The 55907-nt window shown below is 63.5% G+C and carries 58 protein-coding genes (1 of these 58 running past the window's edge); 24 read left to right on the top strand and 34 right to left on the bottom strand.

What is annotated here, in order from left to right:
* Window positions 1–494: 494 nt before the first annotated feature.
* The 5 genes from C8K18_RS18805 to araD form a co-directional block, all read right to left on the bottom strand.
* Window positions 495–989 (bottom strand): hypothetical protein, encoded by a 495-nt coding sequence (locus C8K18_RS18805; protein WP_258196147.1) that lies wholly within the window; start codon window positions 987–989, stop codon window positions 495–497.
* Window positions 990–1010: 21 nt separating this feature from the next.
* Entirely contained in the window at window positions 1011–2078 is a 1068-nt protein-coding gene (locus C8K18_RS18810; protein WP_107708784.1) for a LacI family DNA-binding transcriptional regulator, read from the bottom strand.
* A gap of 105 nt (window positions 2079–2183) precedes the next feature.
* Window positions 2184–3512, bottom strand: a complete 1329-nt coding sequence (locus C8K18_RS18815; RefSeq protein WP_107708785.1) for an MFS transporter — start codon at window positions 3510–3512, stop codon at window positions 2184–2186.
* Window positions 3513–3612: 100 nt separating this feature from the next.
* Window positions 3613–4347, bottom strand: coding sequence for a ribonuclease activity regulator RraA (locus tag C8K18_RS18820; protein ID WP_107708787.1), 735 nt, complete (start codon window positions 4345–4347; stop codon window positions 3613–3615).
* Between the two features lie 17 nt (window positions 4348–4364).
* Entirely contained in the window at window positions 4365–6149 is a 1785-nt protein-coding gene (gene araD, locus C8K18_RS18825) for an L-arabinonate dehydratase (protein ID WP_107708789.1), read from the bottom strand.
* A 210-nt stretch (window positions 6150–6359) separates the two neighbouring features.
* On the opposite strand from araD, the gene C8K18_RS18830 reads away from it, so the two are divergent.
* The 3 genes from C8K18_RS18830 to ligK are packed head-to-tail and all read left to right on the top strand — an operon-like array spanning window position 6360 to window position 8879.
* Window positions 6360–7130 carry an IclR family transcriptional regulator gene (locus tag C8K18_RS18830; protein WP_029966176.1) on the top strand — a complete coding sequence of 257 codons (771 nt, stop codon included), beginning with the start codon at window positions 6360–6362 and terminating at the stop codon, window positions 7128–7130.
* A gap of 37 nt (window positions 7131–7167) precedes the next feature.
* Window positions 7168–8193, top strand: coding sequence for an amidohydrolase family protein (locus tag C8K18_RS18835; RefSeq protein ID WP_107708791.1), 1026 nt, complete (start codon window positions 7168–7170; stop codon window positions 8191–8193).
* 2 nt (window positions 8194–8195) lie between these two features.
* Window positions 8196–8879, top strand: a complete 684-nt coding sequence (ligK, locus tag C8K18_RS18840) for a 4-carboxy-4-hydroxy-2-oxoadipate aldolase/oxaloacetate decarboxylase (protein WP_029966178.1) — start codon at window positions 8196–8198, stop codon at window positions 8877–8879.
* Between the two features lie 37 nt (window positions 8880–8916).
* Here the strand turns inward: ligK and C8K18_RS18845 are convergent, their stop codons facing one another.
* From C8K18_RS18845 to C8K18_RS18880, 8 genes are all read right to left on the bottom strand, one after another.
* Window positions 8917–9945, bottom strand: coding sequence for a MerR family transcriptional regulator (locus C8K18_RS18845; protein WP_107708793.1), 1029 nt, complete (start codon window positions 9943–9945; stop codon window positions 8917–8919).
* Window positions 9946–10095: 150 nt separating this feature from the next.
* Complete coding sequence (locus C8K18_RS18850) at window positions 10096–11826, bottom strand: hypothetical protein (RefSeq protein ID WP_107708795.1); 1731 nt, start codon at window positions 11824–11826, stop codon at window positions 10096–10098.
* Between the two features lie 354 nt (window positions 11827–12180).
* Window positions 12181–13329, bottom strand: a complete 1149-nt coding sequence (locus C8K18_RS18855; protein WP_107709067.1) for a DUF1501 domain-containing protein — start codon at window positions 13327–13329, stop codon at window positions 12181–12183.
* A 5-nt stretch (window positions 13330–13334) separates the two neighbouring features.
* Window positions 13335–14843, bottom strand: coding sequence for a DUF1800 family protein (locus C8K18_RS18860; RefSeq protein ID WP_107708797.1), 1509 nt, complete (start codon window positions 14841–14843; stop codon window positions 13335–13337).
* Window positions 14844–14916: 73 nt separating this feature from the next.
* On the bottom strand, window positions 14917–15438 hold the full coding sequence (locus tag C8K18_RS18865) for a periplasmic heavy metal sensor (RefSeq protein ID WP_107708800.1): 522 nt from the start codon (window positions 15436–15438) through the stop codon (window positions 14917–14919).
* Complete coding sequence (locus C8K18_RS18870; protein ID WP_053859440.1) at window positions 15435–15860, bottom strand: hypothetical protein; 426 nt, start codon at window positions 15858–15860, stop codon at window positions 15435–15437. The genes C8K18_RS18865 and C8K18_RS18870 overlap by 4 nt, the downstream gene beginning before the upstream one ends.
* Window positions 15857–16450, bottom strand: coding sequence for an RNA polymerase sigma factor (locus C8K18_RS18875; protein ID WP_258196152.1), 594 nt, complete (start codon window positions 16448–16450; stop codon window positions 15857–15859). Before C8K18_RS18875 ends, C8K18_RS18870 begins: the two co-directional genes overlap by 4 nt.
* 209 nt (window positions 16451–16659) lie before the next feature.
* Entirely contained in the window at window positions 16660–16974 is a 315-nt protein-coding gene (locus C8K18_RS18880; RefSeq protein WP_107708803.1) for a YXWGXW repeat-containing protein, read from the bottom strand.
* A 374-nt stretch (window positions 16975–17348) separates the two neighbouring features.
* Here C8K18_RS18880 and C8K18_RS18885 point away from each other — a divergent pair, with 374 nt between their 5' ends.
* The gene (locus C8K18_RS18885; protein WP_107708806.1) at window positions 17349–19820 is read left to right on the top strand and encodes a filamentous hemagglutinin N-terminal domain-containing protein; all 2472 of its coding nucleotides are present in this window, start codon (window positions 17349–17351) and stop codon (window positions 19818–19820) included.
* A 20-nt stretch (window positions 19821–19840) separates the two neighbouring features.
* On the opposite strand, the gene C8K18_RS18890 is transcribed toward C8K18_RS18885, so the two are convergent.
* From C8K18_RS18890 to C8K18_RS18905, 4 genes are all read right to left on the bottom strand, one after another.
* A complete protein-coding gene (locus C8K18_RS18890) occupies window positions 19841–21109 on the bottom strand; it encodes an alpha-hydroxy acid oxidase (RefSeq protein ID WP_258196148.1) in 1269 nt (422 codons plus the stop codon).
* Between the two features lie 78 nt (window positions 21110–21187).
* The gene (locus tag C8K18_RS18895; protein WP_107708808.1) at window positions 21188–22735 is read right to left on the bottom strand and encodes a UxaA family hydrolase; all 1548 of its coding nucleotides are present in this window, start codon (window positions 22733–22735) and stop codon (window positions 21188–21190) included.
* Between the two features lie 33 nt (window positions 22736–22768).
* Window positions 22769–24052: an MFS transporter gene (locus C8K18_RS18900; protein ID WP_107708810.1), complete on the bottom strand. Its 1284-nt coding sequence runs from the start codon at window positions 24050–24052 to the stop codon at window positions 22769–22771.
* 26 nt (window positions 24053–24078) lie between these two features.
* Window positions 24079–25218 carry a D-mannonate oxidoreductase gene (locus C8K18_RS18905; protein ID WP_107708812.1) on the bottom strand — a complete coding sequence of 380 codons (1140 nt, stop codon included), beginning with the start codon at window positions 25216–25218 and terminating at the stop codon, window positions 24079–24081.
* Between the two features lie 311 nt (window positions 25219–25529).
* Between C8K18_RS18905 and C8K18_RS18910 the strand changes: the two genes are divergently transcribed.
* The 3 genes from C8K18_RS18910 (at window position 25530) to C8K18_RS18920 (ending at window position 27203) form a co-directional block, all read left to right on the top strand.
* On the top strand, window positions 25530–26240 hold the full coding sequence (locus C8K18_RS18910; RefSeq protein ID WP_006049401.1) for a FadR/GntR family transcriptional regulator: 711 nt from the start codon (window positions 25530–25532) through the stop codon (window positions 26238–26240).
* Between the two features lie 95 nt (window positions 26241–26335).
* A complete protein-coding gene (locus tag C8K18_RS18915) occupies window positions 26336–26575 on the top strand; it encodes a hypothetical protein (protein WP_107708814.1) in 240 nt (79 codons plus the stop codon).
* Window positions 26576–26633: 58 nt separating this feature from the next.
* Window positions 26634–27203, top strand: coding sequence for a YdeI family protein (locus tag C8K18_RS18920; protein WP_107708816.1), 570 nt, complete (start codon window positions 26634–26636; stop codon window positions 27201–27203).
* Between the two features lie 50 nt (window positions 27204–27253).
* Here the strand turns inward: C8K18_RS18920 and C8K18_RS18925 are convergent, their stop codons facing one another.
* The 5 genes from C8K18_RS18925 to C8K18_RS18945 all read right to left on the bottom strand — a co-directional run bounded on the left by C8K18_RS18925 (window position 27254) and on the right by C8K18_RS18945 (window position 33543).
* Entirely contained in the window at window positions 27254–28645 is a 1392-nt protein-coding gene (locus C8K18_RS18925; RefSeq protein WP_107708818.1) for a four-carbon acid sugar kinase family protein, read from the bottom strand.
* Window positions 28642–29940: a ribulose-bisphosphate carboxylase large subunit family protein gene (locus tag C8K18_RS18930; RefSeq protein WP_107708820.1), complete on the bottom strand. Its 1299-nt coding sequence runs from the start codon at window positions 29938–29940 to the stop codon at window positions 28642–28644. The genes C8K18_RS18925 and C8K18_RS18930 overlap by 4 nt, the downstream gene beginning before the upstream one ends.
* Complete coding sequence (locus C8K18_RS18935; protein ID WP_029966205.1) at window positions 29937–30476, bottom strand: VOC family protein; 540 nt, start codon at window positions 30474–30476, stop codon at window positions 29937–29939. Before C8K18_RS18935 ends, C8K18_RS18930 begins: the two co-directional genes overlap by 4 nt.
* A gap of 92 nt (window positions 30477–30568) precedes the next feature.
* Window positions 30569–32455, bottom strand: a complete 1887-nt coding sequence (locus tag C8K18_RS18940) for a TRAP transporter large permease subunit (RefSeq protein ID WP_107709069.1) — start codon at window positions 32453–32455, stop codon at window positions 30569–30571.
* Between the two features lie 62 nt (window positions 32456–32517).
* Window positions 32518–33543, bottom strand: a complete 1026-nt coding sequence (locus C8K18_RS18945) for a TRAP transporter substrate-binding protein (protein ID WP_029966207.1) — start codon at window positions 33541–33543, stop codon at window positions 32518–32520.
* A gap of 198 nt (window positions 33544–33741) precedes the next feature.
* On the opposite strand from C8K18_RS18945, the gene C8K18_RS18950 reads away from it, so the two are divergent.
* From C8K18_RS18950 to C8K18_RS18960, 3 genes are all read left to right on the top strand, one after another.
* Window positions 33742–34797: a LacI family DNA-binding transcriptional regulator gene (locus C8K18_RS18950; protein ID WP_107708822.1), complete on the top strand. Its 1056-nt coding sequence runs from the start codon at window positions 33742–33744 to the stop codon at window positions 34795–34797.
* Window positions 34798–34956: 159 nt separating this feature from the next.
* Window positions 34957–35274, top strand: a complete 318-nt coding sequence (locus tag C8K18_RS18955) for a helix-turn-helix transcriptional regulator (protein ID WP_006049391.1) — start codon at window positions 34957–34959, stop codon at window positions 35272–35274.
* A gap of 91 nt (window positions 35275–35365) precedes the next feature.
* Window positions 35366–36427 carry an alkene reductase gene (locus C8K18_RS18960; RefSeq protein WP_107708824.1) on the top strand — a complete coding sequence of 354 codons (1062 nt, stop codon included), beginning with the start codon at window positions 35366–35368 and terminating at the stop codon, window positions 36425–36427.
* Window positions 36428–36577: 150 nt separating this feature from the next.
* On the opposite strand, the gene C8K18_RS18965 is transcribed toward C8K18_RS18960, so the two are convergent.
* From C8K18_RS18965 to C8K18_RS18975, 3 genes are all read right to left on the bottom strand, one after another.
* Window positions 36578–37105: a GNAT family N-acetyltransferase gene (locus C8K18_RS18965; RefSeq protein WP_107709071.1), complete on the bottom strand. Its 528-nt coding sequence runs from the start codon at window positions 37103–37105 to the stop codon at window positions 36578–36580.
* A gap of 54 nt (window positions 37106–37159) precedes the next feature.
* Entirely contained in the window at window positions 37160–37621 is a 462-nt protein-coding gene (locus tag C8K18_RS18970; protein WP_029966211.1) for a VOC family protein, read from the bottom strand.
* A 66-nt stretch (window positions 37622–37687) separates the two neighbouring features.
* Entirely contained in the window at window positions 37688–37945 is a 258-nt protein-coding gene (locus C8K18_RS18975; RefSeq protein WP_107708826.1) for a hypothetical protein, read from the bottom strand.
* 182 nt (window positions 37946–38127) lie between these two features.
* Between C8K18_RS18975 and C8K18_RS18980 the strand changes: the two genes are divergently transcribed.
* A complete protein-coding gene (locus C8K18_RS18980; protein ID WP_006049386.1) occupies window positions 38128–38541 on the top strand; it encodes a hypothetical protein in 414 nt (137 codons plus the stop codon).
* A gap of 89 nt (window positions 38542–38630) precedes the next feature.
* Here the strand turns inward: C8K18_RS18980 and C8K18_RS18985 are convergent, their stop codons facing one another.
* A complete protein-coding gene (locus C8K18_RS18985; RefSeq protein WP_006049385.1) occupies window positions 38631–38858 on the bottom strand; it encodes a DUF2795 domain-containing protein in 228 nt (75 codons plus the stop codon).
* A 224-nt stretch (window positions 38859–39082) separates the two neighbouring features.
* Here C8K18_RS18985 and C8K18_RS18990 point away from each other — a divergent pair, with 224 nt between their 5' ends.
* The 3 genes from C8K18_RS18990 (at window position 39083) to C8K18_RS19000 (ending at window position 42191) form a co-directional block, all read left to right on the top strand.
* On the top strand, window positions 39083–41248 hold the full coding sequence (locus tag C8K18_RS18990; protein WP_029966218.1) for a response regulator: 2166 nt from the start codon (window positions 39083–39085) through the stop codon (window positions 41246–41248).
* 62 nt (window positions 41249–41310) lie between these two features.
* Complete coding sequence (locus tag C8K18_RS18995; protein WP_029966220.1) at window positions 41311–41526, top strand: zinc ribbon domain-containing protein; 216 nt, start codon at window positions 41311–41313, stop codon at window positions 41524–41526.
* 89 nt (window positions 41527–41615) lie between these two features.
* Complete coding sequence (locus C8K18_RS19000) at window positions 41616–42191, top strand: low affinity iron permease family protein (protein WP_107708829.1); 576 nt, start codon at window positions 41616–41618, stop codon at window positions 42189–42191.
* 69 nt (window positions 42192–42260) lie between these two features.
* On the opposite strand, the gene C8K18_RS19005 is transcribed toward C8K18_RS19000, so the two are convergent.
* The 5 genes from C8K18_RS19005 to C8K18_RS19015 form a co-directional block, all read right to left on the bottom strand.
* A complete protein-coding gene (locus C8K18_RS19005; protein WP_029966222.1) occupies window positions 42261–42554 on the bottom strand; it encodes a DUF6723 family protein in 294 nt (97 codons plus the stop codon).
* Window positions 42555–42720: 166 nt separating this feature from the next.
* On the bottom strand, window positions 42721–42846 hold the full coding sequence (locus C8K18_RS33740) for a hypothetical protein (protein WP_006049380.1): 126 nt from the start codon (window positions 42844–42846) through the stop codon (window positions 42721–42723).
* A 68-nt stretch (window positions 42847–42914) separates the two neighbouring features.
* Window positions 42915–43343, bottom strand: coding sequence for a GFA family protein (locus tag C8K18_RS19010; RefSeq protein WP_006049379.1), 429 nt, complete (start codon window positions 43341–43343; stop codon window positions 42915–42917).
* Window positions 43344–43410: 67 nt separating this feature from the next.
* Window positions 43411–43563, bottom strand: a complete 153-nt coding sequence (locus C8K18_RS33335) for a DUF6496 domain-containing protein (protein WP_006049378.1) — start codon at window positions 43561–43563, stop codon at window positions 43411–43413.
* Between the two features lie 195 nt (window positions 43564–43758).
* On the bottom strand, window positions 43759–44304 hold the full coding sequence (locus C8K18_RS19015) for a DUF4142 domain-containing protein (protein WP_006049377.1): 546 nt from the start codon (window positions 44302–44304) through the stop codon (window positions 43759–43761).
* A gap of 206 nt (window positions 44305–44510) precedes the next feature.
* Here C8K18_RS19015 and C8K18_RS33340 point away from each other — a divergent pair, with 206 nt between their 5' ends.
* Both C8K18_RS33340 and C8K18_RS19020 read left to right on the top strand, forming a co-directional pair.
* On the top strand, window positions 44511–44681 hold the full coding sequence (locus C8K18_RS33340) for a hypothetical protein (RefSeq protein WP_006049376.1): 171 nt from the start codon (window positions 44511–44513) through the stop codon (window positions 44679–44681).
* A 72-nt stretch (window positions 44682–44753) separates the two neighbouring features.
* On the top strand, window positions 44754–45842 hold the full coding sequence (locus tag C8K18_RS19020; RefSeq protein WP_053860752.1) for a glycosyltransferase family 4 protein: 1089 nt from the start codon (window positions 44754–44756) through the stop codon (window positions 45840–45842).
* A 52-nt stretch (window positions 45843–45894) separates the two neighbouring features.
* On the opposite strand, the gene C8K18_RS19025 is transcribed toward C8K18_RS19020, so the two are convergent.
* Window positions 45895–46302 carry an Hsp20/alpha crystallin family protein gene (locus tag C8K18_RS19025; protein WP_006049374.1) on the bottom strand — a complete coding sequence of 136 codons (408 nt, stop codon included), beginning with the start codon at window positions 46300–46302 and terminating at the stop codon, window positions 45895–45897.
* Window positions 46303–46331: 29 nt separating this feature from the next.
* Window positions 46332–46772 (bottom strand): Hsp20/alpha crystallin family protein, encoded by a 441-nt coding sequence (locus C8K18_RS19030; RefSeq protein ID WP_006049373.1) that lies wholly within the window; start codon window positions 46770–46772, stop codon window positions 46332–46334.
* A gap of 263 nt (window positions 46773–47035) precedes the next feature.
* On the opposite strand from C8K18_RS19030, the gene C8K18_RS19035 reads away from it, so the two are divergent.
* Window positions 47036–47491 (top strand): hypothetical protein, encoded by a 456-nt coding sequence (locus C8K18_RS19035; RefSeq protein WP_053859454.1) that lies wholly within the window; start codon window positions 47036–47038, stop codon window positions 47489–47491.
* 145 nt (window positions 47492–47636) lie between these two features.
* A complete protein-coding gene (locus tag C8K18_RS19040; protein ID WP_107708833.1) occupies window positions 47637–47915 on the top strand; it encodes a hypothetical protein in 279 nt (92 codons plus the stop codon).
* 19 nt (window positions 47916–47934) lie between these two features.
* Here the strand turns inward: C8K18_RS19040 and C8K18_RS19045 are convergent, their stop codons facing one another.
* On the bottom strand, window positions 47935–50346 hold the full coding sequence (locus C8K18_RS19045) for a PAS domain S-box protein (RefSeq protein ID WP_107708836.1): 2412 nt from the start codon (window positions 50344–50346) through the stop codon (window positions 47935–47937).
* Window positions 50347–50662: 316 nt separating this feature from the next.
* Here C8K18_RS19045 and coxB point away from each other — a divergent pair, with 316 nt between their 5' ends.
* The 6 genes in view from coxB to C8K18_RS19075 are tightly spaced (at most 11 nt apart) and all read left to right on the top strand, a layout consistent with a single transcriptional unit that may run on beyond the window.
* Window positions 50663–51748 carry a cytochrome c oxidase subunit II gene (gene coxB, locus C8K18_RS19050; RefSeq protein ID WP_107708838.1) on the top strand — a complete coding sequence of 362 codons (1086 nt, stop codon included), beginning with the start codon at window positions 50663–50665 and terminating at the stop codon, window positions 51746–51748.
* Window positions 51745–53694 (top strand): cytochrome c oxidase subunit I, encoded by a 1950-nt coding sequence (gene ctaD, locus C8K18_RS19055; protein WP_107708840.1) that lies wholly within the window; start codon window positions 51745–51747, stop codon window positions 53692–53694. Before coxB ends, ctaD begins: the two co-directional genes overlap by 4 nt.
* Complete coding sequence (locus C8K18_RS19060; RefSeq protein ID WP_006049367.1) at window positions 53691–54341, top strand: cytochrome c oxidase subunit 3; 651 nt, start codon at window positions 53691–53693, stop codon at window positions 54339–54341. The genes ctaD and C8K18_RS19060 overlap by 4 nt, the downstream gene beginning before the upstream one ends.
* Before the next feature lie 11 nt (window positions 54342–54352).
* The gene (locus C8K18_RS19065) at window positions 54353–54685 is read left to right on the top strand and encodes a hypothetical protein (RefSeq protein WP_006049366.1); all 333 of its coding nucleotides are present in this window, start codon (window positions 54353–54355) and stop codon (window positions 54683–54685) included.
* On the top strand, window positions 54658–55626 hold the full coding sequence (locus C8K18_RS19070; RefSeq protein ID WP_107708843.1) for a cytochrome c oxidase assembly protein: 969 nt from the start codon (window positions 54658–54660) through the stop codon (window positions 55624–55626). Before C8K18_RS19065 ends, C8K18_RS19070 begins: the two co-directional genes overlap by 28 nt.
* Window positions 55623–55907, top strand: the start of a protein-coding gene (locus C8K18_RS19075; RefSeq protein ID WP_107708845.1) for a cytochrome c. The gene runs 1029 nt beyond the window's last position; the window shows 285 of its 1314 coding nt (coding positions 1–285); the start codon lies at window positions 55623–55625; its stop codon lies off the right edge, out of view. Before C8K18_RS19070 ends, C8K18_RS19075 begins: the two co-directional genes overlap by 4 nt.

The following is a 55907-nucleotide window of genomic DNA, read 5'->3' on the forward strand; positions in this document are numbered from 1 at the left end:
CTGAAAAGACCAGCGACGCAGCGTTCAGCTGCCAAACCCGTTAACTGACCATTTAAGTTCAATAAGGTCAACGAATTTAATTCGGGATAGGCGGGAAGCAACAAATCTTGACAGAAGTGCACGGCAAACTATTCGCGACGCACATTTCTGCGGTCATACAAGGGGGATCAGTCGGGGGCGTGGCGCGCGCCGCCATGCGCACAGCAAGGGAAGGTGGCGGCGTGTTTGATCCTTTCAGAAAAAAATTATTCGAGCCGTGCGTGGACCTGCACGTAGCTTCGCGACCTCAGGATGAATGTCCACGCGTGTCGCCCGTCGTCATCGCCGGTTAGCAGCTCAGACAAGTCTGCGGGCTGAATTCGCTGCATCGCCTTTTCAGGCTTCTTGTCGCATCGCGGTCCTTCAGATCGCCCGGTTTGTGCGCCTTGCGTCAGTACCGTCTTACGAAGCAAAGCAACTCCCCTCCCCCAGACGATCCTGTTTGCGACGGCCAGTCACGATAAAGACCAAGGATCCACCTTCCCACCTGTAATCACAAAGTGCTTCGCGTCCGATCCCGAAGCAAAGAACCGCCAGTCCTCCTCGTCCGATATTCCGTCCGTGGTGATCGAAATCCGGACATCTCCGGACAAGCCGATGCGGACCATACCGTTATCCCCGACCTCAATCGTTTGAACTACGGTCGGCCCCTTGTCTACAACCAGGTCGCGGATGCGGTGCGTCATCTCCCGCATGCTCGTTTCAGAAGCCGCAAAATCACGATAGGCTGCCAGGACTGTCGCTCCTTGTTCGATTGTCCAGTCGCATTGAATATGTAGTGACCATGCGCCGACACGTTTTATAGTTTGGCGCTTTGTCGTTATTTCCCGGATCGGCCCGAACTGTAACGTAAGCATGTCCGCTGCGTGCCCCACGCCACTGAAGTCCAAACCGACGAGGACAAAAAGGCGCTGTTTGATCTGTTCACGCGTATCAATCATCTCAGTCATTAACCACCAGAAAAACCCACTTCAACTACTACCACGCCGCACGACCTCAAACCCCACATCGGTCACCTTGCTCTGCCCCGACCCAGAAAGCCGATCAAGCAGGCACCGTGCGGCCGTGACTCCAATGCGCGTGCCATCGACATGCACCGAAGTAAGTTGCGGCGTCGTCTCCGTCGCGAACTCGAGATCGCCGAATCCGCAGATCGCCAATCGCGACGGCACGCTCAACCCCATTTGCCTCGCCGCGTTCAACGTGCCGATCGCGAGCAGATCCGAGCCGCAAAACACCGCGTCGATATCCGGCGCCTGCTCGATCAAACGAGGCAGCGCCGCCTTGCCGAGCGCCACCGAACTCGGCGGCGCGACGAGTACTTCGGCAATGTCGGATATGCCCGCCTGCGCGAGCCGCTCGCGAAAACCGCGGCGACGGGCGAGCGCGCGTTCGTCGTTAGCGGACACGAGCCCTGGCTTGCGCACATTCCTTTGCAGAAAATGCTCGGCGACCGCGACGCCGATCTGGTAATGCGAAAAGCCGACCAGCATGTCGATCGGTCGATCGGTCATGTCCCACGTCTCGACAATCGGAATGCCGACGTTCGCAAGCCGCTCGCGCAGCGAATCGGTATGCGCGACGCCCGTCAGCAGTACGCCTTCGGGACGGCGGCTCAGCACTGCGTCGAGTAAAGCCTCTTCGCTCGAATCGTCGTAGCCGCTCAGCGCGAGCAGCACCTGGTAGCCGGCGCGCGACATGGTCTCGCTGAATACCTGAATGGTTTCGGAAAACAGCGAATGCGCGATGGTCGGCACGATCGCCGCGATGAGCCGCGAGCGCGACGACGACAAGCCGCCCGCGAGCCGGTTCGGCACATAACCGAGTTTTTGCACGACCTGCCGCACGCGTTCCAGCGTTTCCGGCGCGACCGTCTCGGGGCTGTTGAACACGCGCGACACCGTGATCGGTGCGACGCCCGCTTGCGCGGCGACATCGGTGATGCGCAAGCCCTTGGGACCGCCGCGCATGCGCCGGACGGGCGCCGCCGCGTCGGGCAACTCGGCGCCGGCGGCAGCGGGCGGTTCTTTATTCGGCATGGTGGCTGACAGGAGAAGATGGATCGCGCGCGTATTCTAAACCGCGCCATATCGCGCACGGCTCGGGCACTCGCGCGACATGCATGGAGCGCTGCGCGTCGTGGCTTACTCAGTCACCGCGACCCCGCTTTGCGCGACACGGGCTCCTCGGTCGCGGCGCAAGATGAAAACCGTGACGATAGCGAATACGAGCAGACAGGTCGCGGGAATCATCATCGGCGCCTTCACGCTGCCCGTCGTTTGACGCACCCACGGCACGAGGTTCTGCGCGATGAAGCCGCCGATGTTGCCGAGCGAATTGATCGCGGCAATGCCGGCCGCGGCACGCGCGCCGAACAGGAATTTCGGCGGCAAGGTCCAGAAGCACGGAATCAGCAGATACATGCACGGCGCGCCGAAACACAGCGCGATGAAGCGCAGCGTGTTGGTCGGCAGAAACACGGCGCTCGCGAAACACATCACGCCGAGCAGTGCCGAAACCAGCATTGCGATCAGCGCGCGATTACCGGTGCCGCGCAGTTTCGAAGGCAACCATGCGAGTACGATCGTCGCCATCAGCCACGGAATGATGTTGAGCAAACCGTTGGTCGTGTTGCTCACGCCGAAGCCCTTCACGAGCGTCGGCAACCAGTAGCTCACGCCGTAGACTGAAATGGACAGCATCATGTAGTAGAGCGCCATGCCGATCACGCGCGGCTCGGTCAACACGCTCAGCAGCGAACCGTGCGTCGCAACGCTCGCCTTGATCTGCGCGCGCTCGGCATCGAGCGTGTTCGTGAGCCACTGCTTCTCGTCGGCGGAAAGAAATTTGGCTTCTTTCGGCGACGACGGCAACAGGAACAGCACCACCACCGTCAACAGCACCGACGGCAGCCCGGTGACGATGAACACGAGTTGCCAGCCGTCCAGCCCCGCGAGCCCGCCCTTGTCGAGCAGCCAGCCGCAGATCGGCGCGCCGACCATGTTGCCGAGACTGCTGCCCACCGTGAAATAGCCGAGCATGCGCACGCGATGCCGCGACGGAAACCACAGCGTCAGATAATAGATCACGCCAGGATATAAACCCGCTTCCGATGCGCCGAGCAGAAAACGCAGCACGTAAAACATCGTCGCGTTCTGCGTGAAGGCGAGCAATATCGTCACCACGCCCCACGTCAACATGATGCGCGCCATCCAGCGCGGCGCGCCGTACTTGTGCAGCATCACATTGCTCGGCACTTCGAAAATCAGATAGCCGACGAAGAACAGCGACGCGCCCAGACCATACGCGACCTCGGAAAGTCCGAGGCTGCCGAGCATTTGCAGCTTCGCAAAGCTGATATTCGAGCGGTCGATATAGGCAACCAGATAAAGCAGCCCCAGCAGCGGCATCAAACGCAGGGCAAGGCGGTTGATCAGGCGCGATTCGGCGATGGCCGGTGTCATGGTGCTCACAACGTCTCCTACGGCCGCGTGTCTTGCGCGAGCCTGTTTCCTGCGATGGATCAATCAAGCGTCGTTCGATTCGGCGATGCAGATGCAGATGCCACGCCGCTTATGGCCGTTGCGCACGCCATTGCGCGTACGCGGCCAGCGTTTCCTCGTTCGGCGGATAAGTGCCGCGCAATGGCCGCCCTTCTTCGATCCGCGCGGCGATGAATACCTCGAGCTGCTCCTGCTCGGCGGCATCGCGCGCGACATCGGCGGCCATTTCACGCGGCACGATCACCACGCCGTCCACGTCCGCGACGACGATGTCGCCCGGATACACCGCCACGCCGCCGCACGCGATCGGCACGTTCATATCGACGGCATGATGTTTCGCGAGATTGAGCGGCGCGCTCGCGCCCGCGCACCAGATCGGCAAGCCGAGCGCCGCGATGGTCCCGCTGTCGCGCACGGGTCCGTCCGACACCATGCCCGCGACGCCGCGCTTCGCAAGACGCAGCGCGAGAATCGAACCGACCGATGCCACCGACCGCTCGCCGCGGCAGTCCTGCACGAGCACGCTGCCGGCAGGCGCCGTTTCGACGGCCTTGCGCTGAGGATGATCCGGGTCCTGAAACACGCCGACGTGATCGAGGTCTTCGCGCGCCGGGATATTGCGCAGCGTGAACGCGGGACCCACGACATTCGGCGCGCAGGGCGCGGGCTTCACGAGCGGCGCGACGCCTTGCAAGAACACGTTGCGCAAGCCGCGCTTGAAGAGTTGCGTGGTCAAGGTAGCGGTGCTGACGTGCCTCAACTGTTCGAGCGTCGCTTCGCTCACGACGATTTCGGATGCGGTCATGAAGGACTCCGTTTTAATTAGTGGATCTCGGGTTCGCCGCGTTTCGCGTCCGGCGCGCTTTGTGCCGTGTCGCGCGAAGCCGCCGCCTTCAGCGGCTCTTCGAGAAAGTCGAAGTCGCAGCCTTTGTTCGCCTGCAACACATGCAACTGATGCATCACGCCGAAGCCGCGCTCGAATGGCAGTTTCGGCGGCTGCCACGCGGCTTTGCGCGCGGCGAGTTCTTCGTCGGTGACATCGAGATGCAAACGCCGCGCGGCCACGTCGAGCTCGATCATGTCGCCGTCCTTCACGAGCGCAAGCGGGCCGCCGACGAACGACTCGGGCGCCACATGCAGCACGCACGCGCCGTAACTCGTTCCGCTCATGCGCGCGTCCGAAATGCGCACCATGTCGCGCACGCCCTGCTTCAGGAGCTTTTGCGGAATCGGCAGTTGGCCCCATTCGGGCATGCCGGGCGCGCCGACCGGCCCCGCGTGCTGAAGGACGATCACCGAATCGGCGCTCACGTCGAGTTCTTCCATGTCGATGCGCGCCGCCATGTCCGCGTAATCCTTGAACACCACGGCGGGACCGCGATGCTTGAGAAGATGCGCTTCCATCGCGGCCGGTTTGATCACCGCGCCGTCGGGGGCGAGATTGCCGGTCAGCACGGCGAGGCCGTCGCTTGCCACGACGGGATTGCTGCGTCGACGGATCACGTCGTCGTTGAATATTTCGGCACCCGAAATATTTTCTCCGAGCGTCGCGCCGTTGACCGTCAGTTGCGAGCCGTCTATCAGATCGCCCAGTTCCACCAGCAGCGCGCGCAAGCCGCCCGCGTAAAAGAAGTCTTCCATCAGGTACTGACCCGACGGCCGCAGATTGCCGATCACAGGCGTGATACGCGACAGTTCGTCGAAGCGCGCGGTCGTGAGGTCGATGCCGGCGCGACGCGCCACGGCCACCAGATGCACAATCGCATTGGTCGACCCCGACATCGCGAGCACGGTGGTGACGGCGTTATCGAATGATTTCGCGGTGAGAATGTCCGACGGCTTGAGGTCGGTCCACACCATCTCAACGATGCGCTGCCCCGTCAGCGACGCGAACTGCGCATGCCGCGAGTCGACGGCGGGAATCGACGAAAAGCCCGGCAGCGTGAGGCCGAGCGCTTCGGCCGCGCTGGTCATGGTCGATGCGGTGCCCATCGTCATGCAATGGCCAGGCGAGCGCGCGATGCCGCTCTCGATGCCCTTCCACTCGTCCTCGGTGATGTTGCCCGCGCGCAGTTCGGCCCAGTATTTCCAGGTGTCCGAACCGCTGCCGAGCGTGCGGCCATTCCAGTTGCCGCGCAGCATCGGACCGGCCGGCAGAAGGATCGCCGGCAGGTTCATGCTGATCGCGCCCATCAGCAGGCCAGGCGTGGTCTTGTCGCAGCCGCCCATCAGCACGCAGCCGTCGAACGGATACGACTTCAGGATTTCCTCCGTCTCCATCGCGAGGAAATTGCGGTACAGCATCGTGGTCGGTTTCTGGAACGGCTCGGCCAAAGTCATTACCGGCATCTCGACCGGAAAGCCGCCGGCCTGCCAGATGCCGCGCTTCACTTCCTCGACGCGCTGCTTGAAATGCGTATGGCACGAGTTGATCTCGCTCCACGTATTGACGACGGCGATCACCGGCTTGCCCATGTAATCGGACGCGTGATAGCCCATTTGCGCCGTGCGCGACCGATGACCGAACGAGCGAAGGTCGTTCACGCCATACCAGCGATAACTGCGCAACTGCTCGGATGTTTTGCGGTTCGCCACTGATGTCTCCATGGTATCGCTACCATCCCGCCACAAGGCTTGGTCGCGGGACGGCGCTGTCATGATAGACGCGATGGTAGCGATACCATCCGGCGCTGTCGCTCAGGGATATTACCGACGAGGCTCCTGCGTCCGCGATTGACGGCACGAGGCGATCGGACTAGCATTGTTCCATCCAACGATTATTGGTTCTATCTAATAGAACGAACAACGGAGCAGATCATGGCCCGCAGTAGCGAGACGGCGCGCACGCCGCAAGGCGTCACCTCGAGCGGCATCGACGTGCTGGACCGCGCGGCGTCGATCCTTTTCGCGTTTCGCCGCAATGACGAACCGCTCACGCTCACGCAGCTTTCCGAGCGCACGGGGCTGTACAAGAGCACGCTGTCGCGGCTCGCGCAGGCGCTGTGTCATCACCAGCTTCTGATTCGCCGCGACGACGGGCGCTACTGGATCGGCTCGGCCGCAATGCATCTGAGCGCGGTCTATGAGGCCGGTTTCGATCTGCGCGACATCCTGCTGCCCGCGATGAAGGAATTGAGCGAGGAAACCGGCGAGGCCGTTTCGTTTCATGTGCGCGAGCGCGATCACCGCGTGTGCCTGTATCGCATCGCGTCGCGCCACTCGATCCGCGCCGAAGTGCAGCAAGGCGACACGCAACCGCTCGAACGTGGCGCGGGCGGCCGCGTGCTACTGGCGTTCGCGGGCGAACCCGGCGAGCCGTACGAGACCGTGCGCTCGCGCTACGTGTATCTCTCGATGGGCGAACGCGACCGCGAAACCTCGGGCATATCGGCACCCGTGTTCCGCGTCGGCCAGGAACTCGTCGGCGCGCTCGGCATCGTCGGACCCTCCGCGCGCATGGGCATGGAGGAGATGGAGCGCTACCGCCCGCGCCTGCTGGAATTCGCCGCGCGCGTGACGAAGGCGTTGGGCGGCGACGCGGAGCCTTTGCTCGCGGCGGCGTCGGCTACAGAAACCGCGTCGCGCTGACGACACATCACACCGCATTTCAATTCGGACTACTTGCATGATCATCGACATTCACGGTCACTACACGACCGCGCCCAAAGCGCTGGAAACATGGCGCAATCGCCAGATCGCCGCGCTCGGCAATCCCACTGACGCGCCCAGCCCGTCCGAACTGCAAATCAGCGACGACGAACTGCGCGAGTCAATCGAAACCAACCAGTTGCGTCTGATGCGCGAACGCGGCCTCGACCTCACCGTCTTCAGCCCGCGCGCAAGCTTTATGGCGCATCACATCGGCGACTTCAACGTGTCGAGCACGTGGGCCGCGATCTGCAACGAACTGTGCTATCGCGTAAGCCAGTTATTTCCCGAGAACTTCGTTCCGGCTGCGATGCTGCCGCAAAGCCCCGGCGTGGACGTCGCCACCTGCATTCCCGAACTCGTGAAATGCGTCGAGCAGTACGGCAATGTCGCGATCAATCTGAACCCCGATCCATCGGGCGGACACTGGACGAGTCCGCCGCTCTCCGACCGCTACTGGTATCCGATCTACGAGAAGATGGTCGAGTACGACATTCCCGCGATGGTCCATGTCAGCACGAGTTGCAACGCCTGCTTTCACACCACGGGCGCGCATTACCTGAACGCGGACACCACCGCGTTCATGCAATGCCTCACGTCCGATCTGTTCCGCGACTTCCCCACGCTCAGGTTCGTGATTCCTCACGGCGGCGGCGCAGTGCCCTATCACTGGGGACGTTTCCGCGGCCTTGCACAGGAAATGAAAAAGCCGCTGCTCGAAGAGCATTTGTTGAAGAACATTTTCTTCGACACCTGCGTCTATCACCAGCCGGGCATCGACCTGCTGACGAAAGTGATTCCCGTCGACAACATTCTCTTTGCCAGCGAAATGATCGGCGCGGTGCGCGGCATCGATCCGCAAACCGGCCACTACTTTGACGATACGAAGCGCTATGTCGAAGCAGCGGAGATGAATCCGCAACAGCGCGACAAGATCTATGAAGGCAACGCGCGGCGCGTCTATCCGCGCCTCGACGCCGCACTCAAAGCACAAGGACGTTGAACATGTTTGAACTCGGCGTGGTTTATCGCAACATCGCGCGCGCGGATAGCCGCGTCGCGGAAGGACTCGGCGCGCTCGGCAGCGCAACCGTTCACGAAGCAATGGGACGCGTCGGCCTGATGAAGCCGTACATGCGGCCGATCTACACCGGCGCGCACGCATCGGGGACCGCGGTCACGGTGCTGCTGCATCCCGGCGACAACTGGATGCTGCACGTCGCGGCCGAACAGATTCAACCGGGCGATGTGGTCGTGGCCGCCGTCACCGCCGACTGCACCGACGGCTATTTCGGCGACCTGCTCGCAACGAGTTTCCAGGCGCGCGGCGCGCGGGCGCTCATCATCGATGCAGGCGTGCGCGACGTGACCGTGCTCACCGACATGGGCTTCCCTGTCTGGAGCAAGGCGATCTCGGCGAAGGGCACGATCAAGGCGACGCTCGGCTCGGTGAATATTCCGGTGGTCTGCGCGGGCGCACTGGTGACGCCGGGCGATGTGATCGTCGCCGATCACGACGGCGTGGCCGTGGTGCCGTCGGCGCAAGCGCAAGAGACGCTCGACAAGGCCAGCGCGCGCGAAGCAAACGAAGCGCAAAAGCGCGCGAAGCTCGCCTCCGGCGTGCTGGGCCTCGACATGTATCAGATGCGCGAGCCGTTGCGGCAACTGGGGCTGCGCTACATCGACTGAGTGTGAAGCGTGATGCCGATCGGTCAGGCCGCACGCCTCATCGTGCCGGTGTGACCGCGGACACCGCTGCGCGCACAAACGTGAGCAGCGGTTCGCTCGCCCACGTGCCGACCATCAGTTCAGGATCGTTCTGCAGCGCCTGACGGAATTTCATATGCGTCGCGGGATCGTCGCCTGCGTAGCTGCGGAACAACTCGAGCCAACGCAAGGCCAGTTCGCGGCCCTGCTGCGAATCCGGTGCGATGCCGGCGTCGATTGCATCGCGGACGTCCGCCATCAATTGCGGCCACTCCATCGCGCGAGTGCCGTAATGCGCGCGCATGAAACGCGTCTCCTCGGGCGTCAGGTAGCGCTCGTAGATCCGCATCTTCGTTTCGGAAAACGCGCGCAGCACGTAGTCGCGCAAAGGTGTCGAGATACCGAGCGTCGCCTGCATCGAAGGCTCGTTGTCGTGCATCACATTGAGTTTCGCGAGAAGCCGCGGGTCGCCGCCGGTATCGCGCACCAGCAGCGTCATCCAGCGAACCGACAGCGCGCGCGGCGTCTCTTCTTCAGGCGGCACGCCCGCGTCCATCTGCGCGCGGACTTCGGCAACCAGATCGGCCCACTCCGGGTCCGGCGCCTGTGTCTTGCGATACATCGGCAGGCGCGCCAGTTCGTCTTCGGTAAAGTATTTGTCGTACATGGTCATCAACTCCAACGTGGAAAGCCAGTCGGAGAGGTCGGGTTCGTTGCCCGCATGCAGCGTATCCTGCAGCGCTTGCAGCCGTTCGCGCAGCCGCGCCGCTTCTGCAATCTGCTGATCGAGCATCGCGATCTGCCGCGCGACGATTGTCGCAAGCGGTGCATCCGGCGCGCGCATATAGCCGCAGATGTCGGCAAGACTCAGGCCGAAACGGCGCAATGCCTGAATACGATGCAGCCGCGCGATGTCGTTGCGGTCGTACAGACGATAGCCGTTGCCGGCACGCGCTGAAGGTTTGAGCAGGCCAATCGCATCATAGTGATGAAGCGTGCGCACGGTCAGTCCGCTGCGCCTCGCCAGTTCTCCCACCTTCAACAACATTCGACCTCCCTCCGTTACACGCGTTAGAGACTAAGGCCTCACGCTACGTCAGGGTCAAGCGGTGTGTCTAGTGGGCGCGGGGCCGTCGATAGAAAAAGGGGAATGCGCCGCCATGCAATTGCGGCGCGTTGGCATCGTTCGGCATCGCGCTCAATTGTCCGGATGGCTCGCGACGGCGCTCACGAACGCGCTGTACGTCTGATTGACCACCACGCCGTCGATCATCACGCCATACGTGGTGTTGCCGCTATCGAGCTCGTAGTACATCGTCGACTGGATGTTCTTTGTCTTTCTCGCCTGATAGTAGCTCGCGTAGCGTGCGCTGATGTAATCCGCGCGATAGGCCACCGTCTTTTCGGGTCCGGTATTCCACTCGGTCAGCAAAAACGGCTTGCCGTAGCGCGCTTTGCAGTAAGTCGGCAGATCGAAGCCGGGACCCGAACCGTCCGAACCGATGTCGAAGATGTCGCCGTAGATCTCGTAGTTGTGCCACGTCGTCATGTCCCAGCGCACGGTCGGGTAGCCGCTCGTGCCGTCCGGTTGCGTGCCGTCCCACAATGCGTCGGCGGCGCCGACGTCCGCGACGCAGAAGTTGATCCCGCATTTCGCCGCGGGCTGCGCGGACTTCACGCCATCCATCATGCCGCGCATCAGGCCGCGCATGATCGGCCAGTTCGCGTTGCTGAAGTCGACGGCCTTCGTCCCGGCATTGGTCGAGTCGAGAATGATCGCGGGATCGCGAGTCAATTCGTTGCCGCACTCGTACATGACCACGCCGTATGGCGCGAGCGCGCCGGCGACTGTCACGCCGCACGAATGCCCCCGCGCATAAGCCGCCGATTCGCTCGCGAGCAGCGCGCCGTTGGCGTCGCGCATGCCGATCTGGATCACCACGAACAGCGTGAGCCCCGCCGCCTGGAAAGCCTGCGCGAGTCTGACGACGGCCGTGAGTTCGGTGGGGTCGTCGGTGACGCCGACGCGATATGTCGAGCAGCCCATGTTCTGCATGATCGACACGACCTGCGCGGGCGTGTAGCGATAGTCGTAGTGTCCGTTGATGCCATGGAACATGCCGCTAGCGGCCGCCACCGGAATACGCGGATCGGCGCACGGCAGCCATTGGTCGATGTCGTTGCACACGTAGAACTGCGCGCCCGCCGCGCGGCACCACAGCTTGCCGCCGTACCACAACAGCAGCGACACGTTGGAGCTCACGCCGACCGCGGCGTTGTTGCGCAGAACGGCGCCGTTCGCGACGGTCCAGATTGCGCCTACTCTATCGATGATGCGCGACGCGCCAGGAATCGTCGTGCCGTCGAGCGACGTGCCGCCGAGGCGCGGATCGGCGCACGCGTACCACGCGGAGCCGCTCCAGCCGTAGAACTGCCCGCCCGTGCCCTGGTGATAGATCACGCCGCCGGACCACAGCAGCAAGGACACGCTGAACGTGTTGCCGGCCTTCGCGCCGTTGCGGTAGACCGATCCGCCGACGACGGTCCACACCGCCGCCTGATTGTCGATGACCGATGCCGCGGGCGGAATCGCCGTGCCATCCGCCGACGCGAGCGCGGACCCGGATGCGTCGTTATTTGACGTATTCGACGCTCCGTTGTTGCCCTTCGATCCGCTCGACGTTGCGTTGCTCTGTGTGGCCCCGGTGCTGCCAGTCGCCGAGGTCGTGCCTGTGGTCCCTGTGGTCCCTGTGGTGCCTGTAGTGCTTGTGGTTCCCGACGCCGCGCTCGTTGAACTGGACGTCGCGCTGGTCGTCACGCCCGCGCTCGTCCCCTTGCCGTCGCCGCCGCCACCGCCGCCGCATGCGCTCAGCACATAACTGCCGCTGACAGCCGTCAGCAAGCCGAGAAACTCACGTCGTTTAACCATGGCAAGACAATCCAACGCCGGGGAGGCCCGGACAAAAATCGGTGAAATCAGAGGTGGTTGCGGATGGGGAAAGCAGCGCTGCCTTTATTCGTTCGCCATCCTGATCAATCGGCGTTGGGCGCCGACGAGGCGATCGTCACGAATAATGGGGCGCGGTCAATTTTCCCGCCGGCTGCTCACTGCAACCCATGCCTGGATGTCGGCAGGAAACGGCCGCTTGCGTAGGGCTCACGCGAAAAAAATTTGAATCTCGCGTGAGCGCCCGCTGCGTGGGAACGATCTGCTTGCCGCAGATGTGAGGAGGAAGGAGACACAAGGAGGCGCTCCGGCTGGCACGCAGCCGGAGCGCAACGGTTACGCGCGAACGATACCGCTGAACGGCTTCACCGCAGCCGCGCGGCCGAACAGCACGCGCGCCGTGTGATGCGGATCGAGACCGAGTGCTTCGCTCGCGGCACCGGCGATCAGCGCATCGAGCGATGCGGTCGGCTTGAGGTCGCGAGCCTCATAGAGATCGCGAGGCGCGAGGCCGGGCCAGTCCGCGACGACACGGCCGCCCGCCACCGCGCCGCCCAGCACCATCGCCACCGAGCCCGTGCCGTGGTCGGTGCCTTCGGTGCCGTTCGCGGCCGCGGTCCTGCCGAACTCGGTCGCCACCAGCACGGTGGTTTTGCTCCACGCAGGACCCATGCCGTCGCGCAATGCCGCGAGCATCGTGTCCAGTGCCTTCAACTGATTGGCAAGACGCGCGTTCTGCGCGCTATGCGTGTCCCAGCCGCCGGTCTCGATCATTGCGATGCGCGGACCGTCGTCGCGTGCGAGAAATCCGGCCGCCAGTTTGCCGAGGCTCGCGGGGTCCTGGCGCGCGCCGGCGTCGCCCGCGAGTCCGCGTGCCGTCATCGCGGATTCCCACAAGGGGCGCAACTGCGCGTCGTCGTCATAGAGTTGCGAGACGCGCATCAGCAGATCGTCGGGCGCCGGCGGCAACGCGGACGGCGCGTACGACGTCACGGCCGCCGTGCCACGCAGCGCCATTGGCACGGTGGGCGCAAAGGCGATTGCCGTCTCGCGCGCGGCGGGCAGCAGCGCGGCGAGTCGGTTCAGCCAGCCGTCCTTCACCTGATACGGCGACGCGCTGCCGGTTTCGAGCACGTTCTGTCCGTCGAAATGCGAGCGGTCGCGATACGGCGACGCCACCGCGTGCACGAACAGCGCCTGACGGTCCGCGTACATCGTGGCCATCTGCGTGAGCGCGGGATGCAGCGCAAAGCTGCCGTCGAGCCGGTGAGCGCTCGACGGATCGATTGCGAGCGCGCCGCGCAACTTCGCATAGGCAGGTTCCGCGTACGGCACGACGATGTTCAGGCCATCGGCCGCGCCGCGCTGAATCACGAACACGAAACGGCGCTCGCTGACCACATTCGCAAACGCGATGCGCGGCGACACGAGAATCGCGCCCGCGCCCGCAGCGGCGACTCGCAGAAATTGACGGCGTGAGGACATGGCGTTCATCTCCGTTGAAAGTCCGGTGAGACCAGCAAAAGCGCAATTGCCGTGGATGCGCTCTCGGCGCGCGCGATCGCCACCGCGCTCGGCGCGCCCAGCGATCCGGCGAGCAGCACCTGGCCGAGCGAGCGCGCGTCGAGACGGTCGCCGACGCGCGCCGCGAAGCGCTGTGCGACCTCGACGCGGCGCACGAGCGCATCGGGCGCGGCCCAGCTTGCGGCGACGTCGTCGTAACCGGCGGGCGAGCCGGGACGCCATACGGGTTGACCAAGCTGCGTCAACAGAGGTGCGGCTTGCAGATTGCCGAGGTCTTGCCAGCCGAGCCCGCGCATCGACGAAATCGCCCATTCCCACGGCGTCTTGAACTTCACCGCGACGGGCGACCAGGCTTCGTGCATGTCGATCAATGTGCGGTAGACCGTCGGCAGATCGCCGCCGCTCGTCATGAACGCGTTCGCCAGCTTGTCGCTCGCAGCCGCGGGCGGAGTATCGGCGATGAAATGACGGGCCAGCTTCGCGCCGATGTGTTGCGCGGTCGCGGGCGCAGTCGCGAGGTCATGCAGGATCGCGAGCGCCTGGTCCTCGCCGCGCTGATCGTAGCGACGTCCCATGACGGTTCGCGCGCCGGGCTCGTGCAGCGCTTCGCGAAACACGAAGGTGCCGGGCGCGGCGGCAGTCGGCATGGACTGCGCGGGCGGTTTGCCCTGCATGCCGGCGTTGGCAGGATCGGTCGCCACGCTCCAACCCGTCAACGCGCGAGCAAATTCAGTAACGTCGTCCTGGCTATAGCCGCTGCGCGCGCCGAGCGTATGCAACTCCATGATTTCGCGCGCAAGGTTTTCATTGAGGCCACGCTTGCGCTCGGGATTGCGCGCCGCCGCACGCAGCGCCGCCGTGCTGTCGGGCCCGACCGAACGCGTCTGGTCGAGGAACACCTGCATCGCCGGATGACGCTCGACCGCCACCAGCATGTCCTCGAAACGGCCGAGCACGTGCGGGCGAATCGCCTCCGCTTCGAACGAACCGGCGAGCGCGGCCACGGCGGGCTTTTCCGTCGATACCGCGAAATGGTTCGCCCAGAAATGAACCAGCCGCTCGATGAAAGGCGTCTGCGTGGTCAATGCGCTAAGCACGCGCGCATTCACCGAAGCGCGGTACGTGTCGCGTATTTCGACATGCATCGCTTTCCGTTCGGCTTCCTGATCTTTTTTCACCGAGCTTTCCGATGCCGCTTGCTGGCCGCCTTGCGCGTTGCTTTGTTGCGGCGTGTTCGCATCGCCGGGCTTGCGCTGCCGTTGCTGACGCAACTGCATGCGCTGCTGTTCCAGTTCGCTCGACAAGCCAATCGAATCCGGCTGATCGGCCCAGGCAGCAGGCCTCGGCTCATAGTGCTCGAATTGCGCGAGCAGCCACGCCTTCGGGTCGGCGGGCGCTGGGTCGTCGGGGCGCGCGCCGAGGCCGAAACGGTTCAGCGCGATCGCAGCAGTCGTCAGGTTGGAAGAGGCAGTCATACCGCCCTCTCAGGCATTGGATAGTGCTTGAACGTTGCCGACGCACACAATCCGTCGCCGCTCGCAAACATTTTTATTCGCTCGACGCGGCAGCCGACGATGCAGCGCTCGCCGGACCGGCGCCCTTCGCGCTTGTTTGCGGCTCGCGCCACTGTCCGCGCAAGCGCAGGCTGTCGGCGAACTCGACGCGCTCTTGCGGCGACAACGTCGCGGCGAAATCCGCGACACTGCTTTCCACTTTCGCGCGCAGGCCGCTGTCGGCCTCGCGCGTGCGAGCCAACGCGGCGTCGAGCGCCGCACGATCCAGTTGCGGCGCGGCGAGCAGACGCAATACCTCGCGACGCGCTTCGCGCGCCTCGCGCGCAAGCTGCCGGCCGTCGCGGCGTCCATTCCTCAGGCTCTCGGCGAACGCCTTCTGCCGCTCCGCCGACAGCGTCTGTGCGGCAAAACGCAACGCCCGCTGCTGCGCGGCGAGCGGCGCCGCGGCATCGCGCGCCGCATACCATCGATAAGCGCCGCCCGCGATCGCGCCAAGCAAAAACACATTGAGGACGAGCGACACTACGAGGACGACTTTCCATGACCGGCTGTTCATTCGCCGCTCCAGTCGGCGGACGATCCACCGAAACTCGACGTGAGATAAGAGGATTCATGCACAGGCGGCACCGCTTCCGTCAGCACGAAAAACGACACCGCCAACGCGCCGGCCACGCCACCGAGCAGGCCGACACCGACCGCAGCGCCCGACCACCACCACGCGCGCCGCTGTGGTGTCGCCCGCCGCGCAGGCCGCGCGGGCGCGCTTGCAACGATGCGCTGCTGCAACGCGACGTCCGGCGACGCGAGCCGATCCGTCGCGAGCCACGCATCAAGCCCGGCGGCTTCGTCAAGCCATGCTTGCGCCTGCTGACGATGCAAACCCGCCCACGCCTGCGCCGCGGCTCGCTCCTGCGGCGGCCAACGCTGTGGATCGGCGCCATAGGCTTCGACGATCTGATGAAATCTTTCGGGCGTCATGACTTGTCCTTGCTAAGGCCGCTGCCGGCCAGTTGAGCGCGCAGATTGCGGCGTGCGCGAGCGAGCAGGCTTTCCAGCGCATCGACGGTGATGCCCATCAGCGCGGCCGCGTCGATGTTCGACATCTCCTGGTAATAGCAGAGCACCAGCGCCTCGCGTTGCCGCACCGGCAGTGCGGCGAGTGCTTCGCGCACGCGCTCGTCGCGAGCCCGCGCTTCGAGCCGCACGTCGGGCAGCGCGGCGGGATCGATCTCGTCGGGCAGTTCGTCGCGTACTTCTTCGCGCCGGCCGCGCAGCCGGTCATAGCAAAGGTTCAGCGCCACGCGATGAATCCACGTGTCGAATTTCGCCTCGCCTTCGCGCCAACGCGTCGCGTGTTTCCAGATTCGCACGAACACTTCCTGCGCGACGTCTTCCGCTTCCATGCGGTCGCCCAGCATGCGCATGGCCAACGCGAGCAGACGCGGCAGCTTGCGTGCGACGAGCGTGCGCACGGCGGCCGCATCGTGGCGGCCGACCTGCTCGAGCAACTCCGCGTCGGGGTCGCGTTCACTCAAGACGCGGCGCTCCCGGCATACATGCGATGCAATTCACGTCGGCTTCAACTCTCATGTTCGTTGCGCGTGCAACGGTGATCGATACGCACGGCAGCCGGGACCGCCACTCTCAATACACGACGACTGCCGGACGATAGTAGACCGGCCGCGCCGGATACACCACGCAGCCGGCCAGCGACGCCGCCAGCAGCATTATCACAAGCGTTTTCATGGCGATTGCCTCACTGGTTACGCGAAGCCGTTCAGGCCCAATGACCTTCGACCCAGCGCCAGTTCGGCCCGCGCTGCACCCAGTGTCCCGGCACCCAGTGATAGCCGACGCGCACCGCCTGCCAGTGACCGCGCACCCACACGTAGCGGCCGTGATGCCAACGCCAGCGGCCCTGATCCCACACATAGCCCGCGCGAGGCGCCGGCACGACCTCGACGCGCGGCGGCGGCGGCGCGACCGGCGCGATGATCACGGCCTGCGCGAACGCGGGCGCGGAGCCGACGAAGGCGCCACCGGCCAAAGCGGCGGCAAGCATGAAAGTCCCAAGGCTTTTTCTCGATGTCATGCTGGTTTCTCCCGTTCGATATCGAAACATGCCAAAGCATGTCGAAGCACAATGCGGCTTCGTTTCTTCTTGAACGCACCAGCATCGAAAAATCCGTCGCTGCGCTCGCACAAAAAAATGCGTCAGCGAAATGACAGATGACGTCATGAAAACGTAGGGATTTAGCGCGCGGCAAACGCCTGCGCTTCCTTCCACACATGCCCAATGATCTGCAAAAAGCGACACCATCACGGCACAAAGTGCTGTGATTATTACAGCGTGTCATCAAAGCGCACTGCTAAGCTGATTCAGCAGACTTCATCCGACGACGCGGATCGTGCAACGGCATCCGCGTTCCGTCGCGCGCGTATCGGACTGACACCGAGGAGGCAAACATGTCATTTCGGTTAATACCCCGACCGGTTCAAGGCACTCTTCGGACAGGCATCGCCGCGCGGCATCGTTCAATTGCGCTCGCACTGTCGCTCGCCGGATTGATTCCGGCTTCCGTGGCGATAGCGGCGGGCGTGTTGCCGCAAGGCGGTCAGTATGTCGGTGGCCAGGGTTCGATCAACACCAGCGGCAACAACCTGATCGTCACGCAACCGGGCTCCACGCGCGGCGTGATCGACTGGAACAGCTTCTCGATCGGCAAGGGCAATGCCGTGATGTTTCAGAACGGCTCCGGCGCGACGCTCAATCGCGTGACGGGCGGTTCGCTCTCCGCGATCCTCGGCAAGCTGAGTGCAACGGGCGATGTTTATCTGATCAACCCGCAAGGTATCGTCGTGGGGCCGTCGGGTGTGATCAGCACCGGCGGACGTTTCCTGGCCTCCACACTCGACGTCTGCAATTGCGCGTTCATGAACGGCGGCGCGCTGGCATTCGCAGGCGACTCGAATGCGAGCGTCGTGAATCTCGGCAAGATCAGCTCGACGGGCGGCGACGTATTTCTCATCGCGCGTAACGCAGTAGTCAACGCGGGCACCGTCGAAGCGCCCAACGGAACCGCCGAACTCGGCGTCGGCGCGAACGTGTTGTTGCAGGATTCGTCGAGTGGCAAGCAGCTTTTCGTGCAAACCGGCAGCAAGGGTACGGTTGCGAACGCCGGGGCCTTGCGCGCCGCGCAGATTAATTTGCAAGCCGCAGACGGCAACATCTACGCACTCGCGGGCGGCGGCACGCGCATACGCGCAACGGGCACGGCGACGCGCGACGGCCACGTGTGGCTTGTCGCCGATACGGGCAGCGTCGCGCAGCGCGGCACGATTGTCGCGTCCAACGCAGACGGCAGCGGCGGCACCGTCGACACGCACGCGCTTAATCTCTCATTCGGCCGCGACGCACGCGTGCTCGCATCGCAGTGGAACGTGACGTCCCCCGTATTCACGATCGACGCAGCCGCCGCGGGTGCGCTTCGCCGCAGTCTCGACGCGGGCACCTCCGTCAACGTGACCACGACAGGCGCAAACGGCGTATCCGGCGATCTGAGCGTCGCCTCGGGTCTGAACTGGAACGGCCCAGCCGCGCTATCGCTTGCGGCCTATCACGATGTCTCGATTGCATCGGGCGTCACGCTGAAAAACTCGGGCTCCGGCAATCTGACGTTGCGCGCGGACGCGTCGGGCATCGACAACGGCGGCAGCATCGCGAACCACGGCACGCTCGACTGGTCCGCGAGCACCGGCATCGTCAGCGCGCTTTACGACATGACGGGCACCTACAGCCCCGGCACGGTGCTCACGAACAGCGCGTGGACAGCCGCGCCGTTCAGCGGACTGCTGACACAGGCGACGGCCTACAAGCTCGTCAATTCGCTGAACGACTTGCAGCAGGTATCGGCGGATCTCGCCGGCAACTATGCGCTAGGCAAGGACATTGACGCGAGCGCCACGTCGGGCTTTCCGCCGGCGTTCGCCTTCACTTCCATCGGCGACGGCGCCACGCCGTTCTCCGGTCAGTTCGACGGCATGGGTCACGCCATCAGCGGCCTTACCTTGTCGCGCACGGTGCTCGTTACGCCGGGTTCGATCACCGGCGGTCCTGACCAGCGGGCAGCGGGACTCTTCGGCGTGATCGGCACGACGGGTGTCGTGCGCAATGTCAACGTGAACGGAAACATTAGCGATCCGAACGATTATGGATCGTACGGAATACTGGCGGGATTCAACTACGGACTCGTCACCTACGTTCGCACGAGCGGATCGGCATCCGACTTTGGAGGCTACAGCTACGCGTCGAGTACGGGTGGCCTCGTCGGCTATAACTACGGCACGATCACGCGCTCGGGCAGCAGCGTCAATGTATTGGCCGAAGGCACACCGGGCGGTCTCGTGGGCATCAACGCGGGGACGATCAGGCAATCGTATGCGACCGGCGCGGTGACGGCGGAGGCGCATACCGGCGGCGGAGGCGGACTCGCAGGAAGCAACTCTGGCCTCATCTCGCAGTCGTATGCGACGGGTCAGGTATCGTTTCAGCCGAACTATTGCGGCGGCGGCAACGGCACGGCCTGCACAGATGGCAGCGCCGCCCTGGTTCAACGAAACGACGGCACGATCGAGCAGTCGTTCGCGACCGGCCAGGTCATCCAGAGCATTCAGCCCGCGCTAGGTCCGCCCGCGCTCGGCGTCGCGAGCACAAACAACGGCACGATTGCGGGCGACGTCTACTGGGATACGCAGACCACTCACGCGACGCGCGACGTGTATAGCGGCACTGGCACATCGGCGGCGACGGGATTGACCACTGCGGAAATGAGCGCGCCGTCGAGCTTCGGTCCCACTTACGACTTCAGCTCAACGGGCGTGTGGGCGATGCCGGCAGGCGCCACGCATCCGGTATTGCGCTGGCAGCTTGCGCAGTGAACAGGGCGCGGCCTTGCATCTCACGCTTGCAGGTAAGGCTCGCCAGTTACCGCAGCGTCATGGTCGATAAGGGGAACGCGTCGTTCCTGCAGCGGCCGCGATAGCGCCCCGTCGTGCCCAATCCGGCGCAGATAGCTTCGGTCGAGTTCCGCGATATCGCGGCAACCGAGTAGTCCGAGCGCACGGTCGATCTCCGTTTTGAGAATGTCGATGGCACGTTCGACGCCCGGCTGACCGCCCGCGCTCAAGCCATAAGTCGTCGCGCGTCCGAGCAGCACCGCATCGGCACCCAACGCGACCGCTTTCAGAATGTCGGTGCCGCGGCGGAATCCGCCGTCGAGCATCACGCACAGCCTGCCGCCTGCCTGCTCGACGACCTCGGGCAATACATCCATCGCCGAGACCGCGCCGTCGAGTTGCCGGCCGCCGTGATTCGACAGCACGATGCCGTCGACACCCGCCTTCACCGCTTCGAGTGCATCGGCCGCGCCGAGCACGCCCTTCACGATCAGCCGATGCGGCCACAAATCCCGCAACCAGCGGATGTCGTCCCACGACAGCGACGGGTCCAGTTGCTGACCGAGCGTGATCGTCGCGCCCTTCACGCTGTTTTGCCCAGGCGGCAACAAGTCGCCGAGATTCGCGAAGCGCGGCATGCCGCTCGGCCACAATACGTTCGCCATCCAGCGCGGATGCCGCAGCACATCGAACTTGTTGCGCCAGTCGAGCTTGAGCGGCTCGACGTAATTGCGCAGGTCCCATTCGCGTTTGCCGAACACCGCGCTGTCGGTCGTCACGACGAGCGCTTCGATGCCCGCGGCCTCTGAACGCTGCGCGAGCTTCGCAAGCGATTCGCGCGTGCGGTACATGTAGACCTGCATCCATATGCGGCCGCCCGCACGCCGCACGACGTCTTCAAGCGCGACGGTCGACACGTTGCTCAGCACGAACGGAATGCCGGCCGCCGCCGCGGCGCTCGCCATCTTGACGTCGCCTTCGCGGAACATCAGTCCGCTATAGCCGGTCGGGCCGATCATGAACGGCGCGGCGCTGCGCTCGCCGAACAGCGTCACGCTCTGATTGCGCTTCTCGACGTTCACGAGCGTACGCGGCAGAAAAGCGAGTTCGCGGAACACATCGCGATTGCGGCGCAGCGTCGCCTCGTCTTCGGAACCGCCCTCCACATACTCGAAACAGAAATTCGGCAAGCGCCGGCGCGCCATCGCGCGCAGATCGTCGATGCCATGCGCACGCTTCACGTCGCGGCCTGCATAAAGGCGGCGTTCCAATTCAGTCTCTCCTATCAGCGATTCATGCGGCTATCGGGCTTCAATCGGGTTTGAGTTTGCGTAACGTGCGGGTTCGCGTCACGTCACCACGCCGACTTGCCACGGCACGAATTCGCTTTGCCCGTAGCCATGCAATTCGCTTTTCGTGCGCGTGCCGGACGCGCAATCGAGCATCATCTGGAAGATCGCTTCACCCAGTTCGTCGATGCTCGCGCTGCCGTCGATCACGCCGCCGCAGTTGAGGTCGATGTCGTCCGCCTGACGCTCCCACAGCGTGTTATTCGTCGCGAACTTCAGCGACGGCGACGGCGCGCAGCCATACGCGGAGCCGCGCCCCGTCGTGAAGCAGATCACGTTCGCACCGGACGCAACCTGGCCCGTCGCGGACACCGGATCGTAGCCCGGCGAATCCATGAACACGAGACCTTTTGCGGCGACCGGCTGCGCGTATTCGTAGACGTCGACGAGATTCGTCGTGCCGCCCTTCGCGACCGCGCCGAGCGATTTTTCGAGGATCGTCGTGAGGCCGCCCGCCTTGTTGCCGGCCGACGGATTGTTGTCGAGCGCGCCGCCGTTGCGCGCGCAGTAGTCCTGCCACCATGCGATTCGCGCAAGCAGTTTCTCGCCCACAGCGGGGCTCACCGCGCGGCGCGTGAGCAGATGCTCGGCGCCATAGATCTCCGGCGTCTCCGAGAGGATCGCGGTGCCGCCATGCCGCACGACGCGATCGACCGCGGCGCCAAGCGCGGGATTCGCGGAGATGCCCGAGTAACCGTCCGAGCCGCCGCACTGCAAGCCGATGCTGAGATGCGAAGCCGGCACGGGCACACGCTGGATGCGGTTCGCGTCGGCGAGCATCTCGGTCACCATCGCGATGCCGCGCTCGATCGTCTTGCGCGTGCCGCCGCTGTCCTGGATCGTAAAGCTGCGCAGCTTGAGGTCGCTGCTGCCGAGACCGCCGGCCTCGAGCACGCCGTCGATCTGGTTCGTTTCGCAGCCGAGCCCGACGAACAGCACCGACGCGAAGTTCGGATGCACCGCATAGCCCGCGAGCGTGCGGCGCAGAATGCGGATGCCTTCGCCCTGCGTGTCGATGCCGCAGCCGAGGCCGTGCGTCAGCGCGATCACGCCATCGACGTTCGGATAATCGGCGAGTGCATCGGGATGCACGTCGCGGCGGAAATGATCGGCGATTGCGCGCGCCACCGTCGCCGAGCAATTCACACTCGTCAGGATGCCGATGTAATTGCGCGTCGCAATGCGCCCGTCGCCGCGACGGATGCCCATGAAGTGCGCGGGTTCCTTCACATAAGCGGTCGGTTGTGCATCGACGCCGAACACATGCTCGCGCGCGAACTCGGACATGCCGAGGTTCTGCACATGAACGTGCTGGCCGCGTGCAATGGCTTCGCGCGCGACGCCGATGATCTGGTTATAGCGCTTGACCGGCTCGCCTTTCGCGATGTCGCGCGTCGCGATCTTGTGGCCGGGCGGGATCAAACCGGTGACCACCAGTTGCTCCGCGTCGATGCGCGTGCCCGGCAGTAGCTGGCGAGTCGCGATGATGACGTCGTCGCCCGGATGCAGACGGATGATCGCGGACGCAACGCTGGCTTGAGTCGACATGAGAAGCCTCGAAAGCAGAATGAATCGGATGGGTCAGACAGTGGAGCTCACGCGCTCGCGCTCGTCGTCGCGAGCCGGCTCGATCGACAACGGCTCGATGCGCCCCACGATGACGAGATAGCTGAACGCACCGAGAAAACAGAAACCGCCTGCCACCACGAGCGGAATCGTGAACGAGCCCTTGGTGAGCGCGACCATCGCGCCGGTGAACGTGGTGATGACGATGCCCGCCAGGTTCGACGCGAAGTTCTGAATGCCGCCGATCGACGCGACATGGCCCGGCGTCGGCGCAACGTCGCCTGGCAGCGACCAGATGCTCGCCGCGGCGAACGCGAGGCTGCCGTACGCGATGCCGAAGAACGCGAGCATCAGATACACGTTCTCCGTGAACGCCGACAGCGTGATCACCGACGACAACAGCATGCCGCCGACCATGCACGTCTTGCGCGCCGCGGTCAGGCTCCAGCCGCGCCGGAACAGCGCGTCGGACACATAGCCGCCGAGCCAGCCGCCGGGAATCGCGATCAACGCCGGAATCATGCCGAGCGTGCCGAGCGATTTCAGCGAAAAGCCGCGCGTCTGCACGAGATAGCTCGGAAACCACGTGATGAAGAAATAGATCACGAAGTTCAGGCAGAAGAAGCCGAGCATCATGCCCCACAGCGTGCGGTGGCGAAACAGCGACGCCCACGTGACCTTTTGCTGGCCGCTCGTTTGCGCTGCGCGCGTGGCGTCGTGCGCGCCGTCCAGATCTTCTTGCGACGGATTGCGATAAATCACGAACCAGCCGGCGATCCACACCGCGCCGAGCAGGCCGGTTAGCACGAAGGCCGCTTTCCAGCCGAGCGCGCTGATGATGAGCGCGACGACCGGAATCGACAGCGCCGAGCCGACGCGCGAACCGCTGTCGAAGATGCTCGTCGCGATCGCGCGCTCACGCGGATGAAACCATTGGCTGACGAGCTTCGCGCACGACGGATACGCACCTGCCTCGCCCACGCCGAGCAGCAGCCGGCAGCCGAACATGCCCGCGACGCTGGTGGTCACCGCGGTCGCGGCGGTAAACAACGACCACCAGCCGACTGCGAGCGGCAACGCAATGCGCGCGCCGACGCGATCGACGAACCAGCCGAACGGCATCTGCATCAACGCGTAGGTCCAGAAAAAGCCGCTCAGAATGAAGCCCATTTCGGCGGGGCCGATGCCCAGCGCCTTTTCGATTTGCGGCGCGGCGACCGCGAGATTCGCACGGTCGATATAGTTAACCGCGATCGCGAGAAAGCATAGAAAGATCACAACCCAACGCATTTTTTTCATGAAACTGTCTCCTCCTGGGCTGATAGTCAGGTGTTCAGATGATCGGGCGACGTTGCGAGCGCCGCGCGCAGACGCGGCTGTTCGAGGTCCAAGCGCAGTTCATGCGCCAGATCGATCACCGGTTGAAAGCGGCGTTGCTTCTTCTGCTCGTGATTGCGGGCGATGTCCGCGAGACGATGATCGAGGAACGGATTTTCGAAGCGCTCGCGCACGTCGTCGAGATACGCGCGTGCGTCGTCGCCCTGGCCGAGCGCGTCGAAAACGGGCAGCACCTCGTCGCGCCACAGCGATTCGAGGTCCGCACGCAGCGCCGGATCGCGCATCGCGTGCAATGTGTTTTCCTGCGGATCGCGCGCGTCGACCTTCCAGCGTTCCGCGAGCCATGTGTGGCCGAGATTGAGCAGCAACAGCTTCAGACGCTCGTAGTGCGGCAGATCGTCGGTGATGATCATCGCTTCGTGCTCGCACGGCAGCACCATGCCGTCCTGGCGCTCGATCGCCCACAGTGCGTACGGCTCGGCATAGGCGCCGACCGGCCGGATCGGCTCCGACACGATGCGGTCCACCAGCGAGTTCACCCACACGCAGGTCTCTTCGATATAGCGGATGAATTCGGGCTCGGCATTCCAGCTACGCGCGATGTCGGCGACGAGCGCACGCAGCGTCTCGCCGTTGCGCGATACGAGTTCGCAAGGCAGCAGCGTGAGCGGCGCGGCGCCTGCGTTGAAGCGCGCGTGCAGCAGCACCACGAGCTTCGCCGCGAAGCCGCGCGGCACGCTGGCGTCGCTGCGCAGCAGCTCGGCGGTATCGTCGGCGAAACACTCGTAGCCGCGGTCGCCGGTGTTCGAGATCACGACGCGCGCATCGCGCGCGAAGCGCTCCACCACCGTCGGCCAATCCGTGTTGGCGTTCAATGCTTCGCTGATCGCACGGCAACGCGTCGTCGTATCGATCACTGCTTCGCGGCGCACGCCGCGGATACGCACGTCGTACTCGCCCTGCGCGCGCAATGCGTCGATACGCGCGAGGCTTTCCGGATTCGCCGTGGTCTGCACGACGGTCACATGGCCGAGCGCGCGCCCTGCGTCGAGCGCTTCGGACACGAACAGATCCGCATGCGCCTGCAAAAATCGGCTTGTGCCGAATTGAAGAATCGGGTTGGCCATTGTTGGTTACTCCAGGCTCGGCACGCGAGCAGCACGTTAATGACGCGCGCGTCCGGTTTGAGTTTTTAGTGAGTGTGGAAATTCTTCGGCAAAGAGCGCGGCGCAGCGACGCCCGCAGGTTGCATCGCTTCCGGCCTTACCACTTTGCGAAAAATAACGGTAAACTGGCTCACTGGTCAAGCCAATTTGCCGGCTCCCTGGGAAAACCCCGAGCTTCGTCCCGAGCCGCGATTTGCGCCGCTGGCGCTTCGCTCTACAATCGGCGTTCGCCTTACCGGGCTTGATGAAGCTCCACCGCCAGGAAACGTTTTGTGACCACCAGAGCTGCCGACACTCGCCGTCTCTATCTCCAGATCGCGGAAAAGCTGCGCGACCTGATCGCCCAGCCGGACTTCGCGCCGAACGGCCGCTTGCCGCCCGAACGCGCGCTCGCCGAGACGCTCGGCGTGTCGCGGCCGTCGGTGCGCGAAGCGCTCGTCGCGCTGGAACTCGAAGGGCTCGTCGAAATCCGCATGGGCTCCGGCGTCTATCTGTGCGCTGCGCCGCCCGCGAAAAAAGGCGCGGCGCTTTCGCAGGCCGAACTCGGCGACAGCCTGCTCGACATCATGGGGGCGCGCTGCGTGATCGAAGGCGCGATCGTCGCGAGCGTCGCGCCGCTGTGCAAGCCGAAGGACCTCAAGGCGCTGCGGGCGATCTACAAGGAGATGGAACATGAAGTGGAGGCCGGCAGAATCCCCGTGACGGCCGACCGCGCCTTCCATCTCGCCATCGCGCAGATGTCCGGCAACGAAGTGCTCGTGCGCACCGTCAGTTCGCTATTCGACGCGCGGCATAGTCCGCTGTCGGAAAAGCTGCGCGGCCACTTCGAAAACGAAACGACGTGGCGCGCGGTGCCCGACGAGCATCGCGCGATTCTCGAAGCGCTCGAAGCGCGCGATGCGATCCAGGCGCAAGCGGCGATGTTGCGGCATTTGAAGCTGTCGTTGGAGCGGGTGATTGCGGGTGGGCAGCGCAATAGCTAGCGTGGGAAACGGGCGCGCTGGGTTGAGCGTATTGGTAGTGCTGGCGCATGGCTTGCTCGCGATGAACGCACTAATGCAACCCATAGGAGCACACGATGACGAACACACCATCGAACGACGACGATGATCGGGGCAACCCTTCGAAATCTACCGGGGCTTCCGGCGGCGGCTCATTCGGCAATCAGCGCGGCGCGCCGGTGACCGGCGGCTCGCCCGACAATGGCGAGCGAGGCGATGGCGATGTTCATCCGTCGCGTAATGATGTCGGGCCAGACGGGCGTAAAAGCGAGAGCCGGTCACAACGCGATACCGGGGACGATACTGAACGCAGGTAATGCAAGCCTTCGGTGAACGAAAGCGCCCTCGGCCTGAATGCAACCATTCGGACCCACCATGACTCAGCTTCGTCTGACATGCCTTGACCAGAACGAATGGGAAAACTGGTTGACGCAAAACGGCGACACGTCGACCGGAATATGGCTGCGCCTTGCCAAAAAGGGAGCCGGGCAGCCAACCTTGACTTACGAAGAGGCGCTGGAGAGCGCTCTTTGTCATGGCTGGATCGACGGCCAAAAACGGGCTGAAAGTGAAGAATACTGGTTGCAACGCTTCACGCGACGATCGGCAAAAAGTATCTGGTCGAAGCTCAACAAAGAGCGGGCCGAAGCGCTGATCGCCGCAGGCCGAATGCTTCCTTCGGGCATGCGGGAAGTCGAGAAAGCCAAAGAGGATGGCCGCTGGGAAGCTGCGTATACGTCGGCCAGCAACTCAGTCGTACCGGACGACCTGCAGGCCGCACTCGCTGCGAATCCCAAAGCCAGCGCCTTCTTTGCGACGCTGAATGGACGAAACCGCTACGCCATCCTGTTTCGGATACAGAACGCCAAAAAGCCTGCAACACGGATGCGAAAGATCGAGGAATTCATCGGCATGCTGAATCGCGGCGAAACCATTCATCCGTAGTCGCGAAGATCGGGACGCGGCGGACACTTGCCGATCAACGGTCAACGCAGTTAGACGCTCTCGTGCTCGTCGTCGCCATACCCTTCGAGCATTTGCTGAAACACGTCTGCGTCGCCCATCTGGCCACCCTTGAGCATCAGCTCGACGCCGTCCAGTTCGGCACTGTCGGCATGCACGCGGCACACGGTCACGCCGGCCGGCAGCGGAGCAAGGTACGACAGGCCCCATGCGCCCAAGGTCCGCACAGCGATGCTCGAGGTGTCTCCGCCAGCAATGCCGACACGCTGCAATTTCACTGCGCCCAGCACCTGGCGCAGCAATGACGCACACGCGTGCGCGAGTTGTGGCAGCGCGCCGGGCGTTTCGTACGCGTTCGACCGGCGCCGCGCCGTGAAGGCCAGCACATTGCTTCCATTGCGCAACGCGTCGGCGATTGCGGCCACTTGCGTCATTAGATAGCCGTGTGCCGATTCGCCCGTCATTTGCAGCGGGTCCAGTTCAATGTGGCGATAGGAATGCGCGGCGCGGATCTGCACCTCGGTCAACAGCGACAGACTGCCGGCCAGCACGAATACCGGACCGCGTGCACGAGCCAACCGCTCGCGCTGTGGCACTGCTTCACTGGCGGCCGATTGGCCGAGCGCCGACGCATACGCCTGCGCCACGCTGCTCGCGCCTACCGCAAGCAGCGGCGCGGCACTTCTCGCCTGATGCATCAGCAAGCGCCCAATCGCGTGAAGATGCGAATCGTCGAGCACGTCGAACAGCACGGCATCGGGCCGCAAAGCGAGCCGGCCTTGCAGTTCGCTCCGAAGCGCGGCGTCGCCTGCCGCGTAGCAGCGCCAGTCGATGTACTGCACGTTATCCACGCCCTGCCGCTGCAGATGCACGCGCAAATCCGCCTCGTTCATCGGCGTAACGGGATGCCGGCTCATGGTCGGGTGACGATCGATCCGATAGATGGACGACTTGTCATCATCAGCACCCGCCGCTGCATACAACTCACCAAACACGCAATAGCGCCGCAGATTGGGCTGTCCGCCAATCACTGCAACAAGCGGATTCGCGCAATAGTCGCGCAACGTGCGGATCGCCACGCCGATGCTGCCCGTTTGCGGCGCGCTATCGAAAGTCGAGCAGACCTTGTAGTGCATCACGCGCACGCCGAGTTCGGCAAACGCCTGACCGACATTTGTGAGTTCGACCCGCTGCTCATCCGGCGACATCGTACGCGCGGCTCCCGCCACGCCAATCGCATCGAGCGGGCCGAGCTTTCGCAGACGCGCTGCGTCCGGTGGCGCTAACAGCAGCATCGTGCGCAAGCCGGCGCGTGCGAGATGCGCGAGCGTATCGGTCGCGCCGGTGAAATCGTCGCCGTAAAACGCGTATTGCGGGCCGCCGCCGGTCGCGCCGCTGCGGCTGTGGTCGTCGTGTGAACTCACTTGCGGCCGCCGAAAAACTCGAGCGCGCGCCGCAGTTCCGGCATGCGCTCCGCGTAGACCGGCACGGGCGTGCCCGCCTCTACCGCGGCCCATGCCTGCCGCACACTCATCACACCGGCTGCGGGGCCATCGGGATGCGCGAGAATGCCGCCGCCCGACATGAACAACAGGTCGGTGGATCGCACTGCATCGAACGTCGCTTGCGCAGTGCCTGCCCACTGTCCCGAAGAAAACGCCGGCAATACCGTGTCGTCGCAGCCTGCGGCGAGCGGCGTCGCGCAGTCGCGTGCGGACTCGATGACTTCGTCGTCGCTTTGCGCGAATTTGCCGGCGAGGCCGTGTACATGCATATGATCGACGCCCGCCAGACGCCACAGCGTCTGATAAGCCTGAAACGATATGCCGAGCGACGGATCGCGCGACATCATGCCGTAGCCGTTGCGATGCGCGTGCAGCACCAATGGCGTGGCGCGACGCAGCGTCTGAATAGCGGAAAAGCCGCACCAGTTGATGCTTGCCATCACACACGTGCCGCCCTCGCGCTCCACCAGTTCCGCGTGACGACGCATCGCGTCGAGGTCGTCGGTGATATTGAAGGCGACCATGACCGTGCGGCCGCTGCGCTCGCGGTAGCGACGCACTTCGGACATGACCGCGCGCACGCGTTCCGCGAGCGGCGCATGCGCGGGGTTCGCGCTTACTTCGTCATCCTTGATAAAATCGACGCCTGCTTCGCACAGATCGCGTACCAGTGCCGCGGTTTCTTCAGCGCTCAGGCCCACGTTCGGTTTGATGATGGTGCCGATCAGCGGCCCGCCGGTTACCTGCGTCAGCGCACGCGTACCCTGCACGCCATGACGCGGAGTTTCAAAGCGCGCACGATAAGACGCCGGCAAACGCAGCGACAATAAGCGCATGCCGGTGACTTCGCCGAGGTCGTACAAATTGCCCGCGACGGTCGCGGCAAGCGTCGGCAAGTTGGCGCCGATGTTGGCAAGCGGAAAAGAGAGCGTGACGCGCGCGCGCCGCCAGGGTCCTCGCGCGCCCAGTCGGGCGAGCCATGAGCTATGAAGACTCGGCTGCGCCGCGGGTTCCAGCTCGTCGATGCGCAGCACGCTCGCGCGGCTTCGCGCGCGCAGTGCGTCGGTTTCGTTGGCCACGCGCACGAACGTGCCACTCGACTGCTCGCCCGCCATGATCTCGGCGACCCGCGCGGTATCGAGCGGCGTCTCGATCAGATAATCGGCTTCGAGCGAATCGCGATCGCCGCCATGCGGCTGCTGTGCGTCGGTCATAGCGCGTTCAGATCAGGAAAGCGGCGCACCGGCTCGCGGCCGTCCCAATCGCGTGAGGCTGCGTAGATCATGTCGAAGAGCTTGCCCTTTGGACCCGCAATCTCCGAGAGCTCAATCACCGTTCCCGGATGATTCTCCGTGTCGAAGTAAACAAAGCGGCCATTGCGGCCGACTTCGCCGCTCATCGCAACCTTGAAGCCTTGCTGCTGCAAACGCGCGAGGTCGGCGTCGAACGAAGTGGTCCAGTAAGCGTTGTGCTGAAGCCCTGTATTGCCGGCGATGAGAAAATCGCGGTACATGGAGGGCGCGTCGTTTCTTGTCTGAATCAGTTCGACCTGAAGCGGTCCCGAGTTCGCCAGCGCAACGGAGTTATGGACTTCGTATGATTGCCCGCGATAAGTGTAGTTTTCAATCGGCACACGTTCGTTGTAAAACCACGGTCCCACACCGAGCACGCGGCTCCAGTAATCCATCGCGGCTTCGATATCGCGCACCACGTACCCCGCTTGACGAATCTCGCCAAAGAAACGACTCATGAAAATCTCCCCACGCAGCAAATATTGATAGACGAGCGACTCCCCGGCGCGGCAAAAATGCAGCGCCCGAAGGTCGAACGGAAAGACAGCAGTTAGAGAAAGCCGGTTGAAATCCAGGGTATCGCGGCAACGACAATCAGCCCCACGATCAACGCCCCCATATAGCCGACGATAGGACGGATGCCCGCATCGGGACTGACCTTGCTGATCGCACACGCGGAGTAGTAGCCGACACCGAACGGCGGCGAAAAGAGGCCCACACCCATCGAGAGAATCACCACGATCGCGTAGTGAACTTCATGCACGCCCGCAAGCCGCGCGATTGGAAACAGCAACGGACCGAACAGCACGATCGCCGGAATGCCTTCGAGCACGCTGCCGAGCATCACGAACACGACGATCGACACGGCCAGAAAACCGTATGCGCCGCCGGGCATTGCACCCATCCATTGCGCCAGGTCCTGCGAGAAACCCGATTGCGTGAGGGCCCATGCCATTGCAGTGGCGCAGCCGATAATGAACAGAATCGCGCCCGACAAAGTGGCTGCATCGACAAGCATGCGGGGAAGCCGTCGCCACTCGAAACGGCGATAGATAAGGAGGCCGATCAGCATCGAGTAGGCGATGCCGATGGTCGACACTTCCGTAGCGGTCGCGATGCCCTCCACCACCGCGGCCCGGATCACGAACGGCAACGCCAGCGCGGGCAGCGACACAATAAAGAGCCGGCCTATCTGCCGCTTGCTGAAGCGCTGCGTGCCGCTCAGATCTTCCTTCCGATAGCGCCACCACACGACGACGCACAGAACGAGCGCGAGCACGGCGCCCGGCAACATCCCCGCAGTAAAGAGCGCGGAAATGGAAAGCCCGGTGACGGAGCCAATCGTAATCAGCACGATGCTCGGCGGAATGGTTTCGCTTTGCGCGCCGGTGGTGGCAAGCAGGGCGACGAGGTCGCCCTCGGACGCGCCGCGCTTTTTCATCTCGGGAAACAATACGGGCGCGATGGCGGCCATATCGGCCACTTTGGAACCGGAAATGCCGGACACGAGATACATCGCACCGATCAGCACAAACGACAGCCCGCCGCGCACATGACCGACAAGGCTCGCGAGGAACTGGATCATCGCGCGCGCCATGCCTGTCATTTCGATCAGCAGGCCGAGAAAGACGAACAGCGGCACCGCCAGCAGCACGAGATGCGACATGCCTTCGTCCATGCGCCCCACGACCACTTCCAGCGGAGTGTAGGTCGACAGGCCGAGATAGCCGAACGTGGCGAGTGCGAACGAAAAGCCGATTGGCACGCCGGAGAAGATGCCGATTGCAACCACGCCCACAAAGAAGATGATCAGATTCGCCTTGCCGAGCGTCTGGAACCACGGTCCTGCCCACATCGCCGCTGCGCCGAAAAGCGCCGCGATCGCCAGAGCGATAGCGACGTCGCGCATGCGGCAAGTCTGTGCAAGCCGCATCACGCCGACGACCAGCATCAGCGCGGCGCCAATCGGCAATGCAAACGCACGCCACGCATTGCTGATCTGCAAAGCAGGCGTGACGATGGCCGCTTCGCCGGATGCGTAGTTATAGGCGGGCGCAACGAGCAGCGCGAGCAATGCGACCGACGCGGCAACGGCAAGCGTGTCGACAAAGGCGCGACGCTCCGCCGATAACCGGCTGACGAGCGCGGTCATACGCATGTGTTCGCCGCGTCGCAATGCGAGAACAGCGCCTAGCATCGCGAGCCAAAGGAACAGGATGCCGGCCAGTTCATCCGACCACACCAGAGGTTGATGCAACGCGTAGCGCGATACCACGCCCGCGAGCATCACCACGATTTCCACAGCAAGCAGCAGCGCCGCGCACACTTCGACGACCGAAATCAGGCCGCGGTCGAGCGCCTTCAGCCAGCGGCGCGGCGTGCTCACCGTCGGCAACGGCACAGCGGCCTGCGCCGCGTTCAATACGTGATTCGACATGCTGCCATCTCCTCGCGGCCGTGCGCCGCGCGTCGTCCGATGCTTGCCCGCGCGGTGTTGCATCAGGCCAGTTTGCCGACCGATTGCTCGAGCAGGTCCCACGCCTCATTGCCGAACTTGCCTTTCCATTGCGCGTAGAAACCCGCTTGACGCAGCGCCGCGCGAAACGAATCAGGCGCGGGCCGGTTGATCGCAAGGCCCTTGCTTTGCAGATCGGCGACCGCCGCGTCGTTGAGCTTGCGCACATCGTCGCGCTGCTTCAGCGCGCACTGATTGAACGCGTCGCTCGCAATGCCTTGAAGGTCTTTCGGCAGACGCTGCCATGCGCGCGGATTCAGTACGAACCAGTAGCCGTCCCACATGTGATTCGTCAGTGAGCAGTACTTCTGCACTTCGTAGAGCTTTGCGACCTGCACGATAGGCAGCGGATTTTCCTGCGCATCGACAATATGTGTTTGCAGCGACGAATACACTTCGCTGAATTGCAAACTGGTCGGTGCGGCGCCGAGCCCCTTGAACATGTCGATGCTGAGCGGGCTCACCGGCACACGAATCTTCAGTCCGCGCATGTTCTGCGCGCTCGTGATCGGTCCGTTGCTGGTGGTCGTCTGACGAAAGCCGTTGTCCCACATCTTTTCAAACGACTCCAGTCCGGCCTTCTGCATCGCCGCGCGCACATAAGCGCCGAGCTTGCCGTCCATCGCGGCCCACACCTGGTTGTAGTCGTTGAACGCAAAGCCGACGGCGTTGATCGCAACCGACGGCGCGAGCGTCGATACGACGAGTGCGGAGGGCGTGAACATTTCAATGCCGCCGCTGCGCACCTGCGCGAGCATGTCCGTATCGCCGCCGAGCTGGTTGTTCGGGAAGATACGGATCTCCATGCGCCCCTTCGACGCCTCGCGGATCTGATTGGCCGCCTCCTGCGCCCGAACGTTCAGTGGATGCGTAAGCGGCAGGTTATTGCCGTACTTGAACACGAACTCCGGGCCGGATGCAGCACGCACGATCGCCGGAAAGCCGAGCGCGCCGGCCATCGGCGCGGCGGCTGCGGCACGCAGCAATGCGCGTCTCGCGAGGTTGGTCATTTGAGTGTCTCCTTGCTTATAATTGATGTGACTGACGAATCCATCAAAAAACATCATCACCTGCTGGCAACGCTCCGACTTCCGATCGACTGCGTTGATCTGTCGTGTGATAGCTGCAAGACTAGGCGTGCGCGGCAATCGCTGTCAAACCGCGAACCTGATGGTTTTTGATGGACTTCCAATCTGCGAAGGACGGTTATGGCCGATCCGGTTAACCTCATCACCGCCACACGTGCCCGCATTCCGGACATCGCGCGCGCTGCGGGCGTCTCCACTGCCACGGTGGACCGTGTGCTCAACCGGCGCGAAGGCGTGCGCGCCGTCACCGCACGGCGTGTGCTGGAGGCGGCCGCGCAACTCGGCTATCTGCTCACACAGGAAGCGCCTGCTGCGGCCGCTTCCAAACCCATGCGCATCGCGTTTCTGCTGCCCGCCGGCACGAATCGCTATCTGCATATGCTGGGCGACTATATCGACTTCGCGCACGATCAATGGAATGCGCTCGACATGAAGTGCCGCGTGCATTACGTCGAAAGTTTCAACCCTAAAGAACTGGCCGACCGTCTGCTGCATTACGGACAACGCGCGGATGGCGTTGTATTCATGGCGCTCGAGCATCCTGTGGTGCGCGATGCAGTCAATGCGCTGGCCGACCAGGGCGTGCCCGCGATCACGCTCATTTCGGATCTGTCGAATGCGCGGCGTCTCGCTTACGTGGGCATCGACAATCGTTCGGCGGGACGCACCGCGGCACTGTTGCTCGGTCGTTTCATGGGTCCTCGGCCGAGCGGAAAGATCGCAATGCTAGCGGGCAGCCTCAACTATCGCGGACATGAAGAACGCGAGATCGGCTTTCTTCATCTGATCGAATCCACCTTTCCGCAAGTGCGCGTCATCGGACTGCGCGAAGGACAGGACGATAGCGAGCGCAACTATATGCAGACGCGCAGGCTGCTCGAGCAGCATCCGGACCTCGCCGGCATTTACAACAGTGGCGGCGGATCGGATGGCGTGGCGCGCGCAATCGTCGAAGCGCGCTCGGAACAGAAGATTCTTTTCGTCGGGCATGGGCTGACGCCGGACACGCGAGCCTTGCTAATCGACGGGACCATGGACGCATTGATCACGCAGACTCCGCAGGCCATGGTAGGAAACTGTTTGCGTATTTTCCGCAACGTGCGCGACAAGCGCGATGCGATGAGCGACGTGAAGCCGGTGCAGTTCAGCATCGTGCTGCGCGAGAATCTGCCCTGATGTGGGGCGTCATCCATTCCCCCACCCCCAGTAGTGCCTCAACGCATATCGTCAAAATCCGATATATACTTCGTCCAGTAGCGATGCAGACGTAAGGCAACGCGACGCATCAACGCGCCGCGCGCCTGCTCATTGAAACCGCATGACGGTAGTTGACGAATGAAACGAACCCCCATCGCGCCGGACATCGACGCGATACACAAGGCGCTCGCCAATCCGGTGCGGCGCGAGATTCTTGGCTGGCTGCGCGAGCCGCATGCGCACTTCGCCGATCAGGAACTCCCGCTCGATCACGGCGTATGCGCAGGCAAGATCGACGCGCGCTGCGGGCTCTCGCAGTCCACCGTGTCGGCCCATCTCGCGGCGTTGCAGCGCGCGGGACTGGTCACGTCGAAACGTGTGGGGCAATGGGTGTTCTTCAAACGCAACGAGGCCGTTATTCAGGCGTTTCTCGAGCATATGAACTCGAAGCTCTGAGTCGTCCCGCATCGCCGCTTTTCGTCACTTTCTTGTTGTCACGCAACTCTTTTCGGCAAGGCGTCCGCGCCTCCGCCAAAGGTGAATATTTATGCCGACTCTTTTCGATCCGCTGCAAATTGGCGACCTCACGCTGTCGAACCGCATCATCATGGCGCCGCTCACACGTCAGCGTGCGGAGGAAATCCGCGTGCCGAACGCGCTGATGGCGAAGTACTATGCCGAACGTGCGACGGCGGGCCTCATCATCAGCGAAGCCACTTCCGTCACGCCGCAGGGCGTGGGTTATGCCGACACGCCGGGCATCTGGTCGCAGGAACAGGTAGAAGGCTGGAAGCTCGTCACGCAGGCCGTGCACGCTGCCGGCGGCAAGATCTTCCTGCAACTGTGGCACGTGGGCCGCATTTCCGATCCGCTGTTCCTGAACGGCGAGTTGCCGGTCGCGCCGAGCGCGATTGCCGCGAAAGGCCACGTGAGCCTCGTGCGCCCCGAGCGTCCGTATGTGACGCCGCGCGCACTCGAACTCGATGAAATCGCGGGCATCGTTCGGGCCTTCCGCAAAGGCGCGGAAAACGCGAAAGCAGCGGGCTTCGACGGCGTTGAAGTGCACGGCGCGAACGGCTATCTGCTCGACCAGTTCCTGCAGGACAGCACCAATCAGCGTACCGACGCCTACGGCGGCCCGATCGAAAATCGCGCGCGTCTGCTGCTCGAAGTCACCGACGCCTGCATCGACGTGTGGGGCGCACAGCGCGTGGGCGTGCATCTCGCGCCGCGCCGCGACTCGCACGACATGGGCGATTCGAATGCCGCGGCAACCTTCGGCTATGTGGCCCGCGAACTCGGCAAGCGCAAGATCGCGTTCATCGCCGCACGCGAAGCGTTGGGCGAAGATCGCCTTGGCCCGCAGTTGAAGAAGGAATTCGGCGGCCCGTACATCGCGAACGAAAAGTTCACGAAGGAAACCGCGCAGCAAGTACTCGACGCAGGCGAAGCCGACGCGGTGGCCTGGGGCCAGTTGTTCATCGCGAATCCCGACCTCGTGCGCCGCTTTGCGACGAACGCGCCGTTGAACAAGCCGGACCCGGCTACGTATTACGCTCGTGGCGAGACGGGTTATGTGGATTATCCGGCGCTGGAGACTGTGGAATAAGCGGTGGAATAAGCAGTAAAGCAAGAAGATTCGCTGCTGCAAACATGTAGTGAAAAGCGGCGGGTGTCATCGGAGCATGTGCAAAACTCCGGCGAGGCCCGCCGCTTTTTTTGCTCTGCGTCGCGCAAAGCGTGCACGTCAAAAACCGCATCAACCAAGATCGCGTCGCATGAAAACGCGCTTCGATTCATCAAGCCCTCGCGCAATATGCGCATCGCGCCGCGCAATCAGCGCGTCATCAAGCTCGGCTTCTTCGATATCGCGGAAGCCGAGTCGCCGGTAATACGGCGCATTCCACGGCACGTCGCGATACGTCGACAAAACAAGCTGCATGAGCCCGCGCGAACGCGCCAGTTGCACGATTTCTTCGATCAACGCCGCGCCGATGCGCCGCCCGGCATGCGAGGTCAATACATCCAGTTCCTGAATGTAGATGCGCGCCGGTTGCGGCTCGAACATCAGGAATCCGGCGCGCGTTCCCTCGCTATCCACCGCGACGATAATCTCCTGCGCCGCAATCTTGCGCTCGACAACAGAGAGGCTCATCGGCGGCGCATCCGCGATGCCGGTCATGCCGACGCTCGCGAAGCGCGCGCCCGCTTCGAATTCGATCGCGCGAATGGTTTCTGCATCGTCCGCTTTTGCAAAACGGAAACTGACGCCGGCGGGTTGTTGCATGTGAATCGGAACAAAACCGGCGCGGTTAATCTCAGGCTCGTTACGCATATCCCGCTATATCCAGCCTTCGATGTTCAAGCCGCTCACGCGCTCCGCTTCTTCGCGCGAAACGGCGCGCACGGTCTGCCCGAAGCTCCAGATATGTCCTTCCGGATCGCGCGCTGCATAAACACGGTCGCCATAAAACTGATCCGCCGGTTCGCGCGTGATGACAGCGCCCTCGGCCCGCGCGCGGGCGCAATGTTCGTCGATGCCTTCGCTTAGTTGCACGTGCACCGATTGCGTATTCTTCCCGCCGACCGATACAGGACTCACGGAGTCTTCCGACCATTCGCGGCTAATCATCACGTAGCTATCGCCGAAACGCATTTCCGAATGAGCGAGTTGCCCAGCGTCGTCGGTAATCACCATTTGCCGCTTGAAGCCGAAAGCCCGCTCGAGCCATTCGAGCGCGGCGAACGGGTCCTGGTAATAGACGGCCGCGCCCAGTGACGGCCGATGCGTCGATTCACTCATGAGAAGTCCCTTGCAAACCGGAGCCCGAGCGCGGCGCTCCTGCAATTTAACTGACACGACGACGCGTTATTGACTCCCGGAGGCCGCGGACGCCGCGCTGCCCGATTGGCCCGAAGCACCGGCCGCCGCGGTATCGCTCGCGCGTTTCGCGGCGTCGCTCTCACCGCTCGTTCCATTCGCGCCCGCCGAATTGCTTATCACACCGCTGCTGGCGGAACTCGTGGTGTCCTTGTTCGCGTCGTCCACCTTCTTGCAGCCGGACGCGCCCATTGCCAACGCGGCAATCGATACGGCCAGCAACGCGCCTTTCAGATTCGAATGCATGGTAGCACCGTTCGGTTCGCCGTCGCGCGAGGCACGGCTTGGGTTAGTCGATGTCAGCCACGCGCAGCATCGCTCATGCCCGCACGTATGCGCGACAGGTCGTACGCGACCGCGGCAAGCGGCTTGCTGGGAAGCTAGTCTCGCCCGCAAATCTGGCGATGCCACTAAAAGGAGAACCGATCATGCTGCTCAGCGACGAAGAACTTGCGCGCCTCGAAGGCGTTGCGCCTTTTCTCGAGAGCGAGGCAAAGACGTCGCTCAACTTCGCGCCTGACTACGAAGTGACGGCTGAATTCGCGGCGCATCTGCAGCCGGGCCTGCGCATTCGCGCGGCTAATCAGGACTCAGGCGATGCCGACGCGCCGCCTTATCCGCTGAACCTGTTCGTCGGCTTGCCGCTCGACGAATTGCGCGAACTCATCGAAGCCAAAGACAGCGCACGCGATGCAATGATCGCGCGCTTCGGCGCGTCGTTCACGCCGCGTCTGTTGCGTGCAATCGAAACCGAGACGCCGGGCGCGATCAATCTCGATGCGGGCGTGCAGAACGAGGCGGGCACGCTGTCGGTGATGCTTGCGGAGCTTTCGCAAACATGACGCAACGCGAACCGTTGCTGCTTGTAGTTCGTTCCGTCGCTTGCAGATTTGACAGCGGCCGCGGCCTTGCACGCCGCGGCCGCGCGAGGTCACTCGTTGCCCACGCCCTTCGAGACTTCCGCCGGACTGCCGTACTCCTGTTCCGGCAAACGTTCGAGCGCGTCGAGCACTTCGTCGTCGGCGCCGTTGCCTTTTGCGGTGTCCAGCAGACTCGCCTTGTCGGCGGGATACGAGGCGCCTTTCAGCGCCTTCTGGACATCGATGAATTTGCGAATCGGACCGCCGTTGGAACTGGTCGAATTGCTATTGGACGCCATATGCATCTCCTTGAGGTTCGTCATCGGGTGGCAGACGGTGCAGCATCGCGCGTTCCTCGCGCGCGTTCACACGTCGCGTGGCAGCGTCGCATGCAAACGCACTCTTTCGCCGTGTCAGGAATGAATCTGGCTGCAGCCATCTATAGGGCCGCCGCGGTACGGGCGGCCCGGTTTCTTCTTCTCAAGCAAGCAAGCAAGCAAGCAAGCAAGCAAAGGATCTTGCCGTGAGCACTGCGGACCGCGAAGCCATTCTTGTCAACCAGCAAGCGATTCTGGCGCGATTCGGCGAGCTTGCGTTGCGTTCCGACGATCTCGACGAGATCCTCACCGAGGCGTGCCGGCTCGTGGCCGAAGCGCTGCAAACCGACATGGCGAAGGTGATGGAACTACAGAAGGACCGCGTCACGCTCGTCGTGCGCGCGGGAGTCGGCTGGCCGCCGGGCGTCGTCGGCGAGGCCAGGGCGCGCGCCGAGCGCGGTTCGTCCGAAGGCTATGCGCTGCAAACCGGCAAGCCCGCGATCTCGCCCGACATCGCCAATGAAAAACGCTTCCGCTACTCGCAGTTCATCGTCGATGCGGGCGTGAAGGCGCTGATCAATGTCGTGATTCTTGGCGGAAAAGACCGGCCCGCGTATGGCGTGCTGCAGGTGGACAGCCGCAAGCCGCGTGACTTTAGCGACGTGGACACCGAGTTCCTGCGCTCCTACGCGAACCTGCTCGCCGCTGCGGTCGAACGGCTTCGCATCGCCGCGGAAACGCGCAAGCACGCGACCTCTCTGCGCGAAAGCGAAGAGCGTTACCGCATGCTGGCGACGCAGATTCCGCAACTGGTCTTCACCTGCACGAGCACGGGCGAGCGCACCTGGGACAGTCCGCAATGGACCGAATACAGCGGACTGCCGGAGAAGAACAGCCGCGGTCTCGGATGGCTCGATGCGATTCATCCCGAGGACCGCGACGCGACCATGGCGGCCTGGACTTCGAGCGAGGCGCAGGGCGAATATGCGGTCGCGCATCGCATCCGTCGCGCGGACGGCGCGTACCGCTGGTTTCAGACGCACGCGAGGCCGGTGCGCCCCGAAGGACGCACGGTGACGTGGCTCGGCACATCGACGGATATCGAGGACCAGGCTCGCATACGCGAAGCGCTGGAACGCAGCGGCGAGGAACTCGAAAGACGCGTGTACGAGCGCACGGCCGAATTGCAGCAGGCACTCGACACACTGCATGTGGAAGCGCGCGAACGTTCGCGTGCGGAAGAACGTCTGCGTCACAGCGAAAAGCTGAAGGCGATCGGCCAGCTCACAGGCGGCATCGCGCACGACTTCAACAACATGCTGCAAGCAATCATGAGTTGTCTCGGCCTGATTCGCGTGCGCATGCAACAAGGCCGCCCAAGCGACGTCGTCACGCTCGTCGAGCGCGCGGAAAAAGGCGCGGTGCGCGCCGCGACTCTCACGCACCGTCTGCTCGCGTTCGCTCGCCAGCAAACGCTCGAGCCGCGGCTCGTCAGCCTCGACGCGATCGCGCACGACATGGAGGACATGATCCGCCGCGTGGTCGGCGCGAGCATCAACGTCGAGCTGAAACTCGGCGACGGCGTGTGGCTCGTGCAATGCGACCCGAACCAGATGGAAAGCGCGCTCGTGAACCTGTGCGTGAATGCGCGCGACGCGATGCCGGACGGCGGCTGGCTCACCATCAGCACAAGCGAAGTGATCCTGAACGAAGCCGAGGTGGCCGACTTCGAGGACGCGCTGCCCGGACGCTACTGCTGCATCGCGGTATCCGACACGGGCACCGGCATGTCGCAAAAGATCATGGAGCACGCGTTCGAGCCGTTCTTCACGACGAAGCCTTCGGGCCAGGGCGTCGGTCTCGGCCTGAGCCAGATATACGGCTTCGTCAGACAGTCCGGCGGAATCGTGCAGATGCAAACTGCCGTCGGCAAAGGGACGACGGTGCGCCTCTACATGCCGGCCTCGGTGCAACGCGAGGATGTCGAAGAGCACAGCACTGGCCCCGGCAAAACCATCATGCTCGTCGAGGACGAAGAGATCGTCCGCGAAGTTACCGCCGAGCAATTGAGGGAACAGGGCTATCGCGTACTCGAGGCCGACAGCGGAGCCGCGGCGCTGCGGCTGCTGCATGCGGGCGCGCGTTTCGATCTGCTGATCAGCGACGTCGCCCTGCCCGGCGCGCTGAACGGCCGCCAGGTCGCCGAGTCGGTGAGGCAGCGCTATTCGCGGATGCCCGTGATACTCGTCACAGGCTATGCGCCGGGCGATACACCGTCCGATATGGAAGTGATCAGAAAGCCCTTCTCTCCCGAAGTACTCGCCGCGCGCGTGCGCGCTAAACTGGAGCAATCGCAAGCCGGCGTCGACTAAACGACGCAGTTGCCCCGCGCGGCGATCGGCACTTAAATTTTTCGTCTCGCAGATCGACACCCATGCCAGTTTACGACTACCAGTGCGCCGAATGCGGCAACTTCGAAACGGCGCGCCGCATTGCCGAGCGCGATGAACCGGCGCCCTGCCCGCAGTGCGGAAACGCTGCCGCGCGCGTGGTGATCGGCGCACCGTCGCTCGGCGGCGGCTCAGCCGCTTCGAGCGACGACGCGGGCAGTTACGGCATGCGCCATCGCGGCGGATGCTCGTGCTGCTGACGCATTTTTTCGTATTACCGGAAGCCGCTTGCGCGAACCCGGCACGAACTGTGCTGCGCGTTCGATAGAATCATTACGGGAGAAATAACATGAGACCAGCAGAAGCGCGCTCCAGCTCGGACAGCATCAACACTATTCCGCCGACCTCGAGCCCCGCGTACGCATCGCGCAATCCGGTCACGCGCGCATTCGACGTGTTCGCCAGTTCAGTCACGCGGATCGCGGGTTCGCCCATCGCATTCGGCCTCGCGCTCATCACGATAGTCGTTTGGGCCGTCACGGGACCGGTCTTTCATTTTTCCGACGCGTGGCAACTGGTCATCAACACGGGCACCACGATCATCACGTTCCTGATGGTCTTTCTGATCCAGCAAAGCCAGAACAAGGACAGCGTCGCAATGCATCTCAAACTTAACGAATTGCTCGCGTCGCATCGGGCGGCGAACAACCAGTTGATCGGTATCGAAGACGCTTCAGAAGACGATCTGCGGCGGCTCGCGGCCGCGTACCTGCGGCTGGCAAGCCGCGTCGGCGCGCATGGCAGGGAGAGCGTCGATGTGGATGCGTGCGTGGAGAAAACCACTGCGGAGAAGGCTCGGAACGAGGGGAACAACGAAGCGAAAAGCGAAGCAAAAACCGAAGTAAAGGAAAGCGAACGCGCCTGATCCCGCGCCTCACGCCTGCAATCTTATGCGCGGCCTCGCACGCGGCGCGCCGCGCTTCGCTTCACGCATTCACGGCTCCGGGTTCAGCAAATCCGCCGCGACCAGTTCCGCGCCCTTGCGCGCGGCAGCCTCGCGCGCTTCCAGCGCGGTCTCGAATGGACCGATCATCGGCGCGCCGTCGTAAGGGAAAATCACGCGGTCATCCGTCGTCCTCACGACCTTCAGGTCGCCGGTGAACGTGCCGGTCGCCGTGCGTCGATACGTCGGGTAGATCCTGTAATCGCTCGCGGTGGTGGGCGCACCGTCGGGCGATGCGAAGTCCCGCAGCGAGCTATTGCGAAAGTGCAGCTTCCTTCTCACCATCTCAATCCCTGCAATTGCTATCGTCGACTGGTTAGGGGCCTTGTAAAAAATCACATGGCGATGGCGCATACGCGGACACGGCGCGCATCCAATGCGCGCCGCGCTCTGTCGTCACACGGGCCGCCGGCGTGTCAAAAGCGAACGCCGGCAAGCCTGCTACAGCGAATCAGGGCTGACGTTGTCCGCCCTGATGCTGCGGCGTCTTCTGCTGGTTCTGCTGTTGCTGGCCGCTCTGCTTGCCCGCATTCTTCGGATTACCAGGTTGTGTATTGGATTGCTTCGGATCGCTCATCTCTGCTCCTTGGTTTGCGAAAGTAGTGGCCGGAGGCACCGGCGTTCTGCACTGCATGCTTTACGCGACTATTCAGGGCTTTCCTCCTCATACTCGGTACGCACGCCCTTAGGCAGCCACGGTTCCTTGCGGCGGCACCACAGTTCGTAAGTAGGTTCGTAAAGCCCGACGTTATCGAACGCGCCGAGCGGCACGTCCAGTTCATCGCTTCCCAGATATTCCATGAAGGCCACCGACCCGCACGTCGGGCAAAAGTATCGGCGTCCTTCCGCCGAACTTTGCCAGGCCTGCACGGGACCGGTGAACTCGACAGCGTCGCGGGCGAACATCGCATAGGCGCCGAATGCGCTGCCGTGAACGCGGCGGCACGTCATGCAGTGACACAGCGATACGCGCCGCGGTTGAGCGGTGACGCGAAATCGCACCGCTCCGCATGCGCATCCGCCTGTCTGTTCAGCTTGTCCGCTTTGTGTGGGTTCACTGTCTTGCGTGCCCATGCTGTTGCCTCCGGTCCCAGGTTGCGGTGTCGTCGTGTCGAGCGCCATTCGCGCGCCATTCGGCGCGTTACTTGTCGCTCTTCTTCGGAATCTTTGCGCCCGATTTGCGGGCCTGGTTCAACGCAATGGCGACCGCCTGCTTACGCGGCTTGCCATGTTTCGTTTCGGTCTTGATGTTATGCGAGACGGTTTCTTTGGATGTTCCTCTTTTCAGCGGCATGATCTTCTCCCGTCAGTTGACGCGTTGATCGGAACGCAGCGGGCCGGCTGGCCGGCTTCGGCTGCCATTACAGCTACGACTCAAACTACCATTCAAACGCAGCACGCCACGTGCCACATGGCGTGCTGCGCGAGGTCGGCGTCGACGGAGCGCGGGCTTGCCGCTTCGCGCGGCTCCATCGGCGGGAAGCAGGCGTTACTGCTCCGAGACGCCCTTCTTCGACGCGAGTTGCTGGGCGCGCTGGTAGTGCTCCTTGATGGTCGGCAGCGCCTTTTGCGCGGCCTGCTTGAGCTTCGCGTTCTGCCCGTCGGCAATTTCCTTTTCGAAAGCCGCGATCGTCTTCTTGTGGCCTTCAAGACCGAGCTTCTGGATATAAGCCTGATCGAATTCCTTGCCCTTGAGCGGCTTGAGCGCGTCGAGCACGCTCGTGTCGGAATTGTCCTTCGGCACTTCAACGCCGTGCGGTGCAGCCATCTTCAGTTGGACTGTGAGCTTCGTGTGGTCGATCATCATGTGATGCGCGAACGACTTCACGTCCTTGTCGCTGGAGTTGCTGGTCGCGAGTTTTGAAGCGTCGATTTCCGTCGACGAAGACATCGAGGCGGCCTGAACGAAGTCTTTGTCCACCTGCGAGAGCGGATTCGCGGCGGTGGTGGAAGCGGCTTCCGTCTGCGCGTTAGCAGCGACCGGAACCAGGCTGAAACAACCGCACGCTAGTGCAATTACTGTCATCTTCTTCATGCGTTTCCTCACTTGTTCGAACGGGGTAGCCAGGGTGGCGCAATGTTCGTTGCGACACCGGTAGGCCAGCAACCCGCATGCCGCGGCGCGTCAAGCAGACGAATTTTTCGCGGCCTCGCACGCGAACGCCGGACCAACGCATCGCACCGCTCGGGACCGTGCCTTGCTGATTGCACTTGCCTTCCAACCAACCGAGGGAGAACGCAATGGCAACCAAACCGAACGACCCGAACGAATCCAACGAGTCCACGCAAAACGATTCCGGCGAAGGAACATTTGAAACCGACGTGTCGGAAACCGGCGAAGACGGCACCACTGTCCGGCAAGCGGAAGTGAAGGAAAGTGACTTGTCGGAAGTGAAAAAAGACCAGTCGTAAGGCGTGTCGCGATGGCCGCGTGCGCGCTTATCGCGGACGCGGCCGCAACCCAACCTGATGACAAGATTGCCTGTGAGAATCGCTCAAGTCGCACCTCTCTACGAAAGCGTTCCGCCTTTCGCCTACGGCGCCACCGAGCGCGTGGTGTCCTACCTGACTGAAGAACTCGTTCGACGAGGCCACGAACTCACGCTATTCGCCACGGCGGATTCGCGCACCGCCGCGCGGCTCGTGCCGATCTGCGAGCGGGGACTATGGCGCGATAGCGCGGTGTGGGACACGCTCACGCATCATGTGCGGCAGCTCGCGCGCGTCGCGGATCTCGCGCATGAATTCGACGTCGTGCATTTTCACGGCGATCCGCTGCACTTTCCGCTCGCGCGGTCGCTGCCATGCAAGTCGCTCACCACATTGCACGGGCAATTACTGCCGGTGGATCACGGACCGCTGTTTCGCGAATTTGCGTCGGCGCCGCTGGTGTCGATCTCCGACGATCAGCGCAAGCCCGTGCCCTTCGCCAATTGGCAAGCGACCATCCATCACGGCCTGCCGCGCGACGAATTCGAATTCGAGCCGCGTGCCGGCTCGTATCTGCTCTTTCTCGGCCGCATCATGCCCGGCAAGCGGCCCGATCTCGCCGTCGAAATTGCAAGGCGCGCGGGGCTGCCGTTGAAGATGGCCGGCAAGGTTCACCCCGGCGAGCGCGAGTACTTCACGGAGCAAATCGAGCCGCTGCTCGAACGTTCGCGCGACTTCACCGACTATCTCGGCGAAGTCGGCGGAACATTGCGCAAGGAACTGATCGCGAATGCGCGCGCGCTGATCTTTCCGGTCGAATGGGCCGAGCCGTTCGGCATGGTGATGATCGAGGCGATGGCATGCGGCACGCCGGTCATTGCATTCGGACGCGGCGCGGTGCCCGAGGTGCTGGAGCACGGCGTCAGCGGCTTTATCGTCGATAACGTGGAAGAGGCCGTGCAGGCAGTCGCGCGCATCGGCGAACTGGATCGCGCGCAATGCCGCCGCGCTTTCGACGCGCGCTTCACGGCCGCGCGCATGGCCGACGACTATCTGCGCGTGTACGAGCGCATCGTCGCGGGCACGCGCGCGGCCGTGCCGGCGTCGGACAGCGATGCCGACGCACAGCAGGTATGCGGCTAGCCATCCAACGGACACAAACCGCGGCCCTAACGCACGGGCCGCGGCATTGCCATTAGCCGACGTTCACCTCAATCCGCCGTGGCCGCGCCTCTTCGCGCCGCGGAATGACGAGCTTCAGCACGCCATCCTGCAGGTTCGCTTCGATCTTCGACGTGTCGAATTCCGGACTCAGCGTGAACGAGCGCGAGAAATGCGGCGCGCGGATTTCCGCGTGTTGCAGACGCAAGCCGGCGCGCGTCGGCACGCTCGCTTCCGCTTCGATATGCAGATTGCCGTCGTGCACGCGCACTTCCAGCTTCTCTTTCGACACACCCGGCAGATCCGCCCACAGCGTCACGCCATGCGCGTTCTCGATCACGTCGACGGGCGGCGTGAGCGTCGTGCGCGGCTCGGCCGGTTCGCGCTCGCCGCGCGCGACGGGCTGCTGCTCCTTCTGAACTACATCGGTCGTATCGTTCATGATTCCCTCCATCATCGGTATCGGTGAGATCACTGAATGGCGATTGCGCGAGGCTTGGACGATTCGCGCTTGCCGACGCTAATCGACAGGCAGCCGTTCGTATAGCGGGCTTCCACCTTGTCGGGATCGGCCTGCTGCGGCAATTCGATCACGCGGCGAAATGACCCGGTGAAACGCTCCTGCGCGTATTGACGGGTCGACTCGTCCGCCTCCGGCGCGATGGATTTGCGCTCGCCGGCAATCGTCAGCAAGCCCTTGTCGATCGACACGTCGAGTTGCGACGGATCGATGCCCGGCGCGAACGCGACGATCTCAATGGAATCGTCGGTGGTGCCGATATTGATTTGCGGAAAAGCCGCGAGGCGGCTCGAGCGGATGCTCGAAGGAAAACCGCCGAACAGCGCCGACATCTGCTGCTGCAGACGGTCGAACTGGCTGAACAGGTCGGTCGCGAAGTAAAGGTCGCTCATGATCGTTTCCTCCTCGGTAGTACCGGGGCGAGGAGAGGACGGCACTGCACACTGCACTCCGCCTGCCCGCAGCCCCTGACAGACAAATCGAACACGCAGCGCATTGCAGAAACGGCGCGTCTGCATGATCGCAACTCACTGAACGACTTCTAAAATAAATCCGCGCGCAACGATTTCAAGACCCTTCACGCAAATTTCCGGGCTTGAAAAATAGCGGCGCAGCCACATAGTTGTGCGAGATCAAAAAGTGTCGGAGAAAAGGCATGGAATTCGATTCAGACTGGCTCACTCTTGGTCGTCACCGCGTGTGCCTGCGCTCGCCAAGAGGGTTTCCCACCGAGGGAATGCGAACCGCCGTCGACGTGATACGGATTGCGATAGAGAACAACATGAGCGCCCGCGCGCGCCTCGTCGATGTTGCGGTGCGAGAAGAGAAAACCTACGACGTCTCGGTCGGAACGACCTTCGCGGAAGACCGGTTATGCGCTCCGCAACTGGAAGCCGCGATTGCCACCGTGCTCGGCTTGCTGCCCTCGCAAGTGCGCATCTTCGTGACCGTCGTGACGCAAGAAGAAGTGGACCTGCACTTCGGCGTGTACGAGCGGATGCTGGCCGAAAAAATCAGCGGATTGCCGCCGATCCGGCGCGGCACAGAAGACGCTCTACGCGATATGCGCAGCCAGTCGCGCGTCGACGCGTCGCCGGTAGACAGAAGCTAGGTCCGGTGGCCGCTAGAGACCAGCCTTAAGATTTCCTTCAGCATCGCGCGATAAATTCAAACGATAGATTCAAAGCAACGTCTGTCACCACGCGATACCGGCGAGCCAGCCTCGCCGTACATCAATAAAAATAGTGAGAGAACCCATGCCGAAGGCGAAAACAGCCGGCGCCGCCGCGGCGAATGCACGTCTTGCGTACGTGCTCGAACTCGCGCGCGGGTCTTCGCATATCAGCAGCACATTGAGTCGCGAAAGCGAACGGCGCGCGATTGCGGAAACGCTGACCGAGTTCTGCCAACTGTACGGCGAAAAGGAAGCGGCCGTCTTCCAGAAGCTCCTCGCAGACGAACTGCGGCAACGCGGCAAACGCGACGCCGCCGCGGTCGCTCAGTTCCGATTCACGTGCAATACCTTTGGACGCTGACAGGTCGCGTGCGGTCCCGCTAGTCGTCGAAGCCGCGCAGCATCGCGCTCAATTCGTCGATGCTATACGGCTTGCGAAGCGCTCCCCAGCGAAACGGCAAGGTGTCGACCGCGGGCATCTCGTGGCCGGACGCAAAAATAACCCGTAGCGTGGGCCGCAATTGCGTGGCGCGTTGCGCCAACTCGAGCCCCGGCATGACAGGCATCGACAGATCGGTGATGAGCACGTCGAATGGTTGCGCTTCAAGCAGGCGCAACGCCTCTTGCGGCGAACCGGTGACAACCGGATCGTGGCCGACGAGCTTCAGCAATTCGCCGATGGCCTCGGACGTGTCGATGTCGTCGTCGACCAGCAAGAGACGCAGACTCGTCTCGCCGCCGGCCGGCTGCTGCGTTTCGTGGCCGCGGCTGCTGCTATTGCTGTTGCTAGTGCTGTTCATGTGCGCATTGCTAACGCTGTGGGTATTGGTGTTGGTAGTGCGCACGAGCGGCGCAACGCCGAGTATCTGCCGGATCTTGTACGCCAGTTGTTCGCGGCTATACGGCTTGCTCAGCAACTCGACGCCGGGGTCGAGCCGCCCGCCGTGCACAATCGCGTTTTGCGTATAGCCCGATGTAAAAAGCACCTTCAGACGCGGCAACATCTGCACTGCCTGCGCGACCATCGCCGGACTGCGCAGCGGGCCGGGCATCACCACGTCGGTAAACAGCAGGTCGATATGCACGCCGCTGCGCACGACGGCGAGAGCCTGCTCGGCGTCGTTCGCCTTCAGCACGCTGTAGCCCAGACCGGAGAGCGTATCGACCACAGTGGATTGCACGTCCTTGTCGTCTTCCACGACGAGGATCGTCTCCGTTCCGCCGAGCAGCGTGACCGGCTGCGAAACCGGCGCCTCGACCGCTTCTTCCATCGAACGCGGCAGATAGATCTTGACCGTCGTGCCGTGTCCGACCTCGCTGTAAATCCGGATGTGACCGCCGCTCTGCTTCACGAAGCCGTAGGCCATGCTCAGACCCAGGCCCGTGCCCTCGCCTTCCGGCTTGGTCGTGAAGAACGGATCGAACGCGCGCTGCACGACTTCGGGCGGCATGCCCGTGCCGCTATCGGTCACGGCGAGCATCACGTACTGGCCTGCGGGCACGTCGGGAAAACCCGCGACGTAATGGTCGTCGAGCATCGCGTTCGACACTTCCATGGTCAGCTTGCCGCCCTCCTTCATCGCGTCGCGCGCATTGATCGCGAGATTGAGGATCACGTTCTCCATTTGATGCACGTCGACGAGCGTATTCCACAGGCCGCCCGCCACCACGGTTTCAATCTCGACGGTCTCGCCGAGCGCGCGGCGCAGCAGGTCGTCCATGCCGCGAATCGCGGAGGCGAGATTGATCACGATCGGCCGCAACGGCTGCTGACGCCCGAACGCGAGCAGTTGCGACGCGAGCTTCGCGCCGCGCTCCACGGCGTCGATCGCCTTGTCGAGACGCTCACGGGTCCAGCCGTCGCGCTTATGGCGGCTTTCCAGCAGTTCGAGGTTGCCGCGCAAAATCTGCATGACGTTGTTGAAGTCGTGCGCGACGCCGCCCGTCAGCTTGCCGATCGCTTCCATCTTCTGCGACTGCACGAGTGCGACGCGGGTCTCTTCGAGCAAACGCGTCGCTTCCATTCGCTCGGTGATGTCGCGCGTGATCTTCGCGAAGCCGACCAGCGTGCCGTTGTGGCGGATCGCGTCGATCACCACATGCGCCCAGAAACGCGAGCCGTTCTTGCGCACGCGCCAGCCTTCCGATTCGAAGCGGCCGTCGCGGGCGGCGGCTTCCAGGCCGCGCTGCGGCAGTCCGCGCGCGGCATCTTCCGGTGTATAGAAGCGCGAAAAATGCGAGCCGATGATCTCATTCGCCGCATAGCCCTTGATGCGGTGCGCGCCCGAATTCCAGTTCGTCACGCGGCCTTCCGGCGACAGCATGAAGATCGCGTAGTCCGTCACGCCGTCGACGAGCACCCGGAAACGCCGCTCGCTTTCGAGCACTGCGTCGTGCACCGCTTTCTTGTCGGTCATATCGCGCACGATCTCGCCGAAGCCGAGCAGCGCGCCGTCGGACGAACGCAGCGCCGTGAGCACGACGCTCGCCCAGAACGCCTTGCCGTCCTTGCGTAGCCGCCAGCTTTCACCCTCGAAGCGGCCTTCGCGGCGCGCCGTGGCGAGCGCCGTTTGCGGCAGACCTTTGGCGCGCTGCTCGGCGCTATAGAAGATGTCGAGCGGCTGACCGATCACTTCTTCTTCGCTATAGCCGTGAATGGCTTCTCCGCCCGGATTCCACGAGCGAATGCGGCCGTCTTCCGACAGGCCGATCACCGCATAGTCGCGCAAAGACTGAAGCCATATATTCGCCCAGTTCTGAACGATGTCATCCGGCTCGTATGCATGCGCCATCAAGCTGCTCCTGGACAATAGGCCGAGGACCTGGCCTGCGATTCAATGCGCCGGAGACGGCGCACCCCGTGTTCTTGTACTGGTTTTCTGTTCTTTCGCACATAAAGCAGCGGCAAGCCGGGGCTCTGCGGCCTCATGCGCATCGCAACATTTTATTAGCGAACGCCGGCGATATGAAGCGCTCTCGCCGCTCATTAAGTAAGACGGGCGCGACTTCTGTAAGCGTTTGAAAGCGCCGCCGGCGCGGCCTCGCGCGAGGTACAGCGATTGCTAGCCAGTCGCAAACGTCCCCACCATCACGCCACCTCGCGCAAGCATGCACACAGGCCAAGCATCTCGACGCCGGCTGGACAACCCTGCTGGAAAGCAGCGGCATGCCTCGTGGCTGCTGCGGATCGCCGCGCTTTGCTGCTGCAGCGCAACGCTGAATGCACGGGCCACGCCCGCCCATGATGCGCTCAGCCCGGCAGGCGTGCAGGCGTCGCACATCTTCACGCTCTGGACGCTGACGCTCACGGTCTGCTCGCTCGTTTTCGCGGCCGTGCTGATCGCGCTGCTCGTCGCAATGGCGCGCGCGCCGCGCGTGAGCCGCGATGCGAACCCCGACCTGGGCCCGCTTGAGCGTCCGGAGAAACGCGTGCGCCGCGTGGTCGGCGCGGCGTCGATTGCGTCGGTCGTACTGCTGTTTGGTCTGCTGGTCGCCGACATTGCGACCGATCGCGCGCTGTCGCGATTGCCCGTCGCGGACGCCGTCCATCTGGAGATGACCGGGCACCAGTGGTGGTGGGAAGCGCGTTACGCGGACGACACGCGCGGCGGCGGATTCGCCGTTGCCAACGAATTGCACATTCCGGTGGGACGGCCGGTGGTGATCTCGCTGAAGGCCGACGACGTGATCCATACCTTCTGGGTGCCGAACCTGCACGGCAAGAAGGACATGATACCTGGACGCGAATCGACGATCGAATTCCGGGCGGACCGCGCCGGCACCTACCGCGGGCAGTGCGCCGAATTCTGCGGCCTCGAACATGCGTTGATGGCGTTCACCGTGGTCGCCGAGCCGCCCGCCCAGTACGACGCGTGGCTCGCGCGTCAGCGGGCGCCCGCGCCGCAGCCGGCCAACGCATTGCAGGCACAGGGCGAGCGCCTCTTCACGACCGGCAACTGCGCGGGCTGCCACACCGTGCGCGGCACCTCCGCGCACGGCGTGCTCGGGCCCGACCTCACGCACGTCATGAGTCGCCCGATGCTCGGCGCCGGCACGTTCGAAAACACGCCTGCCAACCTGGCGTCGTGGATCAGGGCGCCCGGCAGCATGAAGCCCGGCACGACGATGCCGGCGAGCCAGTTATCCGCGCAGGACCTCGATGCGCTTGTAGCATGGATGAGAACCCTTCAATGAGCGAACGTCATTCCGCTTCCGCGCGCCCGATCGAGCATCTGGTGGACGGCCCCGCTGCCGGACACCAGATCACCGAGGCACTCGCGCGCACCTGGAGCGATCCGCCCGGCTGGCTCGGCCGGCTATCGGCGATCAATCACAAGACCGTGGCGCGGCGCTTTGTCATCACCACGTTCGTGTTCTTCCTGCTTGCCGGCCTGCTCGCGCTTGCGATGCGCCTGCAACTCGCACGGCCCGGCAATCGCCTCGTCGGCCCGGAGCTGTACAACCAGCTCTTCACGATTCACGGCACGACGATGATGTTTCTGTTCGCCGTGCCGGTCATGCAGGCCGTCGCCGGCTGGCTCGTACCGTTGATGATCGGCGCGCGCAGCGTCGCCTTTCCGCGGATGAACGCCTACGCGTACTGGGTCTTCCTGTTCGGCGGCGCGACGCTGTATGTAGCGTTTCTGCTCGGCGCCGGCCCCGACGCCGGCTGGTTCAGTTACGTGCCGCTCGCCGGACCCGACTATTCGACCGGCAAAGGCGTCGACATCTGGGCGCAGATGATCACTTTCACCGAACTTTCCGGCCTGCTCGAAGCGGTGGTGCTCATCACCACCATCTTCAAGATGCGCGCGCCGGGCATGTCGCTCAACCGCATGCCGCTTTTCGTGTGGGCCACGCTGATCACGCAATTCATGGTGCTGTTCGCGATGCCGGCGGTGATGCTGAGCAGTACCGCGCTGATTCTGGACCGTCTCGTCGGCACGCATTTCTACAACGCGGCGCGCGGCGGCGACGTCTTGTTGTGGCAGCACCTGTTCTGGTTCTTCGGCCATCCCGAGGTGTACCTGATCTTTATTCCGCCGCTCGGCTTTCTATCGTCGATCATTCCGACGTTCGCGCGCCGCCCCATTTTCGGCTATCCGGCGATGGTGCTGGCGCTCATCACCACCGCGTTTCTCGCGTTCGGGCTGTGGGTGCATCACATGTTCGCGACGAGCATTCCCGCGCTCGGCAAGAGCTTTTTTACCGCGGCGAGCCTGATGATCGCCATTCCCTCCGGCGTGCAGATCTTCTGCTGGATCGCGACGCTCTGGACAGGACGCGTCAATCTGAAGACGCCCCTGTGGTTCGCGCTCGGCTTCTTCTTCATTCTCGTACTCGGCGGAATGACGGGCGTGATGCTTGGTTCGGTCTCGCTCGATCTGCAGGTGCACGACACGTACTTCGTCGTCGCGCACCTGCATTACGTGCTGCTTGGCGGCGCGGTGTTTCCGCTATTCGGCGCGTTCTATTACTGGTTTCCGAAAGCGACCGGCCGAATGCTGAACGAGACGCTCGGACGCCTGCAATTCTGGCTCTTTTTTATCGGCTTTAACGTCACGTTCTTTCCGATGCACATCCTCGGTCTGCACGGCATGCCGCGGCGCGTGTGGACGTATCCGCATGCAATGGGCTGGGACGGCCTGAACATGACGGCGACGATCGGCGCGATAACGATCGCAGTGAGCGTACTGATTTTTATCGTCAATGTGCTCCGTAGCTATCGGCATGGTGCAATTGCGGGCGCCGATCCGTGGGGCGCGGGCACGCTCGAGTGGAGCACCGCGAGCCCGCCGCCGCCGCATAATTTCGACGCGTTGCCGGTGGTTCACGGACGCGATCCGCTGTGGGAACCAGGCGCTCAGCCGACGCATGTCAGCGGACTCGCGGCGGAGTCGCGCGAAGTGCTGTCCACCACTGCACTCGATGCATTGCCCGACCTGCGCTTGCTGTTTCCGTCGCCGTCGATCTGGCCGTTTATCAGCGCGGTGGCGACCACGGTGCTCTTCATCGGCTCGATCTTTTCGCCGTGGGCCGTGGTGTGGGGCTCGGTGCCCGTGATCGTCGCGATGATCGGCTGGTTCTGGCCGAATCGCGGGCAAAACCGGCGCGCGCTTCAGTTGGAGCAACGGCCATGACGGAACTGCGCAAGGTGCCCGGCAATGCGGCGTTGGACCAACAGGGCGCCGCGCCTGCGTTGATGCTGGACGTGCGTCATTTGCCGAGCTTCGGCTTCGGACATCGCAGCCTGATGTGGTGGGGCACCGTGTGCCTGATGCTGATCGAAGGCACCGTATTCGCCATCGCGGCAATGGCGTACTTCTATCTGCGCAGCCTCACCGCGCACTGGCCGCTCGACGCGGCGCCGCCCGCGCTGCTGTGGGGCAGCGTGAACACGGCGGTACTGTTGCTGAGCATGTGGCCGAATCAACTCGCGAAGCGCGCCGCCGACTGCGAGCAGCGCGGCCGCGCGCGGCTGTGGCTCGCGGTGTGTCTGCTGTTCGCCGTCGTGTTCCTCGTGATTCGCGGCTTCGAATTCGCGGCGCTCAACGTGAGCTGGTATGCGAACGCGTATGGCTCCGTCGTGTGGCTGCTGCTCGGTCTGCACACCACTCACCTGATTACCGACGCCGTCGACACCGCGGTCCTCGCCGTGCTGTTATTCACCGGACCATTCGAAGGAAAGCGTTTCGTCGATGTCAGCGAGAACGCGCTGTACTGGTACTTCGTCGTACTGAGCTGGTTGCCGATCTATGCGGTGATCTATCTTGCTCCCCGGTTGTGATGGAGGTTGCCATGCGAACCTGGCTCGCGCTCCTTGGTGCGCCCTCCGCGGTACTCGCCGCGCTGAGCGCCGACTATGCGCTCGTCACGCCATCCTGCGCGTGGCGCACGCTCCTGCCTTTGGGCAGCGTGACAGGCAGTGCGCTGCTGTTCTCGATCGTCGCCACGCTGCTTGCGTGGCATCGCTGGCGCGAGGCCGGCATGGTTGCGCCGGCGAGCGCGCCGGCCCTGCCTGCGCGGCCCGCGATGATGGCTTGCGCGGCCACATGGGTCGGCATGCTTTCGACGCTCGCGCTCGTCGCAATGTGGATACCGCAATGGCTTATTTCTCCGTGCGTGCAATGAACAATCCGCTCCGTTGTCTGCTTGCCTGTGCCGCGCTCTGCGCTTCTGCCGAGGTAAAAGCGCATGTGCTGAGCGCTGCCGAACGCAGTGCGCCGCCTGTGCTGCGCTGGACGTTCGAGCCTTGGGTCGTCGCCTTGCTGATCGTGAGTCTTGCTTTGTATGTGGCCGGCTATCGGCGCCTGCGCGCGCGCAGCAAACGCGGTCGCGAGATTCGCGCGCGTCAGCTAGGCGCATTCGTACTCGGATGGCTCATGCTCGTCGCCGCGCTCGATTCGCCACTCGATGCGTTGAGCGCCGCGCTCTTCTCCGCGCACATGGTTCAGCACGAATTGATGATGATCGTCGCCGCGCCGCTGCTCGTGCTCAGCAGGCCGCTCGCGGTATGGCTATGGGCCTTTCCTCCCGCCGCGCGTCACCGGATAGCGGCGGCGGTTCGCACGCCGCCGTTGCGCGCACTCTGGCGAACGCTGTGCGCGCCGGCCGTCGCGTGGATGCTGCATGCCGCCGCGTTGTGGGCCTGGCATATGCCGCGTCTGTTCGAAGCGGCGCTTGCGTCGTCCGCTATTCACACGCTTCAACATGCGAGTTTTCTGCTGAGCGCACTATTGTTCTGGTGGGTCGTGTTCGGCGAAGGCACGCGACGCGATCAGAGCGGCTATGCGATGCTGTCGCTCTTCACGACGATGGTTCACACCGGCGCGCTCGGCGCATTGCTCACGCTCGCGCCGGGACTCTGGTATCCCGCGTATATCGAGCCCACGTCGGCGCTCGGTTTCGATCCGTTGCAGGATCAACAACTCGGCGGGCTCGTGATGTGGGTGCCCGGCGGCCTCGCCTATCTGATCGCGGCGCTTGCGACCGGCGCGCGCTGGCTGATGCATCGCGCGCCCGCGACGCTGATGCCGAACGCGCTGTCCGCACACAGAGACAGCAATTCATGACCCGGCGCTTCACCTATAGGGCGCTGGGCGCTGCCGCGATGCTGTGCGTGCTTGGCGTGCTGTATGTCTCGCCGCAACAGCGCGCATGCGCGCAGCAATCGCAAGCCGCGGATGCCGCGCTCGTCGCGCGCGGCGACTATCTCGCGAAAGCATCCGACTGCGCGGGATGCCATACCGCGGTCGGCGGACCAGCGTACGGCGGCGGCCTCGGATTGACCTCGCCCTTCGGCACGATCGTCAGCAGCAATATCTCGCCGGACAAGCGCTATGGGATCGGCGCA

It is taken from the genome of Paraburkholderia sp. GV068 (genome assembly GCF_003058125.1).
GTDB classification, from domain to species: domain Bacteria; phylum Pseudomonadota; class Gammaproteobacteria; order Burkholderiales; family Burkholderiaceae; genus Paraburkholderia; species Paraburkholderia graminis.

Excerpts from the sequence above, each read along its gene's own strand:
- C8K18_RS19035 (WP_053859454.1), top strand. The coding sequence starts at position 47,036 with ATGGAATTCGATTCAGACTGGCTCACTCTTGGTCGTCACCGCGTGTGC.
- C8K18_RS18900 (WP_107708810.1), bottom strand. The coding sequence starts at position 24,052 with ATGAAAAAAATGCGTTGGGTTGTGATCTTTCTATGCTTTCTCGCGATC.
- C8K18_RS19045 (WP_107708836.1), bottom strand. The coding sequence starts at position 50,346 with ATGGCGCATGCATACGAGCCGGATGACATCGTTCAGAACTGGGCGAAT.
- C8K18_RS33340 (WP_006049376.1), top strand. The coding sequence starts at position 44,511 with ATGGCAACCAAACCGAACGACCCGAACGAATCCAACGAGTCCACGCAA.
- C8K18_RS19015 (WP_006049377.1), bottom strand. The coding sequence starts at position 44,304 with ATGAAGAAGATGACAGTAATTGCACTAGCGTGCGGTTGTTTCAGCCTG.
- C8K18_RS33740 (WP_006049380.1), bottom strand. The coding sequence starts at position 42,846 with ATGAGCGATCCGAAGCAATCCAATACACAACCTGGTAATCCGAAGAAT.
- C8K18_RS19025 (WP_006049374.1), bottom strand. The coding sequence starts at position 46,302 with ATGAACGATACGACCGATGTAGTTCAGAAGGAGCAGCAGCCCGTCGCG.
- C8K18_RS18810 (WP_107708784.1), bottom strand. The coding sequence starts at position 2,078 with ATGCCGAATAAAGAACCGCCCGCTGCCGCCGGCGCCGAGTTGCCCGAC.
- C8K18_RS19065 (WP_006049366.1), top strand. The coding sequence starts at position 54,353 with ATGCGAACCTGGCTCGCGCTCCTTGGTGCGCCCTCCGCGGTACTCGCC.
- C8K18_RS19010 (WP_006049379.1), bottom strand. The coding sequence starts at position 43,343 with ATGGGCACGCAAGACAGTGAACCCACACAAAGCGGACAAGCTGAACAG.
- C8K18_RS18995 (WP_029966220.1), top strand. The coding sequence starts at position 41,311 with ATGCCAGTTTACGACTACCAGTGCGCCGAATGCGGCAACTTCGAAACG.
- C8K18_RS18885 (WP_107708806.1), top strand. The coding sequence starts at position 17,349 with ATGTCATTTCGGTTAATACCCCGACCGGTTCAAGGCACTCTTCGGACA.
- C8K18_RS19040 (WP_107708833.1), top strand. The coding sequence starts at position 47,637 with ATGCCGAAGGCGAAAACAGCCGGCGCCGCCGCGGCGAATGCACGTCTT.
- araD (WP_107708789.1), bottom strand. The coding sequence starts at position 6,149 with ATGGAGACATCAGTGGCGAACCGCAAAACATCCGAGCAGTTGCGCAGT.
- C8K18_RS18980 (WP_006049386.1), top strand. The coding sequence starts at position 38,128 with ATGCTGCTCAGCGACGAAGAACTTGCGCGCCTCGAAGGCGTTGCGCCT.
- ctaD (WP_107708840.1), top strand. The coding sequence starts at position 51,745 with ATGAGCGAACGTCATTCCGCTTCCGCGCGCCCGATCGAGCATCTGGTG.
- ligK (WP_029966178.1), top strand. The coding sequence starts at position 8,196 with ATGTTTGAACTCGGCGTGGTTTATCGCAACATCGCGCGCGCGGATAGC.
- C8K18_RS33335 (WP_006049378.1), bottom strand. The coding sequence starts at position 43,563 with ATGCCGCTGAAAAGAGGAACATCCAAAGAAACCGTCTCGCATAACATC.
- coxB (WP_107708838.1), top strand. The coding sequence starts at position 50,663 with ATGCACACAGGCCAAGCATCTCGACGCCGGCTGGACAACCCTGCTGGA.
- C8K18_RS19005 (WP_029966222.1), bottom strand. The coding sequence starts at position 42,554 with ATGGTGAGAAGGAAGCTGCACTTTCGCAATAGCTCGCTGCGGGACTTC.
- C8K18_RS18905 (WP_107708812.1), bottom strand. The coding sequence starts at position 25,218 with ATGGCCAACCCGATTCTTCAATTCGGCACAAGCCGATTTTTGCAGGCG.
- C8K18_RS18895 (WP_107708808.1), bottom strand. The coding sequence starts at position 22,735 with ATGTCGACTCAAGCCAGCGTTGCGTCCGCGATCATCCGTCTGCATCCG.
- C8K18_RS18845 (WP_107708793.1), bottom strand. The coding sequence starts at position 9,945 with ATGTTGTTGAAGGTGGGAGAACTGGCGAGGCGCAGCGGACTGACCGTG.
- C8K18_RS18970 (WP_029966211.1), bottom strand. The coding sequence starts at position 37,621 with ATGAGTGAATCGACGCATCGGCCGTCACTGGGCGCGGCCGTCTATTAC.
- C8K18_RS18920 (WP_107708816.1), top strand. The coding sequence starts at position 26,634 with ATGACTCAGCTTCGTCTGACATGCCTTGACCAGAACGAATGGGAAAAC.
- C8K18_RS18940 (WP_107709069.1), bottom strand. The coding sequence starts at position 32,455 with ATGTCGAATCACGTATTGAACGCGGCGCAGGCCGCTGTGCCGTTGCCG.
- C8K18_RS18850 (WP_107708795.1), bottom strand. The coding sequence starts at position 11,826 with ATGGTTAAACGACGTGAGTTTCTCGGCTTGCTGACGGCTGTCAGCGGC.
- C8K18_RS18860 (WP_107708797.1), bottom strand. The coding sequence starts at position 14,843 with ATGACTGCCTCTTCCAACCTGACGACTGCTGCGATCGCGCTGAACCGT.
- C8K18_RS18835 (WP_107708791.1), top strand. The coding sequence starts at position 7,168 with ATGATCATCGACATTCACGGTCACTACACGACCGCGCCCAAAGCGCTG.
- C8K18_RS18820 (WP_107708787.1), bottom strand. The coding sequence starts at position 4,347 with ATGACCGCATCCGAAATCGTCGTGAGCGAAGCGACGCTCGAACAGTTG.
- C8K18_RS19030 (WP_006049373.1), bottom strand. The coding sequence starts at position 46,772 with ATGAGCGACCTTTACTTCGCGACCGACCTGTTCAGCCAGTTCGACCGT.
- C8K18_RS18955 (WP_006049391.1), top strand. The coding sequence starts at position 34,957 with ATGAAACGAACCCCCATCGCGCCGGACATCGACGCGATACACAAGGCG.
- C8K18_RS19070 (WP_107708843.1), top strand. The coding sequence starts at position 54,658 with ATGGCTTATTTCTCCGTGCGTGCAATGAACAATCCGCTCCGTTGTCTG.
- C8K18_RS19060 (WP_006049367.1), top strand. The coding sequence starts at position 53,691 with ATGACGGAACTGCGCAAGGTGCCCGGCAATGCGGCGTTGGACCAACAG.
- C8K18_RS18870 (WP_053859440.1), bottom strand. The coding sequence starts at position 15,860 with ATGACGCCCGAAAGATTTCATCAGATCGTCGAAGCCTATGGCGCCGAT.
- C8K18_RS18880 (WP_107708803.1), bottom strand. The coding sequence starts at position 16,974 with ATGACATCGAGAAAAAGCCTTGGGACTTTCATGCTTGCCGCCGCTTTG.
- C8K18_RS18975 (WP_107708826.1), bottom strand. The coding sequence starts at position 37,945 with ATGCATTCGAATCTGAAAGGCGCGTTGCTGGCCGTATCGATTGCCGCG.
- C8K18_RS18930 (WP_107708820.1), bottom strand. The coding sequence starts at position 29,940 with ATGACCGACGCACAGCAGCCGCATGGCGGCGATCGCGATTCGCTCGAA.
- C8K18_RS18935 (WP_029966205.1), bottom strand. The coding sequence starts at position 30,476 with ATGAGTCGTTTCTTTGGCGAGATTCGTCAAGCGGGGTACGTGGTGCGC.
- C8K18_RS18985 (WP_006049385.1), bottom strand. The coding sequence starts at position 38,858 with ATGGCGTCCAATAGCAATTCGACCAGTTCCAACGGCGGTCCGATTCGC.
- C8K18_RS18965 (WP_107709071.1), bottom strand. The coding sequence starts at position 37,105 with ATGCAACAACCCGCCGGCGTCAGTTTCCGTTTTGCAAAAGCGGACGAT.
- C8K18_RS18830 (WP_029966176.1), top strand. The coding sequence starts at position 6,360 with ATGGCCCGCAGTAGCGAGACGGCGCGCACGCCGCAAGGCGTCACCTCG.
- C8K18_RS18950 (WP_107708822.1), top strand. The coding sequence starts at position 33,742 with ATGGCCGATCCGGTTAACCTCATCACCGCCACACGTGCCCGCATTCCG.
- C8K18_RS18945 (WP_029966207.1), bottom strand. The coding sequence starts at position 33,543 with ATGACCAACCTCGCGAGACGCGCATTGCTGCGTGCCGCAGCCGCCGCG.
- C8K18_RS18960 (WP_107708824.1), top strand. The coding sequence starts at position 35,366 with ATGCCGACTCTTTTCGATCCGCTGCAAATTGGCGACCTCACGCTGTCG.
- C8K18_RS18805 (WP_258196147.1), bottom strand. The coding sequence starts at position 989 with ATGACTGAGATGATTGATACGCGTGAACAGATCAAACAGCGCCTTTTT.
- C8K18_RS18915 (WP_107708814.1), top strand. The coding sequence starts at position 26,336 with ATGACGAACACACCATCGAACGACGACGATGATCGGGGCAACCCTTCG.
- C8K18_RS18855 (WP_107709067.1), bottom strand. The coding sequence starts at position 13,329 with ATGTCCTCACGCCGTCAATTTCTGCGAGTCGCCGCTGCGGGCGCGGGC.
- C8K18_RS18865 (WP_107708800.1), bottom strand. The coding sequence starts at position 15,438 with ATGAACAGCCGGTCATGGAAAGTCGTCCTCGTAGTGTCGCTCGTCCTC.
- C8K18_RS19000 (WP_107708829.1), top strand. The coding sequence starts at position 41,616 with ATGAGACCAGCAGAAGCGCGCTCCAGCTCGGACAGCATCAACACTATT.